At 45.5% G+C, this 57,671-nt stretch carries 52 protein-coding genes and 3 tRNA genes (1 of these 55 running past the window's edge); 32 read left to right on the forward strand and 23 right to left on the reverse strand.

The genetic code is table 11. The features are described 5' to 3' along the window. Positions 1-180, forward strand: a 180-nt coding sequence (locus HQ43_RS10030) for a hypothetical protein (RefSeq protein WP_235305943.1), incomplete at its 5' end; no start/stop codon positions are given. Between the two features lie 108 nt (positions 181-288). Here HQ43_RS10030 and HQ43_RS04340 read toward each other — a convergent pair. The 4 genes from HQ43_RS04340 to HQ43_RS04355 all read right to left on the reverse strand — a co-directional run bounded on the left by HQ43_RS04340 (position 289) and on the right by HQ43_RS04355 (position 4,357). Continuing rightward, on the reverse strand, positions 289-1,026 hold the full coding sequence (locus HQ43_RS04340) for an FKBP-type peptidyl-prolyl cis-trans isomerase (RefSeq protein WP_036790239.1): 738 nt from the start codon (positions 1,024-1,026) through the stop codon (positions 289-291). Positions 1,027-1,072: 46 nt separating this feature from the next. Next, entirely contained in the window at positions 1,073-1,660 is a 588-nt protein-coding gene (locus HQ43_RS04345) for an FKBP-type peptidyl-prolyl cis-trans isomerase (RefSeq protein ID WP_036790241.1), read from the reverse strand. 82 nt (positions 1,661-1,742) lie between these two features. Next, positions 1,743-3,527 (reverse strand): alpha-1,3-galactosidase-related protein, encoded by a 1,785-nt coding sequence (locus HQ43_RS04350; protein WP_152567481.1) that lies wholly within the window; start codon positions 3,525-3,527, stop codon positions 1,743-1,745. A gap of 44 nt (positions 3,528-3,571) precedes the next feature. Then, positions 3,572-4,357 carry a glycosyltransferase family 2 protein gene (locus HQ43_RS04355; protein ID WP_036790244.1) on the reverse strand — a complete coding sequence of 262 codons (786 nt, stop codon included), beginning with the start codon at positions 4,355-4,357 and terminating at the stop codon, positions 3,572-3,574. A 67-nt stretch (positions 4,358-4,424) separates the two neighbouring features. Between HQ43_RS04355 and HQ43_RS04360 the strand changes: the two genes are divergently transcribed. Together HQ43_RS04360 and HQ43_RS04365 are read left to right on the forward strand one after the other, a co-directional pair. Continuing rightward, positions 4,425-4,892 carry a PaaI family thioesterase gene (locus HQ43_RS04360; RefSeq protein ID WP_036790246.1) on the forward strand — a complete coding sequence of 156 codons (468 nt, stop codon included), beginning with the start codon at positions 4,425-4,427 and terminating at the stop codon, positions 4,890-4,892. A gap of 246 nt (positions 4,893-5,138) precedes the next feature. Next, positions 5,139-5,321 carry a hypothetical protein gene (locus HQ43_RS04365; RefSeq protein WP_036790249.1) on the forward strand — a complete coding sequence of 61 codons (183 nt, stop codon included), beginning with the start codon at positions 5,139-5,141 and terminating at the stop codon, positions 5,319-5,321. Here HQ43_RS04365 and HQ43_RS04370 read toward each other — a convergent pair. From HQ43_RS04370 to HQ43_RS04405, 8 genes are all read right to left on the reverse strand, one after another. Then, a complete protein-coding gene (locus tag HQ43_RS04370) occupies positions 5,288-6,097 on the reverse strand; it encodes an MBL fold metallo-hydrolase (RefSeq protein WP_036790251.1) in 810 nt (269 codons plus the stop codon). The genes HQ43_RS04365 and HQ43_RS04370 overlap by 34 nt on opposite strands. A 3-nt stretch (positions 6,098-6,100) precedes the next feature. Beyond that, positions 6,101-7,144, reverse strand: coding sequence for a UDP-N-acetylmuramate dehydrogenase (gene murB / locus HQ43_RS04375; RefSeq protein WP_036790253.1), 1,044 nt, complete (start codon positions 7,142-7,144; stop codon positions 6,101-6,103). 174 nt (positions 7,145-7,318) lie between these two features. Then, a complete protein-coding gene (locus HQ43_RS04380; RefSeq protein ID WP_036790256.1) occupies positions 7,319-7,786 on the reverse strand; it encodes an SPOR domain-containing protein in 468 nt (155 codons plus the stop codon). 160 nt (positions 7,787-7,946) lie between these two features. Then, positions 7,947-8,363: a DUF5606 family protein gene (locus tag HQ43_RS04385; RefSeq protein ID WP_036790259.1), complete on the reverse strand. Its 417-nt coding sequence runs from the start codon at positions 8,361-8,363 to the stop codon at positions 7,947-7,949. Positions 8,364-8,383: 20 nt separating this feature from the next. Then, positions 8,384-8,983: a dephospho-CoA kinase gene (coaE, locus tag HQ43_RS04390; RefSeq protein WP_052103073.1), complete on the reverse strand. Its 600-nt coding sequence runs from the start codon at positions 8,981-8,983 to the stop codon at positions 8,384-8,386. Next, the gene (locus HQ43_RS04395; RefSeq protein ID WP_036790262.1) at positions 8,980-9,969 is read right to left on the reverse strand and encodes a YbbR-like domain-containing protein; all 990 of its coding nucleotides are present in this window, start codon (positions 9,967-9,969) and stop codon (positions 8,980-8,982) included. The genes coaE and HQ43_RS04395 overlap by 4 nt, the downstream gene beginning before the upstream one ends. A 28-nt stretch (positions 9,970-9,997) precedes the next feature. After that, entirely contained in the window at positions 9,998-10,303 is a 306-nt protein-coding gene (yajC, locus tag HQ43_RS04400; RefSeq protein WP_235305944.1) for a preprotein translocase subunit YajC, read from the reverse strand. A 72-nt stretch (positions 10,304-10,375) separates the two neighbouring features. Next, the gene (locus HQ43_RS04405; RefSeq protein ID WP_036790267.1) at positions 10,376-11,299 is read right to left on the reverse strand and encodes a transcription antitermination protein NusB; all 924 of its coding nucleotides are present in this window, start codon (positions 11,297-11,299) and stop codon (positions 10,376-10,378) included. 879 nt (positions 11,300-12,178) lie between these two features. On the opposite strand from HQ43_RS04405, the gene HQ43_RS04420 reads away from it, so the two are divergent. From HQ43_RS04420 to HQ43_RS04440, 5 genes are all read left to right on the forward strand, one after another. After that, the gene (locus HQ43_RS04420; RefSeq protein ID WP_036790275.1) at positions 12,179-13,327 is read left to right on the forward strand and encodes a PepSY-associated TM helix domain-containing protein; all 1,149 of its coding nucleotides are present in this window, start codon (positions 12,179-12,181) and stop codon (positions 13,325-13,327) included. 92 nt (positions 13,328-13,419) lie between these two features. Further along, entirely contained in the window at positions 13,420-14,082 is a 663-nt protein-coding gene (locus HQ43_RS04425) for a Dph6-related ATP pyrophosphatase (RefSeq protein ID WP_052103074.1), read from the forward strand. Next, positions 14,079-14,903, forward strand: a complete 825-nt coding sequence (locus HQ43_RS04430; protein WP_036790281.1) for an ABC transporter substrate-binding protein — start codon at positions 14,079-14,081, stop codon at positions 14,901-14,903. Before HQ43_RS04425 ends, HQ43_RS04430 begins: the two co-directional genes overlap by 4 nt. A gap of 6 nt (positions 14,904-14,909) precedes the next feature. Then, positions 14,910-15,443: a cob(I)yrinic acid a,c-diamide adenosyltransferase gene (locus HQ43_RS04435; RefSeq protein ID WP_036790284.1), complete on the forward strand. Its 534-nt coding sequence runs from the start codon at positions 14,910-14,912 to the stop codon at positions 15,441-15,443. 8 nt (positions 15,444-15,451) lie between these two features. Continuing rightward, entirely contained in the window at positions 15,452-16,456 is a 1,005-nt protein-coding gene (locus HQ43_RS04440; protein ID WP_036790287.1) for a FecCD family ABC transporter permease, read from the forward strand. 96 nt (positions 16,457-16,552) lie between these two features. Here the strand turns inward: HQ43_RS04440 and HQ43_RS04445 are convergent, their stop codons facing one another. The 3 genes from HQ43_RS04445 to HQ43_RS04455 all read right to left on the reverse strand — a co-directional run bounded on the left by HQ43_RS04445 (position 16,553) and on the right by HQ43_RS04455 (position 21,369). Then, entirely contained in the window at positions 16,553-17,905 is a 1,353-nt protein-coding gene (locus tag HQ43_RS04445; RefSeq protein ID WP_161781550.1) for a PepSY-like domain-containing protein, read from the reverse strand. Positions 17,906-18,062: 157 nt separating this feature from the next. Next, on the reverse strand, positions 18,063-19,352 hold the full coding sequence (locus HQ43_RS04450) for a sensor histidine kinase (protein WP_036790293.1): 1,290 nt from the start codon (positions 19,350-19,352) through the stop codon (positions 18,063-18,065). A 13-nt stretch (positions 19,353-19,365) separates the two neighbouring features. Beyond that, a complete protein-coding gene (locus HQ43_RS04455; protein ID WP_036790296.1) occupies positions 19,366-21,369 on the reverse strand; it encodes a DNA topoisomerase 3 in 2,004 nt (667 codons plus the stop codon). 322 nt (positions 21,370-21,691) lie between these two features. On the opposite strand from HQ43_RS04455, the gene HQ43_RS04460 reads away from it, so the two are divergent. Beyond that, entirely contained in the window at positions 21,692-23,215 is a 1,524-nt protein-coding gene (locus tag HQ43_RS04460; protein WP_036790299.1) for a Do family serine endopeptidase, read from the forward strand. Positions 23,216-23,357: 142 nt separating this feature from the next. Here the strand turns inward: HQ43_RS04460 and HQ43_RS09870 are convergent, their stop codons facing one another. Next, entirely contained in the window at positions 23,358-23,972 is a 615-nt protein-coding gene (locus HQ43_RS09870) for an HU family DNA-binding protein (RefSeq protein ID WP_036790486.1), read from the reverse strand. Between the two features lie 550 nt (positions 23,973-24,522). Here HQ43_RS09870 and HQ43_RS04470 point away from each other — a divergent pair. The 8 genes from HQ43_RS04470 to HQ43_RS04505 all read left to right on the forward strand — a co-directional run bounded on the left by HQ43_RS04470 (position 24,523) and on the right by HQ43_RS04505 (position 33,672). After that, positions 24,523-25,395, forward strand: coding sequence for a sigma-70 family RNA polymerase sigma factor (locus HQ43_RS04470; RefSeq protein ID WP_036790302.1), 873 nt, complete (start codon positions 24,523-24,525; stop codon positions 25,393-25,395). A gap of 173 nt (positions 25,396-25,568) precedes the next feature. Then, positions 25,569-26,927: a hypothetical protein gene (locus HQ43_RS04475; RefSeq protein WP_036790304.1), complete on the forward strand. Its 1,359-nt coding sequence runs from the start codon at positions 25,569-25,571 to the stop codon at positions 26,925-26,927. A gap of 29 nt (positions 26,928-26,956) precedes the next feature. Continuing rightward, positions 26,957-27,448, forward strand: a complete 492-nt coding sequence (locus tag HQ43_RS04480; RefSeq protein ID WP_036790306.1) for an NfeD family protein — start codon at positions 26,957-26,959, stop codon at positions 27,446-27,448. Between the two features lie 25 nt (positions 27,449-27,473). Next, positions 27,474-28,472 carry a flotillin-like protein FloA gene (floA, locus tag HQ43_RS04485; protein ID WP_036790313.1) on the forward strand — a complete coding sequence of 333 codons (999 nt, stop codon included), beginning with the start codon at positions 27,474-27,476 and terminating at the stop codon, positions 28,470-28,472. Next, the gene (locus HQ43_RS04490; protein ID WP_036790316.1) at positions 28,465-29,349 is read left to right on the forward strand and encodes a nucleoside phosphorylase; all 885 of its coding nucleotides are present in this window, start codon (positions 28,465-28,467) and stop codon (positions 29,347-29,349) included. Before floA ends, HQ43_RS04490 begins: the two co-directional genes overlap by 8 nt. Before the next feature lie 165 nt (positions 29,350-29,514). Then, positions 29,515-31,800 carry an outer membrane beta-barrel protein gene (locus HQ43_RS04495; RefSeq protein WP_036790319.1) on the forward strand — a complete coding sequence of 762 codons (2,286 nt, stop codon included), beginning with the start codon at positions 29,515-29,517 and terminating at the stop codon, positions 31,798-31,800. 22 nt (positions 31,801-31,822) lie between these two features. Next, a complete protein-coding gene (locus tag HQ43_RS04500; RefSeq protein WP_036790322.1) occupies positions 31,823-32,842 on the forward strand; it encodes an OmpA family protein in 1,020 nt (339 codons plus the stop codon). A gap of 80 nt (positions 32,843-32,922) precedes the next feature. Further along, the gene (locus tag HQ43_RS04505; protein ID WP_052103076.1) at positions 32,923-33,672 is read left to right on the forward strand and encodes a 2-phosphosulfolactate phosphatase; all 750 of its coding nucleotides are present in this window, start codon (positions 32,923-32,925) and stop codon (positions 33,670-33,672) included. A 441-nt stretch (positions 33,673-34,113) separates the two neighbouring features. Here the strand turns inward: HQ43_RS04505 and HQ43_RS04510 are convergent. Both HQ43_RS04510 and aroC read right to left on the reverse strand, forming a co-directional pair. Beyond that, positions 34,114-34,187, reverse strand: a tRNA-Met gene (locus tag HQ43_RS04510). 259 nt (positions 34,188-34,446) lie between these two features. Continuing rightward, positions 34,447-35,538, reverse strand: coding sequence for a chorismate synthase (gene aroC, locus HQ43_RS04515; protein WP_036790325.1), 1,092 nt, complete (start codon positions 35,536-35,538; stop codon positions 34,447-34,449). A 183-nt stretch (positions 35,539-35,721) separates the two neighbouring features. Here aroC and HQ43_RS04520 point away from each other — a divergent pair. From HQ43_RS04520 to fucP, 12 genes are all read left to right on the forward strand, one after another. Next, positions 35,722-35,796, forward strand: a tRNA-Pro gene (locus tag HQ43_RS04520). Between the two features lie 138 nt (positions 35,797-35,934). Then, positions 35,935-37,785 (forward strand): ABC transporter ATP-binding protein, encoded by a 1,851-nt coding sequence (locus HQ43_RS04525; RefSeq protein ID WP_036790490.1) that lies wholly within the window; start codon positions 35,935-35,937, stop codon positions 37,783-37,785. Positions 37,786-37,807: 22 nt separating this feature from the next. Further along, positions 37,808-38,401 carry a TetR/AcrR family transcriptional regulator gene (locus HQ43_RS04530; RefSeq protein WP_052103077.1) on the forward strand — a complete coding sequence of 198 codons (594 nt, stop codon included), beginning with the start codon at positions 37,808-37,810 and terminating at the stop codon, positions 38,399-38,401. 33 nt (positions 38,402-38,434) lie between these two features. Then, positions 38,435-39,181 (forward strand): 3-oxoacyl-[acyl-carrier-protein] reductase, encoded by a 747-nt coding sequence (fabG, locus tag HQ43_RS04535; RefSeq protein ID WP_036790328.1) that lies wholly within the window; start codon positions 38,435-38,437, stop codon positions 39,179-39,181. 17 nt (positions 39,182-39,198) lie between these two features. Beyond that, complete coding sequence (locus HQ43_RS04540; RefSeq protein ID WP_152567483.1) at positions 39,199-39,885, forward strand: RluA family pseudouridine synthase; 687 nt, start codon at positions 39,199-39,201, stop codon at positions 39,883-39,885. Positions 39,886-39,900: 15 nt separating this feature from the next. Further along, positions 39,901-40,632, forward strand: coding sequence for an MBL fold metallo-hydrolase (locus HQ43_RS04545; protein WP_052103078.1), 732 nt, complete (start codon positions 39,901-39,903; stop codon positions 40,630-40,632). A gap of 96 nt (positions 40,633-40,728) precedes the next feature. Next, on the forward strand, positions 40,729-40,974 hold the full coding sequence (locus HQ43_RS04550; RefSeq protein ID WP_036790334.1) for a GlsB/YeaQ/YmgE family stress response membrane protein: 246 nt from the start codon (positions 40,729-40,731) through the stop codon (positions 40,972-40,974). A 59-nt stretch (positions 40,975-41,033) separates the two neighbouring features. Continuing rightward, the gene (locus tag HQ43_RS04555) at positions 41,034-42,872 is read left to right on the forward strand and encodes an AMP-dependent synthetase/ligase (RefSeq protein ID WP_036790336.1); all 1,839 of its coding nucleotides are present in this window, start codon (positions 41,034-41,036) and stop codon (positions 42,870-42,872) included. A 1,029-nt stretch (positions 42,873-43,901) separates the two neighbouring features. Next, positions 43,902-45,650: a phospho-sugar mutase gene (locus tag HQ43_RS04565; protein ID WP_036790342.1), complete on the forward strand. Its 1,749-nt coding sequence runs from the start codon at positions 43,902-43,904 to the stop codon at positions 45,648-45,650. Positions 45,651-45,671: 21 nt separating this feature from the next. Then, complete coding sequence (locus tag HQ43_RS04570; protein WP_036790345.1) at positions 45,672-47,681, forward strand: hypothetical protein; 2,010 nt, start codon at positions 45,672-45,674, stop codon at positions 47,679-47,681. Positions 47,682-47,695: 14 nt separating this feature from the next. After that, the gene (locus HQ43_RS04575; protein WP_036790348.1) at positions 47,696-48,049 is read left to right on the forward strand and encodes an L-rhamnose mutarotase; all 354 of its coding nucleotides are present in this window, start codon (positions 47,696-47,698) and stop codon (positions 48,047-48,049) included. A gap of 6 nt (positions 48,050-48,055) precedes the next feature. After that, positions 48,056-49,345 carry an L-fucose:H+ symporter permease gene (gene fucP / locus HQ43_RS04580; protein WP_036790351.1) on the forward strand — a complete coding sequence of 430 codons (1,290 nt, stop codon included), beginning with the start codon at positions 48,056-48,058 and terminating at the stop codon, positions 49,343-49,345. A 698-nt stretch (positions 49,346-50,043) separates the two neighbouring features. On the opposite strand, the gene HQ43_RS04585 is transcribed toward fucP, so the two are convergent. Continuing rightward, positions 50,044-51,720 carry an AMP-binding protein gene (locus HQ43_RS04585; protein ID WP_036790354.1) on the reverse strand — a complete coding sequence of 559 codons (1,677 nt, stop codon included), beginning with the start codon at positions 51,718-51,720 and terminating at the stop codon, positions 50,044-50,046. Between the two features lie 160 nt (positions 51,721-51,880). On the opposite strand from HQ43_RS04585, the gene HQ43_RS04590 reads away from it, so the two are divergent. After that, positions 51,881-53,065, forward strand: a complete 1,185-nt coding sequence (locus tag HQ43_RS04590) for a MalY/PatB family protein (protein ID WP_036790357.1) — start codon at positions 51,881-51,883, stop codon at positions 53,063-53,065. A 200-nt stretch (positions 53,066-53,265) separates the two neighbouring features. Here HQ43_RS04590 and HQ43_RS04595 read toward each other — a convergent pair. Further along, positions 53,266-53,340, reverse strand: a tRNA-Pro gene (locus HQ43_RS04595). A gap of 232 nt (positions 53,341-53,572) precedes the next feature. Here HQ43_RS04595 and HQ43_RS04600 point away from each other — a divergent pair. After that, positions 53,573-54,124, forward strand: coding sequence for an HXXEE domain-containing protein (locus HQ43_RS04600; RefSeq protein WP_036790360.1), 552 nt, complete (start codon positions 53,573-53,575; stop codon positions 54,122-54,124). Between the two features lie 96 nt (positions 54,125-54,220). On the opposite strand, the gene HQ43_RS04605 is transcribed toward HQ43_RS04600, so the two are convergent. The 3 genes from HQ43_RS04605 to serS are packed head-to-tail and all read right to left on the reverse strand — an operon-like array spanning position 54,221 to position 56,959. After that, positions 54,221-54,814, reverse strand: a complete 594-nt coding sequence (locus HQ43_RS04605) for an HD domain-containing protein (RefSeq protein ID WP_052103079.1) — start codon at positions 54,812-54,814, stop codon at positions 54,221-54,223. A 16-nt stretch (positions 54,815-54,830) separates the two neighbouring features. After that, positions 54,831-55,646 carry a DUF3108 domain-containing protein gene (locus HQ43_RS04610; protein ID WP_036790363.1) on the reverse strand — a complete coding sequence of 272 codons (816 nt, stop codon included), beginning with the start codon at positions 55,644-55,646 and terminating at the stop codon, positions 54,831-54,833. A gap of 14 nt (positions 55,647-55,660) precedes the next feature. Then, a complete protein-coding gene (serS, locus tag HQ43_RS04615) occupies positions 55,661-56,959 on the reverse strand; it encodes a serine--tRNA ligase (RefSeq protein ID WP_036790370.1) in 1,299 nt (432 codons plus the stop codon). Between the two features lie 634 nt (positions 56,960-57,593). Between serS and HQ43_RS04620 the strand changes: the two genes are divergently transcribed. Then, positions 57,594-57,671: the start of a hypothetical protein gene (locus tag HQ43_RS04620; RefSeq protein WP_052079501.1), read on the forward strand. 534 nt of this gene lie beyond the right edge of the window; the window shows 78 of its 612 coding nt (coding positions 1-78); the start codon lies at positions 57,594-57,596; the stop codon falls past the right edge of the window.

The following is a 57,671-nucleotide window of genomic DNA, read 5'->3' on the forward strand; positions in this document are numbered from 1 at the left end:
AAAGTTAGAAAGAGTTTTTCATTCTACCAAACTTTACTAACAAAAGATAGACAAACATATCAAACAGCACTCCCAAAACAGCACTTAATCCGCTTGTTATCAAGACTGAAGAGAATCAAACATTTTATCGAAAACCGCTATTTCCACTCTCCAACAGCTCTCGCCTATATATATAAATAATGTATCACCCTTTTATTTTCTTCATTAAAAGCAGAAAGGGAAAGCAAAAAGGCTGTATCGGGAATTCAATCCTGATACAGCCTTTCAATTTATGCTAAAGCTACGTTCTTATTGTTCTTTTGCTTTGATTTCAATAAGCTCGCAATCGAATCTTAGTGTTTCGTTAGGACCGATCTTGTTACCTGAGCCATTTTCTCCGTAAGCAAGTTCAGCCGGGACCCAAAGAGTAAACTTAGATCCAACCTTTACAAGTTGAAGACCTTCTGTCCATCCCTTGATAACACCGTTCAATGGGAAAGTAGCAGGCTCTCCACGATCGTAAGAAGAGTCAAACACTTCGCCGTTAAGAAGTGTTCCCTTATAGTGAACTACGACCATATCTTCAACTGTTGGCATAGCACCTTCACCTTCTGTTTCGATCTTATACTGAAGACCGGATTCAGTTGTGATAACGCCTTCTTCTTTTGCATTCTTAGCCATGAACTCTTCGCCTTTTGCCTTATTTGCATCAGCAGCCACCTTGCGAAGTTTTTCAAAAGCAGTTTCCAAGAACTCTTGAACAGCCATGCTATTCATTTCGATAGTATCACCCTTCAAAGCTGTTTCAAGACCTGCTGTAAAGAGTGCCACATCAAGAGAGTCTCCAGGTATGACAGAACCTACTTGGCCCTTCATCATATCTATTTGGAACTTCATTTGCTGACCTTGGTAGAAACCGATAAGGTATGCCATAGAGTCTTTTGTTGTCTTTTGTGCGCTTAGAGGCACAGAGTTCTTTGTGCCGTTACAAGCAGTAAAGGCAAATGCACCTCCTATAAGAGCTGCTGTAAGAAGAATCTTTTTCATTTCCGTTTATTTAATAATTATATCCTATATTCTCGTCAAGACGCTTTTACTTCTCTATACTTAGAAGCTCTATATCAAATATAAGGGTGCTGTAAGGCTCGATGCTTTGACCGGCTCCTTGCTCTCCGTAAGCGAGCTGATAAGGAAGAAACACTCTCCACTTAGAGCCTACGGGCATCAGTTGTACCACTTCCGTCCAGCCCTTGATGACACCATTCAATGGGAATGTAGCCGGTTCGCCTCTCTGATAAGAAGAGTCAAAGACCGTTCCATTGATGAGTGTACCATGATAATGACACTTTACCTTATCCGTTGCCTTAGGTTTCTCGCCCTCTCCTTTGGTCAAAATCTGATATTGAGCACCTGAAGGCAGCGTTACGACTCCTGCTTTCTCTTTGTTGATACGCAAGAACTCTTCTCCGGCTTCCTTATTGAGAGTAAACTTATCCTCCTGCAATTTCTCAAAATATTCTTTAAGAAGTTTTTGTGCTTCCTCTATTGAGATTTGTGGAGTAGCACCTTTCAATGCCACGTCCAATCCTTTCACAAACTCTTCTGTATTAAGTTCTTTAATTCCTGTTGCTGTAAAATTATGCCCGATGCTCAGGCCTAACGCATAGCTTATTTTATCCATTTACAATAATATATTTTGACGGCAAAGTTAGAAATAATTATTGATCTATAAAAGAGCGCATTGCAAACTTTCAGAGAAGGCATTACTCCTCTATAACATTCCCTACATGGATCCGCCTGCTTCTTGTATCCTCAAACAAGGGACGATAGGCGTTATTCGGGATCACTCTGTTTCTTCTGAAAACAAACTCTCTGACACTCTTGGCATAATAGAGAGGAGAGTCGAATGTTTCAAAGATATTGTCCTCCACCACTATTCTCCCGTGATAGTACCGATCTTTCGAGTCAAGTTCCCGAATTACCGGATCTACAGAAATGATACCATTGGTAAACTGATACATCCCCGTAAGCGGATTCACAAAACGGTTTTTAGAGATGATCACCTCCTCGCACGGACCACTCTCGTACCAGCCATTGGAGTCTCCGCAAAGAAGTATGGCGCTACCATGAGTGTGGTCGAATAGATTTTCTTCGCAGACCACCTTTTTTATTGTAGAGAATAAAGCTCCCCTCGCCCTATTGTTCCTCACAATATTCTTACTGAACAGCACCGTAGGATAGGCAGAAAGATTCTCCACTGCAAGCTGTTTGCCCTCTATTTTATCCAATGGAAGCGGATCCTCAAAAGCGATCATCCTTCTTTTCTGATCTCCTTCAGAGAGAAGGAAAAATGATTGTATTTTAGATGTATGTACCGGCAAAAGCGTTTTACGATCAATGAAACGGATAGAGTCTCCACTCTCATACCAGCGAAGCCCAAAGCTCTGCCCGTGCGCAAAAGAGGCTTGCACTTCGGAAGCATTCAGCACGGAGTCCACCCTCAAATAGGTTCCATGCACATTGATGGCATCGTCTGCCATCTGCTCGTATAACCCATTAACGGAAGAGATATACCCTCTGCAACCCGAGAAATGTGTGGCATCGGCTTGTAGTGTAAAGTAACGTTCAGAGCCTTGTGCCACTTCCACCTTAAAGCCATCCAGCGATATATTCTCGGTGTCTTGTGCTATAAGTCCCATTCCTTCGGCATAATGCACAACGACATCCTTAAGTTCGATATTCTTGCTATCCATCACCACGATACCCGGAGCAGGTCTGTAATACGACCTCAGCACATATCTGTTATGCTGAGAAGCATAGGGATACTCGCCCCACCCTCTCAAGATCAGGTTTCGTTCGCTTTGACGTATTATCTGAGCCGGGTTAAAAGCGACATCTGCTCTGCCCCAAACCATTCTTCTGTCCTCCTCAAACGGCATGGCTACAAAGGGTGTAACTTCAAAGTCTTCTCCTTGCAAGACTATCTTGTTCTCTCTTACCTCAAACCGGGTCTCCTCCGGAACTCTTACAAGCATCGACTTATCTTCATCTCTCATCTCCAACACCTCTATCTGCATCAGTGCCGGACGAGGATCGTCTATGGAAAAACCTTGCAGGACAACCCCGGAACACCCTTTCACCACAAACGGTATCTGTCTGCCGTGAAAGAGCAGCTTGGTCTGTCCGCCACCTTCCACCACAACCTTTCCGCCTGTTATTCCCTCAAACATAAACGCCACCTTTCTATCCTTTACGTGGTCATGATTGGAGATAAACAGCTCATAACCCGGCAGACTGTCCGGATAGAAGTGATAAGAATCGTTCTTCAACGAGATCTTCACACTCTTACCCTCCTGAGCCATCCGGTGCGATGTTTGAAGCAAACGGCGAAGAGCGGGAGAGTTGTCAAAATCTTTTTCCGAACGACCGCCAAACTCCTCCAGCGTGAGAGTAACGGGTTGAGAACTCTTATAAGGCTTTCTCACTCCGCAGGAGAGCAGAAGCAAGAAAGAGAGCGACATAAAAACAGGAAGTAATCTTTTGTACACGACAATCTGTATTTGAAAAATAAAAAACTCTTAGACTTAAACTCTCATCTCTTCTTGAAAAACAGGAAGTAGAGATGTCGAAACAGCGTGGGGATGGTACCATAATAAGCCCTCATGATCATGAATCGCTCCTTCAAAGAGGCTTTATGATGCTTGGTTGTGGCACCCTCATGGAGATACTTTGTAAGGAAACCCTCCACTTTCAGACACTCTGCCCCCACCTCTTCGGCACGGCGAAGGATACGTATGCACCAGTCAAAATCGGCAGAGAGCCTGTACTTCTCATCATTATAAAAAGGTACAAGATCTCGCCCGGCATAGAATGACTGATGACACACAAGCATACCGTTCTTGAAGCTCTTCCAGGTCAGCTTTCGTGGTGGAGAGAGTTTTCTCGGACCCATACTGCATCCATCATAATCGACGATCTCCGTATGTCCGTACAGTACAGCAGGCAGCCTGCCTGCGTTCACAGGCTCTCTGAGATACTCCACTGCTTTATCCATCACACGCGAGACGGTATCCGAATCATAAAACGTATCCCCTGCATTCATGAAGAGAACATAGTCGCCGGAAGCTCTTTTCAGCCCTTTGTTCATTGCGTCATAGATGCCATTGTCTTTTTCGGATACGAAAACCGAAATCGTATCTCCATGATCCCGGGCAAGTTTTGCAGTATCATCCTTGGAGGCACCATCTATCACGATGTACTCTATATGCCTATAGCTCTGATCCTTAACACTCTTAATGGTGCGCTTGAGCAAGGGTGCGGCATTGTAGCAGACCGTAATGACGGAAAGTACCAAACCATCTCTTTCTAACTGTTCCATGGCTCAAAGTTCCGAAAAATTTCTCTCATAAAGTCGTATATTTACTCCAAAATAGACACTTGACAGAATGAACAAAAAATCTTTTCAGGAATATTATGCTCCGGAGTTCAGCCACTGCTTCGGCTGCGGAACGGCAAACGAACAGGGTCTTCACGTAAAAAGCTATTGGGTGGACGGTACAGAAAACGAAAGTGTAGCGTATTACCGACCGGAAGGTCATCATACCGGAGGATTTCCGGGATTCGTTTACGGAGGTCTTATTGCCGCGATACTCGACTGCCATGGCAACGGAACTGCCGCTGCGGCAGGCTATAAAAGAGAGATGAGAGCCATGGATACTCTGCCGGCTCTGAGGTATGTAACCGCCAATCTGAACCTCAACTACAAAAAGCCTACCCCTATGGGCGTGGATCTGGAGCTGAGAGCACGTGTCGTGGAGACAACGGCAAGGAAAGTCTCCATGGAGCTTCGGCTGATAGCCAACGGCACTATAACCGTGGAGGGAAGCATGGTATCTGTTCTGCTCCCTGCATAGGAGCATCTTGCCCGGAGGCTCTCTTTTCTCGTCTGAACCTGTATGAAATTGTCTCTGAACGGATTAAATTTCAAGTCTTAACGGATTAAAATCTTGCAACCAGGCTTTGATTTACAGATGACAAGGCTTGGTTTGTAGAAGTCAGCCTTCGATTCCCTCAAAACAAGGCTTGAAAACCAATTCTTTTCAGGATAAAAGGAAGTTTTATTCACTTATAACTCCTTTTCCGAACAGGTATAATCAAAGATGGGAAAGAGCATCCGTAAAAATGAACCGACGGCGGCTCTCTTCGGCAGACTTGCATACAAAAAGAAAGCTGTGCCACGGATCCGCTCCGTAACACAGCTTATATTTCAGCTCGAAAGTTCTTATAACATCGAAAAGCAGAGTGCAGATCAGAAACTGACCTCGAAACTCATTCCGTCGTAAGCCAGATGGGTGCGAGTGTCAAGGGCTTTCAGAACCGCTTCCGCCTCTGTATGTCTGCCGATGGTGTGTGCCAAGTGGGTGAGATAGATCTGCTTTGCCCCGATACTGTTGCCCAACTCTATCGCCTCTTGAACGCAAAAATGCGTGGGATGAGTATAGAAGCGCAGACCATCTATGATCAGATGTTCCACTCCTCGAACAGCTTCCAAGGTCTCTTCCGGTACTACTTTCACATCCGTAAGATAGGCTGCATTGCCTATTTTGAAACCCAGTATCGGCAGTTTGCCGTGGATCACACGGAGCGGTAGTATCTCTATCCCTTTCGGTTTAGGAAGAGGAAAAGGCACATTGGGCTCTATTATCGTAAAGCTGTAATGCGGAACGCCCGGATAGGCAACGGCTCTGAACGCATACGGCATACGCTCCTTGAGAATGGTCGAAAGGTACTCCTCCGTATATAGAGGGCAGTCCGTCTGTCCTCGAAACAGAGGACGAATATCGTCCAGTCCGCCTACGTGATCGTAATGTTCGTGCGTAAGGAATATCCCTTCTAAGGAAGAGACATTCTCTCGTATCATTTGCTCCCTGAAGTCGGGCCCGCAATCTATCACATAATGAGCGGCATCGGCACCCTCTTTTTCCCCGAAAGAGAGAAGAATGGAAGCCCTCAAGCGTTTATCTCTGACATCTGTCGAAACACAGGTGGAGCAGCTGCAGCCAATCTCCGGAATACCGGTAGATGTACCGGTTCCCAAGAATGTAATCTTTCCTTTCATGCCCTACTCTTGCGGATGATTGTATGTGGGAGCAGCAACGTATTTCACTTCGGGGATGAGGCGAACACCATACTTTTTCCACACGCTCTCCTGTATCTCTTCCGCCAACCTTGCCACTTCTCTCCCCGATGCTCCTCCATAATTGACAATGATAAGAGCATGCTTTTCGTACGTTCCCACATTTCCGGAGCGGTATCCTTTGTAGCCACAGCGGTCTATAAGCCATGCGGCGGATAGCTTTCCCCGTCCGTCATCTTGAAGATGGTACGACAAGTCCGGATACTCCTGCAGTAAAGACTGAAGTTTATCGGCGTCCACAACCGGATTCATAAAGTAACTTCCGGCATTTCCAAGCACTTTAGGATCCGGCAGTTTACTTTCTCTGATGGAGATGACACGCTCTCGCACCTGCAACGGAGTAAGAGAACCATCTGCCGTTGCCAGGTCTTGCAATCCGTTGTAAGAGAGAATGGGATTCGGCTGCTTGCTCAAACGAAGGACAACTTTGGTGATAAGGAAACGATCCATCTCCTCTGGTCTCTTGAAGCGAGAGTCTCTGTAAGCATAGTCGCACTCTTTCTGCATATAAGTCCGATGCTCTCCGTCCACAAGGTCGTACCCTTCCACAGAGACAAGGACATCGGCAATCTCGACGCCGTAAGCTCCGATATTCTGTACCGCAGCAGCACCTGCCACTCCGGGTATAAGAGAAAGATTTTCTATTCCCCACCAGTTACGTTCACAACAGTATGCTACTGCGCGATCCCATTCCACACCTGCATCCAACTGCAAAAGCACGCTCGATTCGTCTTCGGAAAGCAGTCGTATCTCATCGGAGATGTACTTGATCAAAACCCCGTTCACATTTGCCGTAAACAGGAGATTGGATCCTCCCCCGATGATATGCTTGTCGGCATAGCGGAAGTACTCGTCACGAAGCAGAGTGGAAATATCTTCTTCCGACTCTATCTCCACATAGTACGAAACCTGTGCTCCCACACCAAAGGTGTTGAGAGGCTCTACGTTATAGTCTGTATGTATCTTCATATTTATAAAAAAGACCAAACCCCCACGGCATATACCCCCGGACTCTAAGAGAAAAGGGACTATGCGATGAGGGTATGACCTTAAAATGTATTGAGGTTCACCTTTCCGGTAAAAAACTGTCCGTTAGGAATTCTGCCCTAACGGTGCGTAATCCGGAACGATATTATCTCAAATTTACTGTTTGTGCAGGATCCAAGCGTCATTGAACTGAGAGTAACGTCTCTTGATAGACTCTCTTGTTGCCACGGCTTCTTCCTTTGTGTCATAGCTCGCAACAATAACACGATACATGCCCATCTCGTTTTGCGCAAGAAAAACATTGTATCCTTCAGCTGTCATTCTCTCTTTCAATGACTTTGCATTAGTCACATTTTGGAAGCTGCCAATCACTACACTGAAAGCGCGAAGCCCTGTTGCATCTTCTCCTTGTGCAGGAACAATTCTTTCACGAACCACAGCAGTGTGCTCGGTTGTACGAGCTATCGGCTTGATATCATCCATAGCTCCCTGATTTCCGGCCTGTGCCATTTCACGCTGTTTAGCTTTTTCCCAAGCTTCACGATATGCACTTTGTTTAGGTTTACAAGAAGTAAGACCTCCAACAAGAAGTAGTCCTGTAATGGCAATGATGATTCTTTTCATGTTCTTATTCAATTTGGTTTTTACACTCACAAATGTAAGAAAATAAGTCAGATTATTCAAATAGTAGTCCGCAATCTATCTACTCTTTTCGCCATACCGATTGCCCTCGCAATGCTAACAAATGAGTAAAAAAGATATAATCTCTAAAACCGACTATCCATTAAGCCTCTTTTTCCTCTTCCTGCTCTTCAAACGTGGTGAATCCATCCTTTACAAGTGTGTTGTACCAAAGTACAACCTTTCTGATATCTGTGGGATAGACTCTCTCCTTATCGTAGCTGGGCAACACTTCTTCCATGAAACTTTTGAGAGATTCGGGTGTTGCAGCGATGTTTTCAGCGTCCAACTCTTTACCGCTCTGCTTTTCAAAAATAGTGGTGAGCAGTGTTCTTAGAGGCAGATCGCCCTCTTCGGTGTAGATGGAAATATCGTACAGGGAAACAACTTTATCTTTTGGGAAAAGCTGACGCTTCACTTTAGTGGTGAGATCTTGAATGACTATTGGAGTTCTGTTTCCGGTCAAGATTTTGAACAATCCCGGTTTACCGCTTATGGAGAGAATTTGTTTCAGTGACATTATTCTTTCTTTTTAATGTTTTATTGGGTGATAATTAAGTTGAATATCTCTTCCCACTGTTCTATAACAGAGTGTGGGGAATAGTTTTTTATTGTGTACGAGGCAAGAACCTTTGCCGTTTCTATTTCATCGCTTTGCGTTCTGATACGTCTTTCTACTTCTTCTTTCGGCATCTTATTGCGGAGCATCACTCTCTCTGTTCTTACTGCTTCCGGAGCATCAACCAGAATAACGGCATCACAAAACCGGTTCATTCTGCTGGAGTAAAGTATGCCGGACTCCATCCCGACCCATTCGCATGGAGATTGTGCCTTCCAAGAGAGAAACTTCTCCTCTACTGCCGAGTGGATGATCCGCTCCATTTCTATCTTTTTAACAGAAGGTGTCCCGAAAATGATTGAGCTTAGAAAAGGTCTGTCTATCTCTCCCTGCTCGTTCAAAACGGATCTGCCGAGTAGTTTTTCCAGCTGAGCCGCAACGCCGGAATCGAAATAAACAGCTTTTGCAACGCTATCGGTATCGAAAACAGGAATACCATAAAGAGCAACAAGCCTGCTTAGAATGCTTTTTCCACTGCCTATGCCGCCACAGATACCGAGGACACGCGTCTCTTTTTTCATTCTTGTGCCTCTTTTTCTTCCAAAAGATACTCCACAGTGGTAGGGTCTGTCTGGATCATCTGCACGTAAAACGGCTTCTGCTGTATGATTATATCCGCCTTTCCCGACCTGCTGCCTCCCAGCTCTGCCTTGTCTATCGTTACCACGATATCCTTTGGAGAGAGCTCTTTAAACATATTCTCCGGAATAAAACAGGTAACACGGATGAAAGAGGGAAACGTACGCACATAGAAAGGAAGCTCCTCATCATTCATGGAGATAGGCACTTCAAACTCTTTCTGAACCAGTTTCTGGGTATGAGCACAAAGCGTTATCTCATTGGGAGTAATGGTAATCCCGTTGCGAGAAAGGAGTCGCACCGTAAAGATAGTGGAGTCTTTGACATTGCTGAATACGATAGTATCGGTCTCCACCTCCGTCAAGAGATCCAAAAGATGCTTTCCGCCATAGACAATAGCCGAGGTCTGACTCATGGAGACAGAGTCCAAAATACTTCCTATCTCCGGTTCTATCTTCGTGGAGAGCTTTATGGGAAGCTGCTTCTTCGCCTTTGCGGTATAGCTGAACCCGATGCTTGCAGGCACAATGCGGTCTATTCGGGACGATGACAGTGCTTGCGAATAGATCAACTTCTCCAACTGCCCCGCAGGTATATCCACAGCTCCGTATCTTTTCTCGGAAAACTCTATCGGCAAAACGATCTCCCGTGCTCTCTGAAGCCATATATATCTCAAGAAGGCACTTCCCGTGTCCGTGATGGTTACGGTTACGGTTTCGGGAATAGGCTCCGAGAGAGAGATGTCGGCAGGTATTTCCGGAGCAACGAGCTTGAAAGTAACATTATCCGTATAGGTATCCTGCACTGCCCGTATAAACCAAAAAGCAAAACTAAGCACAAAAAAGAAGAGGTATGCCATCAGTTTACGCATACCTATACGCCCAAGAAGGGATTTGATCTTCTTCGATAACTTTTGCCTGCGAGACATTACTCTTTCCCGATGATCTCTTTATTGCTTATTTTTTCTTCTCTTCTACCACAAGAGGAAATATGCTGGAGAATGTTACACGCACCTTTACGCCTTCGGCTATCTCCACAACAACGTATCCGTTTTCTTTGTTTATCTCCTTAAGTGTACCCATGATGCCGTCCGAAATGATCACTTTGTCTCCGGTCTTAAGGCTCTCTCTCTGACGCTGTACCTCTTTCTGACGCTTGCTGTTGGGACGGATGATGAAGAGCCAGAAGACGAGCACCATCACACCTATAAAGATAAACTGCATATATGAGCCGCCGGCAGGTGCTGCTTGTAAAAATACCATGTTCATAGTTGTTTGAAGTTATTTGAAAGTTAAAATTGTTTTTCTTTTATTCCGAACGTCCCAAACGGTTCATCATGCTCCGAGAATGCGTCCCTCTGCTTTCAGATCCATTATGGCTTGATGCAGAATACCGTTGATGTAGTTCGTATTGTTCGGATTGCTATAATACTTAACGAGGTTAAGGTACTCGTTCATCGTCACGCTGGTTGCTATGGTTGGGAAGTGTATCGCTTCCGTTATGGCGAGTTGCAAGATAAGGTATTCTATCTCGGCGACACGCTCCTTGTCCCAGTTGCGGAAGTATTTGCTAATGAGTGCTCTATACTCTTCCTCGTTCAGGATAGCCTGAGAGACAAGCTGTGTACCGAACTCACGCTCCTCGTTGCCGTTATATTGCGGACGAAGAAGCCGTGATAAAGCGGTGTCCTCTTTCATACCATTCACCACCTTTAATACAAAGCTCATCACGATCTCAATATCATCGTTCCAGAAGATAGAAGAGTCTTGCAAGATAGCGAACCACTCATCGTTATCCAAGATGAAGCGTTTGTAGATGCGCTTCCAGAACTCTTTATGAGAGTCGAAGTCTTCTGCCGGAAGCGGCATGCTATCCTCCTCTTCTTCTCGAAGCAGGAAAGAGAGAATGTTAGAGAAGTAGTCCGTAAACTCTTCCCTTGCCGGAATCAGCGTCTCACACTCTGCAATGAAGTCGGGATCGGCTTCCAAGATTGCCACGTATGGGGAAGCGATGATAATATCCAGCTTTTTCACCAGCTCCATATCCGAAGATCTCTTCTCCAGTTCGATCTCCTTTCTCCTCTCAGCCTTTACTTTCACATAGTATGGCACCAGTACCATCAGCTTGTATAAGTGATAAGATTTGTCCAACGCCATGGTCAGATTGTTGGATGCCACAGAAGCCTTTGTGCCTCCGGAAAGGTAAAAACTGTACAGTATTTGGAGGGCTTTTATACGTATCAGTGTACGATTGATCATATCTATTCTATGAATAAGTTGGCTACAAAAATACGACTTTTCTCACACTATACCAAAGGGAGAAGATCAAGCCATTTCAAAAGAGAAAATAGAGGGACGAAAAGGAGAAAAAGCCGTTTTTACCCGATGCCCGGTCAAAGAAAAAAAGCGGCTTCAAAGCGGAATTTTTATATAAAAACGAATGGTCAAAAATCGGAGCGGACAGCTCCCCAAAAAACCTCCAGTCTAAAGAAAGAAATCTCCAATAAGAGATAAAACACTGTCTGTCAATCGTATATAAAACAGCCTATCTTTGAAAAAAATTTTTCTCCAAGCCATTTGATGGGGCTTTTTCGCGTTAATAGCTGTGAATTTTAACACCGCTAATCGTAAATAAATCCTAATGCACTTTCGGGACAAAAAACGACAAAAAAGAGGCTAAAAAGCACAAAACACTGTTTATCAATACCATAAACAAAATTTCTAAACACGTTAATCGAATCCGGTAAACGTGTTAAGTGAAATCAGTAAACGTGTTCACTGAAAAATTAAACACGTTAAGCCGAAAGAATATGCTCGTTTAGTGTTTTCGCTTAACAGCTATCGGAATTTGTGTTAATAAAACAGCGCGAATTTAACAATTCGGTCGTGCTCTGAAAACGACCCCTCCGATCAAAATAGAGAGCAGAAAAAAAGCGAGCATTTTTCGGGATGAAATATACAAAAATCGGCTTCTCAAAAAGAGCTGTATGGGCTCCTCCGAAAAGAGAAAATATCCACACCATTTTTTGAGCACTCTCACCGGCTCCTCTACCTCTCTTCCTCAAACTTGGAAAGCTATATGAACGAAGAAAACACTTTTTCTGTATATTTGTCTCAAAATTAAAATCATAGACTAACATGACATTGAAAAAACTAATCAAGGAGACCCACCTCTGGCTTTCGCTACCGTTCGGAGTGATCATTTCAATCATCTGTTTCAGCGGAGCTATGCTGGTATTTGAAAGAGAGATTACGGAGTGGTCTAATCCGAAAATATTCAAAGTAGCCGAAGTGAAAGCAGAGACTTTGCCTATGGATTCGCTTATGAACCTGGCACAAAAGAGTCTGCCCGAAGGAGTAAAAATCACTTCGCTTCGCATCTCATCCAATCCGAAGAAAAGCTACGAACTTGCCATATCCGAGCCTCGCCGTACTCTGCTGTTTATAGATCAATATACGGGAGAGATAAAGGGCTTTATAAAGCGTCCGGCTTTCTTCTATACCATGGTGAAGCTTCACTATACACTGCTGGACAAAGTAGAGAGTAAGGATGAAATCTTCTGGGGTAACGAGCTTGTGGGTATCAGTACCATCGTGTTTGTCATAGCTCTTATTACGGGTATTGTTCTCTGGTGGCCTCGTTCGAGGAAGTATCTGGCAAAAAATCTAAAGATAGTTGTCGGGAAAGGTGCATGGAAGTTTTGGTATTCGTTTCACAATGCAGCAGGAATGTATGCCCTTATCTTCCTTCTTGCCATGGCTCTTACGGGGCTGAATTGGAGCTACTCGTGGTATAAGAAAGGATTTTATGCCGTTTTCGGTATGTCTCAACAGCCGTCGGAACAGGGCGGTAACAGACATGGAACAAGAGGTGATAAAAAAGATGCCGAAATCTCTCCGGAAAATCCATTCATTGCATGGGAAAAAGCTTACAAGACCGTATTGGCAGAAAATCCTAAGCACAAGCAGATCAACGTATCCGATGGTTCTGTCTCTGCCATAATAGGAGAGTTCGGAAATGCTAACGCAGCCAACAAATACAGCTTCGACAGAGAGAGCGGAGCCATAACGGAACGCAGCCTGTACAAAGATGTACCCAAACAGAACAAGTTCCGCAGCATCATCTACAACGTACACGTAGGAAGCTGGGGAGGAACGATAACAAGAGTACTCACAGCCTTGGCTGCTCTCATAGGTGCTGCCTTACCCATTACGGGGTATTATCTCTTCATCAAGAGGATGATCGTAAAGTATCGCAAGCGCAAAAAGGGTGTTGCCAAAGTGTAAGTACTCCCCTATCTAACAAAAACAGAAACAGAGTTCTTGCCAAAGCGTGGCAGACTCTGTTTCTGTCGTAATAAATGACAACACGTTACAGAATGAAAATACTGGTTTCTTGGAGTGGAGGTAAAGATTGTATGCTGGCTCTCCATAAAGCTATACAGACTCACTCTCCATCGGAAGTCTATCTGCTGAATATGTGCGATGAGGATGGTTCCATGTCTCGTTCGCATGGATTGAGTGCTCTGCTTATGCAAAGGCAGGCAGAAGCAATGGGTCTCCATCTTCTGCAAATAGCGGTACAACGAGATGGCGGAGGGTATGAAGCCTCTTTCAAAAAAGGTGTCGCCGAACTGATGGTCAAGGGCGTTACGCATGGTGTCTTTGGGGACATCTATCTGGAAACCCATCGCTCATGGGTGGAAAGAGTATGCCAAGAGTGCGGCATCACCCCCATATTCCCTCTTTGGGGGATGAAAAGCGAAGAGGTGGTGCGTTCGCTGATAGACGAAAAGTTCAGAACCACCATCGTATCCATACGCAAAGGCAAGCTTTCGCCCGAAGAGTTCTTGGGAAAAGATCTTTCTCATCCGCTCCTCGATACGCTTAAGGTCATGCCGGGAATAGATCCGTGCGGAGAGAATGGAGAGTACCACACTTTTGTTTACGACGGCCCTCTGTTCCAAAAGCCACTATCTTTCCGGATAACAGGTCAGACCGAAAACGATAAACACTACTTCAACACACTTCAACTCTTATGATTCGGCTTCGCAAACAGATACTGCTACTGTTCATAATATGCAGCTCTCTCCTCTCGGTTGTAGCTCAAAAGCCTGTGAGAGTAGTCTCTCTCGTCCCATCGGTAACCCAGAGTATCGTAGACCTCAAGGCTGAAAAATATCTGGTCGGAATCACTTCTTACTGCAATGTTCCCAAGGGAGTAAAGGCTGAAGTGGTATCTTCCGCCGTAAAGATGAATGTGGAGAAGATCCTTCGTCTTAAGCCTGACATTGTCTTTGTGTCGGGGCTCACCAATGCGAAAGATATGGAAACGCTGAAACGGATGGGAGTAAAGATACAGATGCAACCCACTCCGAAAAGTTATGCAGAGATTTGCAGCCAGTTTCTCCAACTGGGACGCACCTTAGGCTACACGGAGCAGGCTGAGAAAATAGTAAAGGAGAGCCAAAAGGTGATCCAAGAGATCCGCGAGAAAAGAAAAAGGGAGAAAACAAGGCGCTCTAAGGTTCTCATGCAGATTGGAGCCAATCCGATCTTCGCGGTTCTTCCGAATACATTCATGGCAGACTACCTCTCTTTTCTCGGCGTGGAGAATATAGCCGAAAAAGAGACCAAAGGCACTCTGACGAGAGAGTTTGTTGTGGCTAAGAATCCGGACTATATAATAGTGGTAACAATGGGAGTGGTAGGAGAAGAGGAGCGAGATACATGGCTGAAACATAAGACCATGACCGCCACGAAAAACGGACATATATATATCGTGGACTCTACAATAGCGTGTCAGCCATCCCCTATCGCATTCAAAAAGACACTCGAAGTTTTGGACAAGTATATCAGATAACAGAAGATGAAAAACAATTTCGGACTTATACACATATATACCGGAGACGGGAAAGGTAAGACAACAGCGGCAGTGGGACTCGCTACTCGCGCATTGGGCGGAGGCTTTAAGGTGTGCTACTGCTCCTTTCACAAGCGTCCCGAAAAGTATGGATACACGGAGATGGAGAGCCTAAAAAAGTTGGGAGCATCCGTCTATAACTTTGCCAAAGGACACCCGCACTTGGACAAATCAATATCGCCCGAAACCGTTGCACAAGAGGCAAAAGAAGCTGTGAACTTTCTTAAGGATCTTGTCCGACACGAGACATTCGACCTTCTTATCATGGATGAGATACTCATTTCGGTACGAGATCACTACATAGAAGAAGAGTTGCTGCTCGACTTTATCCGCTCCAAGCCCGAACATCTTGAACTGGTACTCACCGGAAGAGGTGCTACGGAAAATCTCATGGAGCTTGCTCATTATGTTACCTACTGCAAGAAAGTGAAACACCCTTTCGATAGTAAGATACGCTCTCGAAAAGGGATAGAATATTGAATACCCGTATGCGAACAGCGAAGTATGGCTCAAACTTTGCCATCCCGATCCTTATCGTAAGTCTTGTGGGAGTACTGCTACTCTCTCTGAGTATCGGGGAAATCTCCATTCCTTTTTGGAAATGGAAAGAGATATTGCAGGATCCGGACAGTATGGAGTATGGCATTCTCACCTATATCCGACTGCCTCGTGCTCTCTTGGGATTGGCTGTGGGTGGTGCTCTCTCCCTCGCCGGAGTAGTGCTGCAAGGGATATACAGGAATCCGTTGGTAGAGCCTTATACTTTGGGAATATCGGGAGGAGCATCTCTGGGGGTAACTTTTGCAATTGTCTCCGGACTGCATGCCGTCACGATACTATTCTTACCCCTTGCCGGATTTATCGGTGCGCTGCTCACAATCTTTCTGGTCTATACTCTCAGCTTGCAGCGTGGTTACCTCAGCATTACAAGGATGCTTCTGATCGGTGTCATGATCAGCTTTATCTCCTCTTCTCTAATGATGTTTCTGATGAGTGTTACGGATGTGGAAAACATTCACGGAATAGTATTCTGGATTATGGGATCTCTGAATGAAAGCAACACGATGCTGTGGGTATCGATGCTTATTCTGTCCATCCTCTCTTTGGGTATCACCTACCTTTTTACCACGCCCCTGAATGCTCTAAGGCTTGGAGAAGAGAAAGCAATGCACCTCGGCATCAATGCCAATACCACTATACGTATTCTCTTTATAACCACTTCGCTCCTCACCGGTGCCTGTATTGCTGTTGCGGGAGTAATTGGATTTGTCGGATTGGTTATTCCTCATATTGTCCGACTATGGGTTGGTACGGATTATCGTAAACTGCTCTTGACATCATATTTGGCAGGAAGCGTATTCCTTATACTCTCTGATGTTGTTGCCCGAACGATAATAGCCCCCAATGAACTGCCTATCGGAGTGATAACCGGTATCATTGGAGGAGCAGCCTTTATATTGATTTTGGTAAAAAGCAAGTACGGCAACAAATAGCAAAAAACTTGCTGACGATATAAAAAAGAGATCCGATATGGAAGGCTTCCATATCGGATCTCTTTTCTGTGTGTTTTCTGGTTTTAATTCTAAAGGTTAGTCATCGATTCTTACAAACTGTCCGTTTCTGTCGAAATAGATTTCAACATCATCACCTCTGTGCATGATTTCTACCTTATATCCGTTAGATTTCTTTTCAACAGTAGAAATATAAGCTCTTGGAAACCTTGCACTGATATAGTTTCTGATATTGGCAGGAAGAGTTTCGATGAATGAGTTTGGCAATGCACGCTCATCTCCGTCTACTTCAATCCACTCGCCATTGCTGTTAAAGTTAATGTCAACACCATTTACAAGATCTACATCGTACATAGTAACGTAAGGATTGTTGCTGCGACGCTTAATCTTGATCTCTTTGATACGTACGTTAGGGAAATGAGTAGCAAGGAAGTCGTTTGCGATACGAGGGAGTCTGTCGTCTACAATAGGAGCATCGCCTCCGTTACCCGGATTGTTTCCGCCTTGATCATTATCCGGACCTATCAAAGAACCGTTTACATCGAAACGAAGTTCAACATCATTCGCCAATTCCAATTCAAATCCGTAAGTCTTTTTCTTTAGTTCTACGATGAAAGTTCTTGGGTAAGTTCTCTTGACATACTCAGAGATACTTGCAGGGATAAGTCTCATGATGGACTCCGGAACCGGTAGATAGTAATCGTCATCTCCCTCTACTTCGATCCAACGATCTTGTTGATCAAATACAACTTTGTAGCTCTTGAAGTATCCTTGCTTCAGATAAACTTTCTTTTTAATCTGACCTTTTTCACGCTCGATCTTGGTATAAACAATTCTGTATCCAGGGAAGTGAGTGCTTACAAACTGATCTATTGTAGTGTTTGTATCGCCTTCTCCAGGGTTAGGATTCGTTCCTTGAGAATTGTCGTTAAGTAGTGCTCCGCTTTTGTCAAAGAGCAACTCTTTGTCATTTACAAGCTCAACCTTGAAGCCATAAGCCTTTCTTTCTATCTCCTGTAAACCGATGTTAGGATAGTTTGTATCTACATACTGTACGATAGCAGCAGGAAGAAGACCGAGTAGATTACGTGGAATAGGACGTCGATCTATGAGACTTTCAATCTCTATCCACTGACCATTTCTGTCAAATTCGATCTTGACATTGTCCGTAATAATAGTGTTGTTTTTCTTTTTCAACACTCCTGCATAAAGAGCACCAAATTCATTCTCTTTATCTCTCTTTACCACTTTCTCTACAGTATAGTCTTCAAAGTAAGTGGAAACGAACTGAGAAGCACTCTCAGGCAGTCTGTCTGTTTCTTCTTGAACTATAGGAAGATCTTGCTTAACGTCTTCATTCTTCGTACAAGAAGAGAATACCAATGCTCCTCCAAGAGTTGCAGTAAAAAGTATAAATCCAATCTTTTTCATTTCTTTCTTCATGGCATATAGTTTTGATGATTGTACTGCAAATATCGAAACGAAACCTGAAAAGAATCTGGAATGAAATAAAAAAGTGAGATTTATATTGTTTTCATTCTATATAGAGGATTACACCTGCATTGTTCCCCATCAGAAAGAGATCTTTCTATACTTTATTCTGACGAGAGAGCTCGAAACAGTGTCTGCTTTGAGCGTCAAAATAGTAAATTACTTGCAGATGTTCTACCTCGCAGATAGATTTAACCAAAGCCAATCCCAAGCCTAAAGAGCCTTGTTTCTTACTACCCTGATAGAATTTATTAAAGATCTGAAGAGGATCTAACGGTGTATCTACTCCGCTATTACGGAACACAATCTTATTATCCGAAAGCTCAACCACAAACTCCCCCCCCTGTATGTTGTGCACATAGCCGTTCTTAATAAAGTTGCCGATCAGGATAGAGCCAAGAATTTCATTCATTTTGGTTCGGAACACACCGTTCTCTACAATTTTCAAAGATATGTCCATGTGTTCATAGGCATCCGAATAGTTCGGGAGCATTTGGTGAACAAGGGCATTGAAATCCAGCTCTTTTTTCTCCACAAACTGGTGATTGTCTATCTTGAACAGCAGCATAAGAGCTTTGTTTAGCTTGGAAAGATAATCCAACATCTGCTGAGTCTTTGCAAGTTCAGCCAGCTGATTTTCAGAAAGAGTCTCGTCTTCCATCAGCGTGTCTATACGGTTAAGGCAAACGGCAATAGGAGTCTGCATCTCATGTGAAGCATTTCCGATAAACAGCTTTTGAGACTCAAACAGCTCCTCTGCCCTCTCCATGTTGCGCACTGCTGCCTTATTCAGTTTGTCAAACTCCAATATAATGGTCGGATTATTAAGAGCCGGATTAGCCTCTCCTACTTTATACCCATCCATCCAAGAGAGCAATCTGTACAGAGGTCTATTGATTCGCTCATAGATCCAGATATTTACGGCAATGATCGTAAGCAGAAGACATATGTATAAAAATATGATCCACGAAAGTATGGACTCTTTAAGGTCGTGCTTTTCCACGGTTGGGGTATAAACATCCAAACGATAATATTTCTCTCCCATGCCCTTGTGATAAACAGCCGAACGCACTCTGGCAGGTTCTGTTTCCTTTTTAAGCGGAAGATAGACCATCGTATCTATATATCTCACACGCCGTCTATTCAGTGCTTCCTCCCTTGAAATCTCTTTCAAATAGTACTGATTGTTCGAGTTTGTACTCACTGTCGGAATACTCTCTCCTGCGAGAAATCGAGCCATGATAAGCTCCGAATAGTCGTCCAAAGAGTCATCAATCTCATCGTTCAACTCATCTATCATCGCAGCATAAAAGAGTCCCGCCCATATCGTAAGGATGATACTCAAAGAGATAGATAGCCTTATAACAACCCGATAGATAAGTTTCATAAGAGAAAGGGGCTTATTTGTTGTACAATTTTGATACCGCTTCCCGGATCTCCTCTACGGTAGCAGTGGCAGGAAGAGAGTCATAACCGATCCGGAAAGAACACCCTCCCCGAAAAAGAGAACACCCATAAGCTCCATTCCCTCTCAGCAATGTCCCGGAAAGACAAGCCGGACAGACCACCGAAGTATCTATGCTTTTATAGGCATTATCGGCGGACTTCATGATGGAAGAGCCGTAGATCACCTCTTGAACAAGCTCTTTTACTAATGCTTTCATCTCTTCCATGAAAGTATGAGGAGAGTATTTCCCTTTGTCTATAAGTTGCAACTTGTACTCCCATTCGCCTGTCAGACGAACACTTTTCAGAAGATCGCTCTTGATGACCCGGATGAGAGCTATTCCTTTTGCCGTCGGAATCAGATTCTTTCTCTTCTTCTCCACATAGCCGCGCTTTTGAATGGTTTCGATGATAGCAGATCGAGTAGAAGGTCTTCCGATACCTTTCTGCTTCATGGCCTCTTTCAGCTCTTCGTCTTCAACCAACTTCCCGGCTGTCTCCATGGCATTCAGCAGAGTGGCTTCCGTATATGGTTTGGGCGGTTGAGTCTGTTTCTCCTGCAAGTCCGGCTTATGAGGTCCGGACTCTCCCTGGGTAAAAACGGGCAGGATACCTGCTTCCTCTTCATCTTTTACAGACTCCTCCTTATCTGCCGGAGAGTCTGCAAAGACCGCTCTCCAGCCTAAAGATGTGATCTCTTTGCCTGTCGCACGGAATGGGATAGAGGCTACCTCTGCCGATATAGTGGTATTTTTGATCTCTGCATCCGGGTAAAAAGATGCGATGAAACGCTTTGATACAAGATAATAAACACGCTCTTCGTTTTCATTCAAGAAGCGTGGAGTCTCTCCGGTAGGTATTATCGCATGGTGGTCTGTTACCTTACTGTTATCCACAAACTTCTTATTCTTCTTTAGAGCCTTACCCAATAACGGAGCAACCACATCCCTCAAATCCGGGATGTTTGCAAGGTTTTGAAGCACGTTCGGACACTTGGAAAAGATGTCATCGGTAAGATATGTCGTATCCACACGAGGGTATGTAAGCAGCCGCTTTTCGTACAAAGATTGTGCACATTTCAGTGTGTCGTCTGCCGTCAAGCCCCATTTCTTATTGCACTCTATCTGCAGAGAAGTGAGGTCGAAAAGGCGAGGCGGTCCCTCTTTGGCAGCTTTTTTCTCTACTTTGGTTACACGAAGCGGTTCGGAAAGGATCTGTTCGAGTACTTTCTGAGCCTCGGATGCCTCCTCATACTTCCCTTTTGTGGAGTTGAACAGAGTATCTCTATATGTTGTCTTTATCTCCCAATAAGGCTTCGAGACAAACTGTTCGATCTCCAGATGACGCTCCACAAGCAGAGCAAGAGTAGGCGTCTGCACTCGTCCTACGGAGAGTATTCCTTTCTCGTGAGCCGGTTTGAACCGTTGGGTGTACAGGCGTGTGGCATTGAGACCCAGTATCCAGTCGCCCACTGCCCGGCTCAGCCCTGCCATGTAAAGGTTCCGATAGTCGCTCTCAGGCTTGAGATTTTTGAACGCCTCCCTTATCGCCTCCTCCGTCATGGACGAAAGCCAAAGTCTCTTTACGGGTACTTTGCACTCTGCCAACTGGAGCACCCATCTCTGTATAAGCTCTCCCTCCTGTCCGGCATCACCGCAGTTTACAACCTCCGATGCCTGTGAGACAAGATGCTTGATGACATTGAACTGTGCCTCTATCCCTCTTCCTTCTATCAGCTTGATACCGAACTTCTCCGGAATCATCGGCAGCTGCTCCAGAGACCACCTCTGCCATTCCGGCTTGTAGTCGTGTGGTTCTTTGAGAGTGCACAGATGTCCGAATGTCCACGTAACGCAATAGCCCTGCCCTTCAAGGTAGCCATCACGCCTTTGTGTAGCTCCAAGCACGGCAGCAATATCCCTTGCAGCAGAGGGTTTTTCGGCGATACAGAGAATCATCTTTACTTATATATAGAATGTATTACGAGAGCATACTTGTCTCCAAAGGTACAAAAATGGAATAGAATCCACTTTTCATTCCCCTTTTATCCCCTCTGAAAGTGGTTCCGATATTATTCTTTGTTAATCTCATTGGTACGAATCAGGTACCTTGCTAAACAACCATAAAGATGGGAACAACGTAGTTAATAAATGCCAAAAACAGGTCTTTACTATGTTAAATCTATCATTTTATTTGCTTACTTTGCATCCAATCGATCAAAAGAAAGAGTTGAAATCTATAACATACAACAAAAACACATAACTAAGAAAAGCTTTAATCATGAAGACAAACACCAAATTTGTTCTTGCCATCATCGGATCTTCCTGCCTCAGTGCAGTATTGGCAGTGGGCTTATATGCGGGATATACAGGTCTGAGAGGGACACACGTGGGAGACACTCACGCTATCGGAAACAGCGGAACGCCTTCAGCTGCTTTTGAAGGTAATATGCAGCAGGTGGCACTCGCTCCTGCCGGACTGCCCAAAGACTTTGTGGAAGCGGCAGAAAGGAGTGTGCACGGAGTAGTGCATATCCGTGCAGAACTTTCCAGAAACACTTCTCGTTCCGGTCGCAGAGCACAAGAAGAGTTTATAGACCCGTTCGAGTTTTTCTTCGGTCCGGGACAAGGTTCTCGCCGAATGCAGACACAGCCCTCTTATTCCATGGGATCGGGAGTGATTATATCCTCCGACGGCTACATCATAACCAACAACCACGTGGTAGAAGGCTCGAACAAGCTCACCATCACACTCAATGACAACAAGGAGTACAACGCTTCGATCATCGGGACGGACAAGGCTACCGATTTGGCTCTTCTCAAGATAGAAGCCAAAGATCTGCCTGTAATCCCGTTCGGAGACTCCGAAGCACTGAAAGTGGGAGAGTGGGTATTGGCTGTCGGAAACCCTTTCAATCTGACCTCTACGGTAACTGCCGGCATCGTGAGTGCAAAGGGACGAAACGGTATGCCTTCCGGCAATCTTCAGCAAATCTCTTCGTTCATCCAGACGGATGCAGCGGTAAACTCCGGTAACAGTGGTGGTGCTCTCGTCAATACACGAGGAGAATTGGTGGGAATCAATACCATGATTTACTCTCAAAACGGACAGTTTGCCGGCTACTCCTTTGCTATTCCCGTATCCATTGCCTCCAAGGTGGTTACAGACCTCAAGCAGTATGGAGCGGTACAGCGTGCGATACTCGGAGTGGTCGGAAGCAATATAGATTCGGACTCTAAAGAGAAGTTCGGTCTCAAGGTTTCCGAGGGAGCGGTAGTGCAGGAGTTTGCCGATTTCAGCCCGGCCAAAGCGGCAGGTGTTCAGGTCGGAGACGTCATCACAGAGGTCAATGGTGCCAAGATTCGCAGTATCTCCGAACTGCAAGAGCAGATCTCCAAATATCGTCCGGGCGATCAGGTGAAGCTCCGAATAGATAGAAAAGGCAAGAGCATGGAGCTGAATGTTGCCCTTAAAAACAGCAAAGGCAACACGGAAGTGGTAAGAAAAGCCTCTTTCGACTCGCTTGGTGCTGCGTTCAGAGCACTTTCTGCCGAAAAGAGAAAGAGCCTCGGCATAGATTTCGGCGTGGAAGTTGCCGGCGTGGACGACGGCAGACTCAGCAAGGCAGGCATTCGCAAAGGCTTCATCATCCTTTCCGTGAACAATGTTGCAGTGCAGACACCGGAAGACATGGAGCGTATCGTGAACGAGGTAATCGCTTCATCTTCTTCGGACAAAGTACTGTTCATCAAAGGGTTGCAGCCTAATGGCGAAAGAAAATACTTTGCAATAGATCTCTCCTAAACCTTTAGAGGTTCAGGAAAGAGAGATCCTTGACAAGACAGACGGCTCTCTCACAAAGTTTGTCCACCTCCATGGTAGACGCCGGCTTTGTGAGAGAGCTTTTTTATACGCACAAATGTAGAAGCATCCGCATCTTAGAGGCCTATTCTTCCGCAGGAGAGAGGTAGTAGATATGCGACCCCTGTCCTCGGCATCGCAGTCTGCCGGAGAGCGCAAAGGCTTTCAGCTCCCGTCCTGCGGTAGAAGCCGAGAGTCCGGTAAGGGCGGCATAGCCTTTTACTTTCAGAAATCCCTCCTCCCGAATATATTTCAGCGCAGCAGCAAGACGCTCAGCCTCCCCCGTGGAAGCATCCGTATAAGTGTGGCTCTGCCCCCGTTTCAGGGAGCAGATATTGTTTCCTCTTCGTATAAGCTCCTTATCTGCCCTGTAATTAACGCCCCTCATCTCTATGCTTGTCGCATTCCGTTTTCCGGCGACACTCTCCGGCTCTGTCCCCTCTTTCAGTCCCAAAGAAGCGGAGAATGTACCCAGACCGTCCACCTTTACGGAAAAGCCCTGCGCTATGAGCCGGACAATGCTCTGCGAAAGAGCTGTAACGATCCCTTTCACATCTCCCGGAGTGAAGCTCGAACTCTCACTGATCTCTTTTGCAAGATGTTCCAATCCAAGCTGTTGTATGATGACCATTTTGGGGTATTTCACTTGCTTGCCGGTCTTGCCCAGATCGGGCATCTCCCTCATTCTGTACTCTGCCATGATTGTTCTGTTTTTGAAGTTATGGTTAATGCGACCACAAAAGTAGTTTGCCCTGTTCGGAGGTTCTGCCAAACGCTTCAAAATGTTGCCATCTTCTGCTGTTTTCCGGAAATCTCGTCTAAATTCGTGAAAATTACGCCTTGGTTTCCACAAGACAAGACCCGACTTCCAAAAACAGAGACACGACCTCTGCAAGTCAAACCTTGAAAAGAAGATCTTTAGCTGTTCGGACAGATTTGTAAACGGATTAAAAACAGTTTCCGAACGGATATAAAAGCTTTTCTTAAACGGCATAAGCAGAAATTTGCCACCCTTCAAACAGGCGTTTTCCCCGTTCATGCTTATCTTTTTCAGGAGTGCAAAAAGGCTCTTCTTCCTCATTGCAAGAGCTTGAAACCAATGTTCGGAATGTTTTTTCCACAATGATCCGAAGCTCCGGTTCGGTAGAAAAAGAGGTTTATCCCTACTGCCTTTCTCCTTTTGGTTTATTGTTCGTTATTTACTACCTTTGCAATAATTTTCCCCTACTACGTATAACTATCATTAGATAATGAGACAACTCAAGATTCAGAAGTCTATAACCAATCGTGAAAGTGCTTCTTTGGATAAGTATCTGCAAGAGATCGGACGCGAAGAACTTATCACGGTGGAAGAGGAGGTAAAGTTGGCGCAAGCCATTCATCGCAATGATGAAAACTCCCAAGCCGCATTGGAAAAACTAACGAGAGCGAATCTTCGTTTTGTTGTGTCTGTGGCAAAACAGTACCAAAACCAGGGATTGAGCCTTCCCGACCTTATCAACGAAGGGAACTTAGGCTTGATCAAAGCAGCAGAGAAGTTCGATGAAACCAGAGGTTTTAAGTTTATATCTTATGCCGTGTGGTGGATCCGCCAATCCATTCTTCAAGCATTGGCAGAACAGTCGAGAATAGTTCGTCTGCCTCTCAACCAGGTCGGCAATATCTCCAAGATTCAGAAAGCGGTGATGAAGTTCGAGCAAGAGCACGAGCGCAAACCATCATCCGAAGAGCTTGCAGCAGCACTGGAGATGTCGGAAGACAAGGTAAACGAGACAATGAAAATAAACGGACGACAGCTTTCTGTGGATGCGCCTTTCGTGGAAGGAGAGGATAACAGCCTGCTGGACGTACTTGTGAATGATGATGCTCCTAATGCAGACCGAACTCTGATTAACGACTCTCTATCGTTGGAAATAGAACGAGCTCTTTCGACACTCACTCCAAGAGAGAGCGATATAATCAAGATGTTCTTCGGAATAGGCGGTTGTCCGGAAATGACATTGGAGGAAATCGGTGTTCGTTTCGGGCTTACAAGAGAGCGCGTAAGGCAGATTAAAGAGAAAGCCATCCGCAGACTAAGACAGGGCAATAGAAGTGTCCTTCTGAAGTCTTATCTGGGATAAGAAAAAGATTTTTCCTCATAAATAACCGGAAAGGGTATCGGAGCACTGTCTTCGATACCCTTTCTTCTATATGGAGGCACAGGGTAAAGAGAGCAGACATGAGCTTTTGCCTCACCAAATGAAGAGGCAAAATATCTCTATTCTTCAAAAGATTTAATTAACTTTGGAAAGCTATGAAAGGACAAAATATAGAAACAAATATCATAAGCAATGCTTCAGCCAAAACAGGTATAAAGGCTTGGGCATTGCTCTTGCTGTCGGGGCTGCTATTTCTTACTCCGATGAGCATGAATGCTCAAACGCTCGATCAGATAGAGACTCTTGCTCAACAAGGGCGGGTAGACGAAGCCGCAGAGGCAGGGTTAAAGCTTCTGCCCTCCCTGAAAAGGAAACCGATGGAGCGTCTGGATGTGGTACAGATCCTTGTGAAAAGTCATCTGTTCGCACAGGCAGAGGCTCAGCTGACCGATATAAAGAAGAACAGAAGAGCTTCCGACGCCATCAAAAAGAAAATTCAAGAGACAGAACGGATGATCGAACAGGAAAAGAGAGCGCTGCAAAGCATCAAGATACTCTCTTTGATAGACACGCTGCATCTTTCTGCCTCGGAGATAGGAGACGTTTTGCCGGAAATACCGGCTGTCCAAACAGGGGCAAAGAGTGTTTCGTTCAGAGAAAAGTCTTTCCACATACGCGGAGACTACCGGACATGGAAGGTGGAACGAAACCCCGAAACGGGGACAGACCGAGTGGTAGTCTGGTTCGAGTCTCCCGACAAAGAGAGTGGAGACACCGGATACAGCTCTGTACCCGAAGGTCTTCCTACCGATGGAGAGATCTCCTGGCTGTGCCTGATGCCCGACGGACAGACACTCTACTACTCCTATAAAGACACCATTCCGGGGAGCAGAAGCAATCTGTATGTAACCATGTTCCGCGAAAGCGATAACAGCTTTCTGCGTTCTCAAAAGCTCCCGATGCCGTTCACCGGCTATGCGGACGACATTGCCTACATGAATGATGAAGAGAACGACTTCGCATTCTTCCTCTCCAACAGAAACACCTTGAAGGATGAAGGAGAACCATCATATATATTATATGCTTTCAGACCATCCGAAACAAAGTCGGCTTCTCCGGATACAGATTTTGCAACACTCCGAGAACACCGAATGATGGAGCGTATATCTTGGAGCGACCGGAGAGTATCGCTAAGAGAGGCTTCGGGCAAAAAGAGGGAGAGCTATGATGATACTTCAAAGTCCGAACAACCTCTGTTTTACACTGCATCCGGAAGAGCGGTATATATTTCACACTCTAAGCTGACACAAGAATACAGCAGGACATTGAGAGAGATGCAGAGCGATGCCGAACGGCTAAAGCGTTTGAGGGACGAGTATAAAACGATCTCCAAAGAGAGTCCCCGATATAAGAGCGTGAGCCAATCCATTCTCCATCTGGAGGGGAAAAGGGAAGAGCTGCAAAAGAGACTCAAATCCTTGAAGAACATGATAATATCTTCCATAGAATCGTAATATAAACACCATATCAAAATATAAAGATCATGATACTTCCTGTAACCACTATTCTTATTCTGCTGCTGTTTACGCTGCTTGCGGTGGCATTGGCTTTGGCAGAATTGTTCTTCATTCCGGGCTGGGGCATAGCCGGAACACTCTCTGTGGCACTGCTTATATGGTTGCTCTATTTTTCCTATAGCATCTCTCCGATAGTGGCTTTATCGCTGCTGTTTCTCAGCCTGCTGCTCTTCTTCATTGGCGCATACTGGATATCGAAGACGAAAACATTGGATAAGATAGGGCTTAGCTCTAAAATAGAAGGTAAGAGTCCGAATGAAGCAGGAAGCGTTGCAGTGGGAATGACAGGCAAGACCACAAGCCGACTTGCTCTCTCCGGAAACATTCTCTTAGACGATACGGAAAAGATTGTAGAGGCTACATCGCTCGAAGGTTTGATAGATGAAAACGAAAGAGTGGAGATTGTACGCCTCGAAAGTGGTAAGATCCTCGTCAGAAGAATAGCCGATCAACATTAAAACTCAATATATAAATCATAGAACTATGCAAGAAACATTTTATCTCTGGATAGGGGTTGCCTTTGTGGCTATCATCCTCCTTTCCATTTTTCTTATCTATTTCCCTGTGCTGCTATGGATATCCGCACGTGTGTCGGGAGTGAGAATTTCTCTGTTGCAACTCTTTCTGATGCGCATCAGAAATGTTCCTCCTCATGTGATAACGAGAGCGATGATCGAGTCGCACAAGGCAGACCTCCAACTCACACGAGATGAACTTGAAGCCCACTACCTTGCAGGAGGACACGTAGAGCAGGTGGTACATGCGCTGGTATCTGCTTCCAAAGCAAACATAGACCTTCCGTTCCAAATGGCTACCGCAATAGACCTTGCCGGTAGAGACGTCTTCCAAGCGGTTCAGATGTCTGTAAATCCGAAAGTGATAGATACGCCTCCGGTAACAGCCGTGGCTAAAGATGGTATCCAGCTCATTGCCAAAGCTCGTGTAACCGTTCGGGCAAGCATAAAACAACTTGTAGGGGGAGCAGGAGAAGAGACCGTTTTGGCTCGTGTAGGCGAAGGTATCGTCTCTTCTATCGGTTCATCCGAAAGCCATAAGAGTGTCCTCGAAAATCCGGACTCTATCTCAAAACTGGTTCTTCGTAAAGGTCTCGATGCCGGAACGGCTTTTGAAATCCTCTCCATAGATATAGCGGATATAGATATAGGTAGAAACATCGGTGCGGTGCTACAAATGGACCAAGCTCAAGCGGACAAAAACATCGCACAAGCAAAGGCAGAAGAGCGTAGAGCCATGGCTGTGGCAAGCGAACAAGAGATGAAAGCTCTTGCCCAACAAGCCAGAGCGAAGGTGATAGAAGCAGAAGCAGAAGTGCCCAAAGCCATCGCCGAAGCATTCAGAAGCGGAAATCTCGGTATCATGGACTATTATCACTTGAAAAATATTCAAGCCGATACTTCCATGAGAGAGAGTATAGCGAAACCGCTTGAGGTTAAACCTAAAAATCACGAAAAAGATGCTTAACAACAGTAAGCAGCCTATTCCGCCATCGGAACTGATCATAAACAGCGATGGATCCATATTCCATCTGCACATGAAACCCGAACATCTTGCAGATAAAGTCATTGTCTGCGGAGATCCGGCACGTGTAGACAACATCGCTTCATTCCTTACAGATATTGAGTGTAATATTAGCAGCCGGGAGTTTCATTCGATTACCGGAATGTATCAAGGCAAACGCATCACAGTCTTGTCCCATGGAATCGGTGGAGACAATATAGAGATCGTAATGAACGAACTCGATATGTTGGCTAATGTGGACTTTGATACCCGTTTGGTTAAAGATGAATTTCGCAAACTCGATATCATACGTATCGGAACATCCGGAGGGCTTCAGGACATCTCTCCGATAGGGACATACGTGGCGGCAAAGTATGCAATAGGTTTTGATGGCGTATTGAACTTCTACGCAGGTCGGGATCAGGTTTGCGATTTGGCGTTTGAAAAAGAGCTTATGAAACAATTGGACTGGAAAATAAAAGGACTTCTTCCATACGTTGTAGAGGCTCCGGATCCGCTTGTAGACAGAATCTGTAAAGATGATATACTAAAAGGCGTTACCATTGCCGCAAACGGATTTTATGCTCCACAGGGTAGAAAGTTACGCTTTGAACTTGCAGACCCGGATCTAAACAGGAAGATTCAGGCATTTTCATGGAATAACCGGATCATCACAAACTTTGAAATGGAGTCTTCTGCCCTTGCCGGCATAGGGGCTGTACTGGGACATAACGTCCTCACAGTCTGTTGTATAATAGCAGGAAGAAAGGCTCAAAAAATGAATGTCGACTATAAACAATCTTTACAAAACCTTATCCGGATTGTATTGGAAAGAATCTGATAAAACGCTCAAAACCGAGAGAGGTTTCTGTATATAAAAAGAGGAAAAGCGGTGTTTAATTTAAGAATACCGCTTTCCTTTTATATATTTTTACTATCTTTGTACTATACTGAAGGAGTTATCTACTACGATAAACACATTCGTAATGTTCTAAATTTTATAACCATGAAAAGAAAGCATCTACTGACCGCCCTTCTGATTGGGGCATCCGCTTTTGGAACTACAAACGCTCAGGTAAGAGACGTCAGCGTAACCGTTTCTCCCTTGATCGAGTACCAGTGGTGGAATAAAAATATCAATCTTGAAAACAATATGTTCTATGGGCTTCGTGCCGGATTTGGATTTGGTCCGCATTTCGAACTGAGAGCTATTGCTGAAAAATCTTTTGACCTCAAAGGGAAACTCAAGAGTCTCAACTGGAATGTTGCAGACAATCTTGCAGAAAAGTTACCTAATCACTCGTTGGATATCACACGCATTGGAGGAGAAGCCAAGCTCAATATATTCTCCGGCGTATCGTTCTCTCCTTATATATTGGCAGGGACCGGTATTCAGTATTTCGACTATAACCCATTGACAGAAGGCACGGACGCCAGAGCTCATAAAGAGCAACAGATCTACGCCTCTTTGGGTGCAGGTCTCAAGATGAATATCTCTCCGCGCGTGGTCTTCTCTTTAGAAGCGAAGCAGCTACTGTTCAATATGGACCCGACGAATGCGTATCTGAATCCGCATACACAGAACAAGAACGAGTTTTTGAAGAACTATTCTGCTCTTGCATCTCTGGATATATACCTTGGCGGATCGAATCCAAGATTGAACACATCCTTGGACAGACGTGTCCGTGACAGTTATACAGGAGGTTTTGCACACGGACTCAAATTTGTTCTTGAACCGGGTGTAGCATTCATGGACTTCAATGAAAGCTTCCCATATAAAGACCAATGGTTTGTGGGAGGTTCAGCCGGAATAGATTTTTCCTCCCTTGTCGGCATACGTGGTTACTACTATCAGGCGACAGAAGAACCGGGGAAACTCTCCACGAAGTTCAATAAAGAGTTGCGCATGTACGGGGCTAACGTGATTGCACGCCTCAATCAGCCTCGCGGCGTTGTACCTTACTTGCAGTTTGGTGCCGGTTATCTTGATGCAAGAAAAGATGAAAAGGAAATCAATCAAACCGATTTCAACAAAAACAATCTCTTTGCACAGGCAGGAGCAGGTATAGAAATACCTCTTTCTCGCTACTTTGCTCTTTACGGTACAGCCAATGCCATCTTGATGTCCAAGCAGGATGTTTCTCCCGAAAAGATCGTTACGCCTTCTCAAGTAAAAGCCAACATGATGTACACAGCAGGTTTACGCATCAATCTTGGTGCTCCTGTCAAGAGTGCTTCTACGCTTTACGGCTCTGCTTTGGAAAGAGAGAGAGAGAGAAGCAATGCTGAGATCAATGCACTTCGTGCCGAGTATGAAGACAAGCTTGCCGCTATCAACCGACAGCTTGCAGAAGCTCTAAAGGCAGGAGATGACGCACAAGTGGAAACACTTATGGAGCAACGCAAAGAGGTCTTGGAAGAAAAGAGCGTTACAAGCAAGAAGATAGAAACCGTATCTCAACCGAGAAGCAGTGAAACAATGACGGCTCGCGAGTTTGAAGAGCTTGTGGACAGAGTAGTAGAGAAAGTGCTTACACAAAGAAAATCACGCAGAAGCCATGCTGTTTCGGACGCAGATTTTGCTTTGGTTCTATCGGCTCTCCGTCAAGATCAAAGAGGTGTGGCACCATCTTCCAACGATGCTTTGGTAGCCGAGCTTAAGGCTCTCATAGAAAAGATGGACAGAAACTACGACACACTTCTCCGCTCCAACGTGCAGCCGCAACCCTCTACAACGGTTATCATGCCTACACAACCAAGACAGTCCACACCGCTTGTTGCTCCTGCCCAACCGGTGATCATCAATCCGGAACATGCGACACAACCAAATGCCAAAGAGGGACGCCGAGTGATTTCAAAGTCAATGGAGGGAGACGCTTATCAGACTTCCACCAAAACCGCATTCCTCAGATACAACACTTTGGCACCTATCGTCGGAGTAAACTTCGGTGAACAGCTCACAGCCAATATTGGTCTCCGTGCTTACTTGCAAGTGAGCGATACCAACTTTGACTTCGTTCCCGAACTGTTCATAGCATTGGGCAAAAAGACCGGTTATGGTCTTTCCGGTAATGTGATATACAATATATCTCTTCCTGCAGACTCGCCTATCCAACCCTATATTGGCTTTGGATTGGGACTGTTTAAGCAATACGACACGATGAGAGCCGGTAGTAACATCATACTCGGAACCAACCTCAAGGTAGGCGAGAACTCTATCTTCGTGGACTATTCTACACGCAACTTATTCCAAAACAACCAGATTGCAGTAGGATATCGCTTCGTATTCTAACCCCAAAATTCGATGTTAGATTATGAGAAAAATACTTGTAACAGCTGTTCTTCTTCTCTCTGTGCCCGGCTTTGTATGGGCACAGAAGAAGGAGGTTGTACACAAAAAAGAGTCTAAAGAGAAGGTTCGCAAGACCAGTGTACTACGTCCGGGAGAGGGAGAAAAGCTTATCCCGATCTCACGCCAACAGGCAGAAATCCTGGTTACGGAGCTTGTAACCGCCGCCCTCGAAAGAGACTCCATCGAATCTCAAAGAGAGTTGGATGCTCTTGTGATGCGCGCCAAAATAGAGGCTCTCAAGCGTAAGATGATAGACGAAGCGTTGGCAAAGAGTTACAGCGGACACCTTGAAGCTCGTCTGGATCGCCTTGAAAGGCTCCTGCTTCTAATGGTAGCCAACAACAGCAAACTGCCTCCGCAGGTTCTCCAGACACTCATCTTACCGGAGTCCGGTTCTGCTCCTGCGGTATTGCCGTCATCTGCACCTGTTATCGTAAACACCGCTCCGCAACCTCCTCGTTCGGTAATGGAACCTCCGATACTCAGAGAGGAGAGCCGAGTGAAACCCCAAACGGCTCTTCCGTTGGTGGAAGAGAAGGTTTCTGTTCCTGCTCCACATCAAGATCAGAGAGTCGCAAAGGTGGAGCTTACGATAGATGCCAAAAATCTTCCTAAGGATACCATCGTGGAGTATATCCAAGTGGCACAGGCAAGAACACCGCGCATCTCTCACAAGATCTTCTTCCCCGTAGGTTCTCACAAGATTTCCGGAGAGTACGAGACAGCTCTGCAGCAGGTGATTACCTATCTGGAAACCTATCCCGACCAACGCATCCGCCTCAACGGATATGCTTCTCCTGAGGGAAATCTGGCTAAAAACAACGCTCTCTCCGCAAAGAGAGTGGAAGCCGTAAAGCGCTACCTCATGGATAAAGGCATAGCACCGTCTCGCATAGATGCTTACATGGGTGGTATAGACAGTGTAACATCCTCTCCGGCACAAGCCAGACGAGTGGATATTGCCTCTATTGACAACGACTAAAAACGGTCTGATCCGATCTTATATTCAAAGCCCGAAGACTCTCCCATGGAGTTGCTTCGGGCTTTTTCTTGCAAAAACGAATGATGAGAAACAAAATCAAAATAGACCTCTGCATCTCTCCCCTTCTGCTTCCGCCCTACTCGGAAGGTGTGGATAGAGTGGTTGTCGTGGATGTTTGGCGTGCAAGCAGCACCATCATAACGATGTTGGGCAATGGTGCAAAGGCGGTCTATCCGCTCGACTCTCTGGAAAAGGCAGAAGCCAAAGCCGTGATGGGAGAGATTGTAGGTGCCGAAAGAGATGCACGCAGATGCTCTTTTGCCCGGTGCGGTAACTCCCCTTTCGAGTATCAGCCCCATTTGGTGGCAGGCAGATCCATATACTTCACAACCACCAATGGCACTCACGCCTTGGCAGAAGCGATGAAGATAGCAAAAGAAGAAGTGCTGGTTGGAGCATTCGTCAATATCGAAGCCCTCTCCCGTTACCTTGCCCGGCACACCGGAACGGTACTGATCCTTGCAGCCGGATGGCGAGACAAGATGAGCTTGGAAGACTCCCTGTTTGCCGGTGCGCTGTACAGCTCTCTGAGCAGACTTGCCGACCTCACTCCGCTATCGGACTCCATAAGATCCATGAACACCATTTGGAACGACCACAATGAGGAGTTGGCTCTCTATCTCTCCACTACCGACCACTACGCTCGGCTCGAAGCTCTCGGACTGGAAGAAGATGCCGCCTACTGCCTGAAGCAGAGCATTTGGGACGTCGTTCCCGTCTGCCAAAACGTGAAAGGCGAAACCATGATAGTGGATAAGCAGAGACGATAGGCATCAAAGCTGTATGCAAACTTCTTTTATCCTTTTTAGAAAAAGAGCTAAACCCGTTCAAAAGTTTCGCTAAACAGATACAAGGGATAAAAACAAGGCTTGGTCTCCAAAAATCAAACCACAATTTTTGGAGACCAAGCCTTGTTTTGTAGAACTCGAACCTTGATCTGAAAATTTTAACCTCTTTACGCCTTTTATTGAACCTTATCGGCAAAACTTCCGAACCCTTTTACCTCTTTTCTCATCAAGCATCATACCCGACCCTCTTGCCGTAAAGAGAAAAAAAGAAACCAGAAATCAGAAGAGACCGGACACTTCAAAACCCTCCGTAAGAGCCGTTTATCGCATCCGGACACCCTGTTTGGAGAAGCGGAAAGAGGGTAACAAAAAAGGTGTCGAAGCTTCATCCACCGGGATGTTCTCCGACACCTTCTAAAGAAGTAGCGAGACCGAGAATTGAACTCGGGACCTCATGATTATGAATCATGCGCTCTAACCATCTGAGCTATCTCGCCGTTTGCTGTGCAAAGATAAGTCAAAAGATTTGAACTCACAACACCAATTCCCTATTTTTTCTCTGCAACAGCCATATTCGAGAAGAGATCTATTATCTACGGCAATGTTTAGAATTTGATTCTCTTCCTGTTTCGCATTCGTCATGATACAGATGGTTCTGTATTGGTTACTTATTCCCTCTCTCTTTTCATCTTGAGACGATGCTGCGACTAACCTCTTCTCCCAAAGAGCACGAGAGGGAAAAGGTGCATCAAGACGTTATCCCTCTCGTCTGTCTCCCAAAGAAGCGAGATAAGAATCCGCCAAAACCAGAGCAGCCATAGCCTCCACGATAGGGACTGCACGAGGCAAGACGCACGGATCGTGCCGTCCGGCAATTTCGATCTCCACCTGTTCTCCGGCCTTATTCACGCTCTGCTGTTTCTTTGAAATACTTGAAACCGGTTTGAATCCTACTCTGAAACGGATCACTTCTCCATTGGAAATACCTCCCTGAATACCTCCGGAGTGATTGGAAAGCGTGGCTATGCCACGAGGAGAGTGCGGACACGGCACAAAGGAGTCGTTCTGCTCGCTTCCTCTGGCATGGCATCCGGCAAAGCCGTCTCCCAGCTCGAATGCCTTGCAAGCGTTTATGCTGAGCATCGCAGAAGAGAGTTTTGCACTCAATTTATCATACAAAGGTGCTCCCCATCCGGGAGGAACTCCCCGAATAATGCAGGCAATAGTACCTCCAACGCTGTCTCCCTCCTCTCTTGCAGCCTTTATCTCCTCTTCCATTTCACGGGCAGTTTGGGAGAGGGGCGTTCTCACGGCATGAGCCTCCACCTCTTCTTTCATCACAAAATCCAAGTAAATCTGAGGCATGGAGACCTTTCCGACAGAAGCCGTATAGGCTACTATCTCTATCCCCATATCGTTAAGGATCTGCATTGCAATGGCTCCGGCAGCAACCCGAACGGCTGTCTCTCGTGCGGAAGAGCGTCCTCCGCCACGATGATCCCGTACACCATACTTGGCTGTGTAGGTATAGTCGGCATGAGAAGGGCGGTAAACCTGTTCGAGAGAAGAGTAGTCACCGGAACGTTGATCCGAATTTCTGATAAGAAAAGCGATAGGCGCTCCTGTGGTGATGCCGTCCATGAGTCCGGAAAGAAACTCTATCCGATCCTCTTCTTTACGGGGCGTGGTAAGATCCGAACCGCCCGGTCTTCTCCTGTCCAAAGCTTCCTGCACTTCATCCAAGCGCAGTGCCACTCCTGCCGGACAGCCATCTATAACGCCTCCAATGGCTGCGCCGTGACTCTCTCCAAAGGTCGTAAGACGAAAATGTGTGCCTATCGTATTCATGATAATTGCCGTTTAATTTCTGTTTATCAAGGGGAAATTGCCTCTTCTTACGCTTCAAAGATAGCGATATTGAAGAAAGCGGAGAGAGAAGAAGAGATTTTTCGCTCCGACTCTTGCGAGAATAAAAAAGTTGTCTTACCTTTGCAGAGCAAAAGACAAAAGGGTCTCACGATCTTGTCTTATCGGGGTGTAGCGCAGTCCGGTTAGCGCACCTGCTTTGGGAGCAGGGGGTCCCAGGTTCGAATCCTGGTACCCCGACAAATCGAGAAGCTCAATTTCCGCATCAAGGAGATTGAGTTTTTTTCGTATTCTATCCTTTTGAAATGGTCCTGTGTAGGGACATCCCTAACGATAAAAATCGTTATCTTTGTTATTCATATCCACAAAACAGCAGAGATGAAGAAATTTATCGGACTCATAAAACGCTTTGTGCCACCCTATAAGTGGTACTTGGTGATGAGTATTCTTCTTAATATCATATCCGCCATCCTCAATCTTTTCACCTTTGCACTCATCATGCCCATCCTGCGCATACTCTTTAAGCTGGACGCCGGAGTGTATGACATGAGATCATGGAGCAAGCTTAGCCTTGGCTCTATGAGTGGTCTGAAAGAGGGGGCAGAAATACTTAAACACAACTTCAACTACTATCTGACCCAAATGATAGAGACCCAAGGCGGCTCCTATACGCTGATAGTTCTCGGAGTGGCTCTTGTGGTAATGACGGCTCTAAAGGTTGGCACCTCCTATCTTGCAGGGTATGCACTTCTTCCAATCCGCACCGGTGTGGTACGGGACATCAGAAACCAACTCTACCGAAAGATGCTCTCTCTTCCGCTCTCCTTTTTCAGCGAAGAGCGCAAAGGAGACATCATTGCACGCGTGGCAGGTGATGTGAACGAAGTGGAAGTGTCTGTGATGAGCTCTTTGGATATGTTGCTGAAGAACCCGATAATGATCACGATATTCCTCGTAGGCATGATCGTGATCTCTCCTCAGCTTACCCTCTTCGTGTTCATACTTCTTCCCATTGCCGGATATATCATGGGACGAATAGGCAAGAAGCTGAAACGCACCTCCCTATTAGGACAACAACAGTGGGGACTCCTCATGAGTATGGTTGAAGAAATGCTGAGCGGCTTACGCATTATTAAGGCTTTCCGTGCAGAAGATAAGATGGACAGACGTTTCGGTGAATTTAATAACACTTTCCGGAGAACCTCTATACGCATTACTCGTCGCCAGATATTGGCTCATCCGATGAGCGAATTTCTCGGCACGGCAACGATAGCCATCGTATTGTGGTATGGTGGTACGCTTATTCTTGAAGGCAGCGACTCTCTCGAAGCAGCGACATTCATCTACTATCTTATCATCTTCTATAATCTTATCAATCCGGCAAAAGAACTTTCAAAAGGAGCTTATGCCGTACAGCGAGGCATGGCATCCTTAGAGCGGATAGACTCTATCCTCAACGCAGAAAACCCTATACAAGACCCTGCAACTCCGGAAGAGATTACGTTTGACAGGAGTATCAAGTTTGATAAGGTCTGGTTCCGCTACGGGCAATCGTGGGTGCTTCAAGACATAAACCTGGAGATACCGAAAGGGAAAACCGTAGCCCTCGTGGGAGAAAGCGGCTCCGGAAAGAGTACGCTCGTGGATCTTCTACCACGCTTTTACGATGTAACGGAAGGCTCCATAAAGATAGATGGCAAGGATATACGTCAGCTCCGGGTGGCAGACCTGCGTTCGATAATGGGGAATGTGAATCAGGAGGCTATTCTGTTCAATGATACCGTCTTCAATAACATTTCGTTCGGTGTGCCTAATGCCACACAGGAAGAGGTGGAGCGGGCTGCAAAGATTGCCAATGCCCATGAGTTTATCTCTCAAATGGCAGAAGGGTATCACACCAATATCGGCGACAGAGGAGGAAAGCTGTCCGGCGGGCAGCGGCAACGCTTGAGCATAGCCAGAGCGGTGCTTCAAAATCCGCAACTGCTGATACTGGATGAAGCCACTTCCGCCCTTGACACCGCCTCCGAAAAGCAGGTGCAGGAAGCATTGGAAAACTTAATGAAAGGACGTACAGCCGTAGTGATCGCTCACCGTCTCTCTACAATTGTGAAAGCCGATATTATATGCGTTTTGAGTGAAGGAAAAATCGTGGAGCAGGGCACGCATCAACAGCTTCTTGCTCTTGAGGGTCATTACTCAAGATTATGCAAAATGCAACAATTCTAATCTATCTTAAACAGCTCCCGATATGGCATTATCAAAGACACGAAAGATATTTGTAGAAACAGCTCGCCAGCTTTTTGCGAAGATTGGAGTAGAGGCAACGACCATGAACGACATAGCTCAAGCGGCAAAAAAAGGAAGAAGAACTCTCTATACCTACTTTAGAAGTAAGGAGGAGATATTTGCAGCTGTGGTGCAGACAGAGTTGGACACCCTTTACGAAGAGCTTAGAGAGTTTTCGGAGATAGATCTTCCTCCCCAAGATAAGCTGGTCCGGTTTGCTCTTCGTCGCTTTCAGGCGATAGATAATATCGTCAAGCGAAACGGCTCTTTGGATGCAGACTTCTTTCGTGACATCATGCTTGTAGAGCGTACTCGCTTGAAGTTCGACATCAAAGAGCGCAGACTGATAGAGAAGATCCTGCAAGAGGGTGTGGATAAAAAGATATATGTGGTACGGGATGTAAAGTACATGGCATACATTATACAGAGTGCTTTCAAGGGGTTAGAGGTTCCTTTTATAAAAGGATTCATTAGTCTGGACAACGAAGAGATGAAAAACCATCTCATCGACCTCCGAAAACTCTTCATAAATGGGCTGTGTGGCAACTACAAGTAACAGAAATAACACAACAATAAAACCAATAAACAGATGAAACTTTTAGAAGGAAAAGTAGCTTTAGTTACCGGTGGCAGTAGAGGTATAGGTAAAGGTATTGCAATCGAACTGGCTAAACATGGAGCAAGTGTCGCTTTTACAGGCAGAAGCCTTAACGCCAATACCGAAGCGGTAGAGCAAGAAATAGCAAATCTTGGTGTGAAAGGAAAAGCTTATGCCTCGGATGCGGCAGACTTTACAGCGGCTCACCAGTTGGTGGAAGAAGTTATGAAAGACTTCGGTAAGATAGATATTCTAGTCAATAATGCCGGTATCACTCAGGACGGACTGCTCATGAGAATGACAGAGTCGCAATGGGACGATGTTCTGAATGTGAACCTAAAATCTGCTTTCAACCTTACTCATGCCGTTACTCCCATTATGATGAGAGCGCGTCAAGGCAGTATCATCAATCTCGGATCAGTGGTAGGAATTTCCGGGAATACAGGACAAGCCAACTATGCAGCCTCTAAAGCAGGCTTGATAGGCTTTTCCAAGAGTGTGGCAAAAGAGTTGGGCTCAAGAGGCATCCGCGTCAATGTCATCGCACCAGGCTTTATAGAGACAGACATGACTGCCGAACTTCCGGAAGAATCAAAGAAGCAATGGGTTGCAGGATTGCCTCTTAAGAGAGCCGGTCAACCCGAAGATATTGCAGGCGCAGTAGTATTCTTCGCGTCCGATCTATCCTCATACGTTACAGGTCAAGTGCTTCCCGTTTGCGGAGGGATGGAGATCTGATCTAAAAGATAAGTGTAATGAAGCTTGAGATTCTCTACGAAGACAACCATATCATTGCGGTAAACAAAAAGCCCGGAGATATTACTCAGGGCGACAAAACGGGAGATACCACTCTTCCAGATATCATAATGGACTTCATCAAAAAGAGAGACAATAAGCCGGGAAACGTTTTTTTGGGGGTGATTCACAGATTGGACCGACCCACTTCCGGTGTTGTGCTGTTTGCCAAAACCTCTAAAGGACTTTCTCGTTTCAATCAACTTTTCAGAGAGGATAAGGTTTCCAAAGTCTACCATGCACTGGTAGAGCAACCTCCTGTTCAGGAAGAGAATCCCAAGCTTGTGCATTATCTCAAAAAGAACGAAGAGCAAAACAAATCCTATGTCGTAAGTAAGAACAGCCCCGGAGCCAGGGAAGCTGTTCTTGCTTACCGGACATTGAAGCAGGGTACACACTTTACGCTGTTGGAAGTAAAGTTATTCACCGGCAGACATCACCAGATCCGCTGCCAGCTTTCATCCATCGGATCTTCCATAAGAGGCGATCTGAAGTATGGAGCGAAGCGATCCGGACCAAAAGGGAGTATCGGTCTCCATGCACGCACAATCTCATTCACGCATCCGATATCCGGCAAGGAGGTAGCGATTACCGCGCCTTATCCTTTGGACATAGACGGTGCATGGAAAGTGGCAAACGAGAAGTAACAACACATTTTTAAGATGAAGACTCTTCACTTTATAGCTCACAGCACCTGTTTGATAGAGACAGACGAGAGCTTTCTGCTCTTCGACTTCTACAACTCATCCCAAACAACTCCCACGCTAATGAGGCTTCTCTCTCATGAGAAGCCTCTTGTTGTTTTCTGCACACACTCGCATCACGACCATTATAGCCGGGATATATTCGATCTGCTAACGCCTTTTCATCCCACTTATATCTTTTGCGAACAGGTACGAGAGAGTGTTCCTGCAGATCGGATAGACGATGTGATATTCCTTTCTATCCTTGAAGAGTATGCATTGAAAAGGGTTGGATTATCCCTGAAGGTGTATGGATCGACAGACGAAGGTGGCTCTTTTTACCTCCGATTACGGGATGGATTTACAATTTTCTACGCCGGCGATCTCAACCATTGGCATTGGGATCAAGAAGCCAACGAATACTATCGCTCTCTGTATGCGGCTGTATATAAAGAAGAGCTTGCAAACCTCTCTGCCGATAAGCTTTATCCCATGGATCTGCTCCTGTTCCCTACCGATCTTCGCCTGGGTCCCAACTATCTTCAAGGGTTGGAAGAGTTTCTCCAAACGGTAACCACCACCCGATATTTTGCACCCATCCATTGGAATGGTACGCCTGACAACCTAAAAAAATTGGAGACAATTTCAGAAAAATTCGGGTTCAAGATTGTGGATACATCGCAAGGAACGATCTCTGCAATCCTTAAATAATCCCCGATATCTCACTATTTTATATTATATTTGTATAGTAGAGGTCTCCGATTGGAGCTATCTTATTATTAAAAACACACAAAAACATTACAGGTTATGAGTTTTATTTTATCACTTATTATTGGTTGTGTTGCCGGATTTTTAGCAGGCAAGTTGTTCCGTGATCGTTCTTTCGGAGTATTTATAAACACTCTGCTCGGCCTCGTGGGTGGAGCTGTCGGAAGTTTGGTTTACAGTCTGTTGGATATTCAAGTGGGCGATAGCAATTGGGGACAGTTCGTTATGTCTTTCATCGGAGCTTGCATCATTCTGATTGTAGCCAATATCTTTCGTAAGAAATAAAGGCTTTTCGGACTAAAACCAGAAAAGAGACCTCCCAATAAAGACAAGAAATAAGAAACATGGCACAGGAAAAGATACACCATTTAGCAGAGTTAGCTCCCATACAGGCACAGAAATATGGTTCGGATGCAGCCCTAAAAGTACGTTCGGAAGATGGGAAATGGAGCAAGATCAGCTGGGTTACTCTTAGCGATTATGTACAGAGAACGGCACAAAGTCTCATAGAGTTTGGAGTCGCTCCTCAAGATTGCGTGGGAGTCTTTTCCGAGAACAAAGACAAGGTTGTCTACGCAGATTTGGCAATATACAGCATACGTGGAATATGTGTGCCCGTATATGCTACATCCGCTCCGGAGCAACTTCGGTTTATACTTGACCAAACCGGAGTCAAGATACTCTTTGTCGGTGACCAAATGCAGTATAACATTGCTTACAAGATGCTGAAAGAGATAGACTCTCTAAAGCAGATTGTGGTGTTTGAAACCAGTGTGCGCCTTCATCCGGAAGATAGTTCATCACTCTATTTTTCGGACTTCCTGAAGCTCGGAGATACCATCAATGCAGCTGCTGAAGTCAAGGTAAGAAGATCCAAAGCACTTCGATCGGATATTGCGACCCTTATATACACCTCCGGAACAACCGGACTAAGCAAAGGAGTAATCATTACTCACAACAACATCATAATAGCTCTCGAAGGGCACATCATCCGCATACCGGATATGGGACACTCTCATTGGTCTATCAACTTTTTACCGATGTCTCACATCTTCGAGAAGCTCTGGAGTTATCTCTGCCTGCAACGTGGAGTACGCATAGCCATTTGCGACAAACCGAAAGAGATTCTGACCTACCTCAAAGAAGTAGAACCGCACTTTCTCTGCAACGTTCCACGATTCTGGGAAAAGGTGTATATGGGAGTACAGGAAAAGATAGAGACCGCCTCTCCATTTGTTCAAAAAATCTTGAGAAGAGGGCTTGAGATAGGTAAAGAGTACAATCTCAAATACAAGATACACGGGCTGACTCCCCCTCCATTGCTTGCCATCAAGTATGCTTTCTTCAATAAAACCGGTTTCAGTGCAGTAAGAAAGGCGATAGGTCTCTCGCATGGAAAACTTTTTCCAACGGCAGGAGCGGCTCTTCCCATCAAGATCAACGAATATCTTCAATCCATGGGTATTCCGATCGTAGTCGGTTACGGACTCAGTGAGACCTCGGCTACCGTCTGCTTCTACCCTCAAAAGAGATACATTCTGGACTCTATCGGCGAGACACTGCCCGGTGTTTCGGTAAAGATAGACCCCGATACGGGAGAAATCTTAGTAAAGGGAGGCACAATAACACCCGGATATTATAAAAACCCGGAAGCAACAGAAGCCGCCTTTACAGCCGACGGATGGTTCAAAACAGGAGATAAAGGACGCATGGAAGGGCAGACCATATTCTTTGAAGAACGGCTCAAAGACCTCTTCAAGACTGCCAATGGCAAGTACATATCCCCTCAACAGATAGAGGGCTTGCTATCATCAGACAGATACATAGAGCAGATAACTGTGATTGCGGATAACCGACCCTATGTAAGCGCATTGGTGTATCCCAACTGGAGTGCGGTGCGCACGGCACTGGACAAGCGCCAAGTGCCGAACAAAGATCTGTCAGAAACAGATCTTGCAAAGATGGAAGAGGTACACACTCTTATCGAAGGTCGCATAGAGCAAGCCCAACAAGGCCTTGCATCGTTCGAGCGTATCAAACGCTTCCATATCCTTTCGCAGCCGTTCTCGATAGAGACAGGCGAGCTGACCAATACTCTCAAGGTAAAACGCCGTGTGGTACAAGAGAAGTACGAAAAGGAGATCAGCGCCATCTATAACGGTCAGAGTGCAGACATAAAATAGCATCGGAAGATCCTGTTTATAGGATTTTCGGAGATAAGGCTCTGTATGATTTTGGGAAAAGAGGACACTCCTCCACCCCATCATACAGAGCTATTTTTTGCCCTTATTTTTCATCTCGAAACGGCAAAAAACAGAGTCGTTTCAGCGTGCACTTTTATATAAAAACGGCGTGCCGTTTCTCCCCATTTTCAACCTCGTGGAAGAGAAAAAAAAGAGAGCGATGCCAGGAGCAATATAAGGATAAAGATCTCTATTCTGAAAGCAATAATCTGAAAGACAAAGTAATACAGAAAATCTCAAAAACGGAGTCAACCCTCCTCTTGGTCTCATTCAAGCCCCTTTTTTGCGTTAATAGAGTTTAATTTTCGGAGTATTCATTGTAAACATTCTATAAAGACAAAATGACTCAAAAAGTGCCCAAAAAGCATAGAAAACAGATAAATCACTAATAATCAGCAAACTAACCAAATTTTCTAAACACTTTAATTGAATCCGGTAAACGTATTAAATGAAATCGGTAAATACGTTTACCGGTTTCGTTTAATACGTTAAGCCGACAAAATATGCTCGTTTAGCGTTTTTGCTTAACAGGTATCGGAATTTGTGTTAATAAAATGGGGCAGATTTAACAGTTCGGTCGCGCTCTGAAAACACCCTCTCCGATCAAAATAGAGAACGACAATCAGAGAGCTGTTTTCAACGGGATGGAATATATAAAAATAGCCTCTCCGTTTCCCCCATTTTCGAGTTCCCCAAAAGAGAGAAAACCAGCCGTTGTTTTTCCGAAATATTCTTCTTTTTGGAGAGACTTGTTCTTCAAACGGAATTGAAGTGGTGCCTCTTTTTTATCATAGTTTTGGGAAGACTTAAAGAAATGGTTCCTTTCACCGGAGAGACTCATCCAAGCCAACAGATAATATAGACAACAAGAGAGGCTATCCTCTACCTTCATTTTGGTACGCTCTCTCTATTTCGTTATCTTTGCAGGACGGACATAACATGAAACACATACAATAATTTCTTTAGATTATGGCAACAGAACAGCTACTCCAACTCGTCACGAGTAAAGCTCAGCAATGGCTCACGGACGGATACGATGCGGAAACACAAGCAGAAGTGCGCCGCATGATGGAGTCAGAAGATAAAACATTGCTCATAGAGTCGTTCTATAAAGACCTCGAATTTGGTACGGGAGGGCTGCGAGGCATAATGGGCGTAGGCTCCAATCGCATGAACAGATATACGGTAGGTGCTGCCACACAAGGGCTATCCAACTACCTGAAAAAAGAGTTTGCATCTCTTCCCGAAATTAAGGTGGTCATAGGACACGACTGCCGCAACAACTCTCGTAAGTTTGCAGAGATAGCGGCAGGGGTATTTGCGGCAAACGGCATAAGGGTTTACCTGTTTGAAAATCTTCGTCCTACTCCGGAGGTCTCTTTTGCCATTCGCACACTCGGCTGTCAAAGCGGCGTGATGATCACGGCATCGCACAACCCGAAAGAGTACAACGGCTACAAGGCATACTGGAGCGATGGTGCGCAGATGATTCCTCCGCATGACAAGAACACAATAGCAGAGGTGAATCAGATACGAGACGTGAAAGGGATAAAGTTTGATGGTCCTGCCGACATGATAGAGATATTGGGAGAAGATATGGACAAGCAGTTCCTGAATGCCATCGCATCTCTTTCTCTCTCTCCCGATGCGGTAAGAGCGCACAGCGACATGAAGATTGTCTACACTCCTATCCATGGTTGCGGACAGAAACTTGTACCGGCTGCGCTTCGTGCTTTCGGCTTCAAAAACATCATCTCGGTACCTGAACAAGAAGTTGTCAGCGGAGATTTCCCTACCGTTGTATCTCCCAATCCGGAAGAGCCTGCCGCTTTGAAGATGGCGTTGGACAAAGCAAGAGAGGTGGATGCCGAGCTTGTTTTGGCATCGGATCCGGATGCAGACCGCATAGGCTCCGCTATTAAGGACAACAACGGAGAGTGGATACTGGTCAATGGTAACCAGACTTGTCTGCTCTATGCTTACTATGCAATAGAGAAACGAAGAGAGAGCGGACAGCTCAAGGATAACCAATACATCGTAAAGACGATAGTTACAACCGATCTTATCCGCACTATTGCCGAAGCAAATAATGTGGAACTGTACGACAGCTATACCGGTTTCAAGTGGATAGCAGACATCATAAGACAAAACGAGGGCAAGAAAGAGTACCTCGGCGGAGGCGAAGAGAGCTACGGCTATCTGTGGGAAGACTTCTGCCGGGACAAGAACTCCGTCTCTGCTTGTGCCATCCTTGCCGAAATAGCAGCGTGGGCAAAGGAGAAAGGTATGACTGTCTACCAACTTCTGGATCACATCTATACCACTTACGGATTCTCTTACGAAGTGGGCGTTTCCATTGTCCGCAAAGGTAAATCCGGTGCTGAGGAGATAGAAGGAATGATGAAAGGATACAGAGAGAGACCTATGAACACCATAGATGGATCACCTGTAACCGAAATGCTGGACTACGTAGACCTGAAGGGAAGACTACTTCAACAAAACGAGGAATTCACTCTCGATATGCCGACCACAAGCAATGTTCTGCAATACAGAACGGCTGACGGCACAAAGCTATCCATACGTCCTTCCGGAACAGAACCGAAGATCAAGTACTACATAGAGGTACACTTGAAGGTAAAAGAAGGATCAGATCTTGAAGTTATCCGCCAAGAGGCTCGTGCCAAGGTGGAAAGGATAAAGTCCGAACTCACTATATAATCCGACCTATCTCTTCTGACAATGAAGATAAAAGAGAACCGCCGACAATCTTTGGTTATGGCTCTGAAGACCATAGCCGTAAAGGGATCGGCGGTTCTCTTTATTTGTTGTGCTCTGCTCCTCTCTTGCAAGACCTCTCCAAAGGTTACGGGAGAGATCGAAATAGATTTCAACTCCCCCATTGCCACAGCCACAGCACTTTCTTACGGTGTTGTCTTCACCAATGAAGGCAATGGAGAGAGAGCGGCACTGGATTACAATCTCATCTACAACTCCTCTTTCAATCTCGGAGCATACGTTCCTCCCCTTTGCCGATACAGCTCGGTGGAAAAGAGTTTGACTACTCCCAACGGCTACACACTGCCCTACCCGGAGCAGGGAGTGTGTACGGGCTGGGAAGTAGAAAAGGGCAGGCTCGACCTTGTATCGGATAAAGAGCAAAATCATCTTATGAGAGCGGTTCCGATAGCCTCGGATTCCGTTAAGAGTGTTTGCCGTATCCTCTCCAACAGAGCCGATACAAAGTTTTCCGTTGCCGCTGATGACCGGATGACACTTCGGTTCAAAGCTCGTGCGTTGAACAGCCCCGTGACACTGCGTTGCTACATAGAGCATAGAGACTCACTGCGCATCTCTTCTCCCATAGAAGCTATGTGCGAAGGGGGGGATAAGTTCGGCACGTTCTCCAAAGAGCTTAAAGCAGATCTTTCGGCAGATAGTGCATACCTTGTAATAGAGACAACCGGTGCGGTAGAGCTTGATGATGTATCTCTCTTTGCCTTCGGGTACAACAAAGAGCAGGAGTACGCCCTCCCGAAAGGCTCGTTAGAGCTGCTCAAGCAACTCAATCCCTCTTTCACTTCATTCCCCGGAGGAGGTTTGGCAGACGGCTATTATGAAGAGACTTATTACGATTGGGCGTCCGACTCTTCATCTCGTTCTCTTTGGACATTGCAGGGCAACGAGTTCCCCAAACAGTTTCTGCTTTCTCACTTCCTCTCTTTGAGCAAGGAGACAAAGAGCATGCCTCTGTACGTTGCCAACTCCGGTATCACCTCCATAAAGGCATTACCCCGACATGAGAGTGTATCCGAACTGCCCAACAGAACCGAAAAGCTGAGGAAAGCAATAGGGTATATTTCCAAGAATACCACTCTTCCCACTCCGTCCGACACCACCCTTTTCTCCAAAACACTACTGCCGAAGATCGTTTTTGGTAGCGGTATGCGGGGAGAGGAGTACACTCGAAGATTCCTTTTGATGCACAATGCTTTCTCACCGGACTCCACCGGCGTGGAGCTTATACCGGGTGGAGTGTTGGAGATATGGCCTACACCGAACTTCTCATTTGCTCACATCACACAAGAGATAAAAAATACCGACAACTTTATAGCCTCTCTTGCTCCGGAACGAGACTCTTTGGTCTATATGAGACAGCCGGAACTTTACGGAGAGATCTCCTTTCCCTCCGTTCTGGAAAACGAACAGGTTCGATGGCCTCAACTTGTAGACAGAATGTTGTTAATAATCGAGCTTGAAAAAAGAAGAGAGCAAGTCAAAGGGATAGCCTTTTCTCCACTGTTTGCTGACAGATTTCGCTGGAATCTACTTCCGTTATTCTACACGCACGGAGGGGTTTCCAAGGGCAGCAGTCTGTATGAACTGCTTCTCCGGACAAGCACAAACAGCGGAAGCAAACTGCATCCCTCTGCCAAGAAAAAGGTGATACCCGACACCATAGACGACCTCCATCTCTCCTGTACATCCTCTGCCGATGATGGAGAGTGCTATATAAAGGCGGTGAATACCACTCGTCACGAACTCATCTATAAGATCAACCTCAAGAACACAAAGCGAGAGTACAAGCATCTGCACATCACAAGATTTCGGCACAAACACCCGGAGTCCGTCCCGCAAACCCCGCAGTTTGAAGTGTATGAGATAGAGAGTGAAACCTCTCTATATGCCGACTCCGCTCTGAAAAACCTTACGATCTCTCCTTACGAGCTGATCATTCTAAAACTATTCTGAATCCCGAAACCACCATGAAGCATACCCGGAGATACGTACAGATATTAAACTTAAAGCCCGACCCCGACCTCATCCGCACCTATAAGCAGTGGCACACCAAGGGAAAGATATTCCCCGAAGTGGTGGAGGGGCTTAGAGCCATCGGGATAGAGGAGATGGAGATATACATAGCCGACAATCGGCTCGTGATGATAGTAGAAGCCGAAGAAGGATTCTGTTGGGACGAGGCTTTTGCCACGCTTGCCACCATGCCGAGACAGGAAGAGTGGGAGGCTCTGATGGGACAGTTCCAAGAGTGCAACCCCGGCAGCTCATCTGCCGAAAAGTGGAAAATGACGGAGCTATTCTTTAAGCTCTCCGAAATGTAAGCGGTCATGAAAGCAGGCTCTATCTTCCGAAAAGAGGGACAATCCTATTTCATCCCTTTTCTCATCGTTACTCTCTGCTTTGCCTTATGGGGATTTGCCAATGACCTTACCCACCCTATGGTGAAGGTCTTTTCCAATATCTTCTCCATCTCCACCCTGCATGGCTCGCTCATTCAGGTAGCTTTCTACATGGGCTATATGGTGGCGGCACTTCCGGCAGCCTTTTATATCCGCAAGCGGGACTTCGCTTCCGGCATACGGATGGGGCTTTGGATATATCTTCTCGGCGGACTTCTCTTCCTGCCTGCCGCCTTTTCGGAAAACTTCTATATCTTTTTACTTGCCTACTTTGTTCTCACCTGCGGACTCTCCTTTCTGGAAACCTCGTGCAATCCGTACATCCTTTTGTTGGGAGAGAGCCGTAGTGCGTCCCGAAGACTCAACCTCGCTCAGAGCTTCAATCCCGTAGGTTCGCTGACGGGAATGTTTGTGGCAATCTACTTTATTCAGGGCAGGCTGGCAGAAGTAAGCACTTCCACCGAGACCTCGACCCATCCGGAGCTGTGGATTGTAGTGATGCCTTACCTGGGTGTTACCGTTGCCGTGCTGGTGATGCTGCTACTCTTTTATGTAGCCAAACTCCCTAAGATAGAGGGGCAAACAAGGAGCAGAGAGAGGGGTGAACCGCTCTTCAAACGCATCCGGACACTGCTATCTATCCCAAGTTACAGGAGAGGTGTCGCTGCTCAATTCTTCTACGTGGGAGCACAGATAATGGTCTGGACCTACATCATTCACTACGGCAGCTTCTTCTTTATGGAAGAAGGTCTTCCACGATCCGTGGCAGAGCAACGGGCGCAAGGCTACAACATCGGAGCAATGATCCTTTTCTGCCTGTTCCGGTTTGTCAATACCTCTCTGATGAAAAGGTATTCCGCCCCGGCTCTACTCCGTTTCTATGCGGCTCTTGCCATCCCTCTGCTCATCGGAGCAATGCTTCTGCCATTCCCATTCGGGCTGTTTGCGATCGTAGCCATATCGCCTTGTATGTCTCTGATGTACCCCACAATCTTCTCCGTCTCCATGGAAGAGGTGAATAGGGATAAAAGCTTAGCCGGAGCTCTTTTGGTGATGGCAATAGGGGGTGGTGCTTTAATCCCTCCACTCCAAGCCGCCATAATAGATCTCCAAAACAGCATCGGAGAGTGGGCTGTAAGGGTATCTTTTGTGGTGCCGGCGGTCTGCTTCATGGTGATCTTCGCTTTTGCCCATTCCCGTCTTAAAATTCGGAGGTAAAACTGCTCGGAATATCGCTTCGGACAAAGCTCTGTTTTTATATATTTCATCCCGTCCGACTGCTCCAAAATTTCCGCTCTCTATTTTGATCATACCCCTTGCTTTCAGAGGGTGGACAGAGTGTTAAAACAGCCCCATTTCATTAACACTAATTTTGATACCTGTTAAGCCAAAATGCTAAACGAGCATATTCTTTCGGCTTAACGTGTTTAATTTTTCAATAAACACGTTTACCGATTTCATTGAACACGTTTACCGGATTCGATTAACGTGTTTAGAATTTTCACTTATAACGCTGAATATTAGCACATTACCCATTCTTCTCTATTTTTGGCTGTTTTCAGGCAGATTTCTGCATTGATTTTCATTAACAATCAAACCGCTCAAAAGGGCTGTTTTTTAACCATAATTTAGCCCCTCAATCCGTCCGGGAGGAAAAAATTTCTGAATTCGAGATATTCCATATAAGTCTGAAAACAAGAAGATTACAGCATCAATTCAAGATTTTCATCCGGAAATGGAGAAGAAAATGAGAGTGTCGAGTTCCGACCCTGATCACCCGTTTTTATATAAAAGCTCCCATCAAAAAAGAGCACCTAACACTCTTCACAGACCTGTTAGATGCTCTTGAAAAACAACATAGATTTGTTCATGTAAATTCGTAGAACGATCTACGAAAAAGAAAAGATTTTGACGGTTTATGGGTTAGTTAGTATATCTGTGTATAGAAATCGCTTGATGCTACGCTTCGGAGTCTTTTCAAATTCCTCTTCACGCAGTACAAAGCTTGCCACTTGCTCGTATGAAGCAAGCTGTTCGTTCAGATGAGCGATATTTTGCTTCATGATCTGCTCCAGCTGTTCGGTGGTAAGCTTTTCCTTTTGCACTCTTTCCACATCGGGATAGATAAGAGCGACAAGCTTTTGAGAGCTGTTCATCACGATCAGCGTCTCGCCTACGTACTCCATCATGGTGAGTTTGGCTTCGATCCCTTCCGTGTATATGTTTTGTCCGCTCGGCCCCAAAAGCATCGTTTTACTCCGTCCTTTGATAAAGATATTCTTCTGTCTGTCCATGTATCCGAGGTCTCCCGTACGCAGCCAGCCGTCTGCCGTGAAGAGTTTTTCTGTCTCCTCCGCATTTTTGTAGTAGCCCTTGCACACATTCTCACCTCTTACCTGTATCTCTCCAATGCCTGTGGCAGAGTCCGGTTCAAATATACGCACCTCCATAATCTCCTTCAACGGCTTGCCGCAAGAGTTTGCCACGTACTTCTGGTGATGTTCGTAAGAGATAAGAGGAGCGCACTCCGTCATGCCGTATCCTACCGTGAATGGAAACTTAGCCTTTTTCAAGAAATCAACGACCTCTTCGTTCAAGGCCGCTCCCCCTACTATAAACTCGCGGAAATTGCCTCCCATGTTTTCAAACAACGTGTCTCGAATTTTCTTGTAAACGACAGAGGACAACAGCGGAGTCTTGATAAGAAATTTTGCTGCTCCCTTACTGATCTTCGGCGTGATAACGTTCTTGTATATCTTTTCAAGGATTAGCGGAACGCTGATAATAAGATGAGGCTTCACCTCTTTCAGGGCTTTAACCAAGATGGATGGCGTTGGAGTCGTACCGAGAACATAGATGTGAGTACCGCATTGCATGGGTGTAAGAAAGTTGAAAGCACAGCTGTAAGCATGAGCCATAGGCAAAAAGCAGAGCACTCTCTCCTGCTCGAACATCAGCTTAAGGTAGTTGGCATACGTTACATTGCCCGCAAGATTGTTCGCAGTAAGAATCACACCTTTGCTGTAACCCGTTGTGCCGGAAGTATAGTTGATCAACATCACCTCATCGTTGCTGATGTGCGGATACGCTATATCTTCTTTTGTGAAGTCGTTGGGGTATTTCTCCCGAAAAAGAGCCTCGACATCAAGAGAGACCAGACTCTTATTGATGGAAAACTCCTCCAATGGCTTCAGACTATCTATATCTATAACTACACTGACAGCCCCCATTCGGGACGGCTCCATAACCTTGTAGTGAGACTGCGAAACGAATACCACTCTGGAGTCTGAGTGCTCGATGATATGCAGAATATCATTCGCATGAAAGTCTTGAAGGATAGGCACTATGACTGCACCATATGTAATCACTCCAAGATATACCATACACCACTCCGCCGAGTCCTTTCCGATCAGAGAAATCTTATCTCCTTTCTGAACACCGGACTCCTTCAATAATAGATGTACTTTAGCTACGACCTTGGCGACATTAGCATAAGTATATGTAGTGGCATTATTATAGTTGGTTATCGCAGGAAGATTCCAGTATTTTTTGAAGCTATTCTCGTATAGCTCTATAAAGTTCTGCTGAATCATGATTCAATATTGCACATTTTGTGTTGTTTGGTGCAAATATAGATGTTTTTTTATATTCTTCCAAAGAGAGAAGGGGTTACGAGGGGCCGTAATTGGAAAAGCGAGGGAGTTATTGTATCTTTACTTTCCCAAAAAATCTTACTATTCAATATTCTAAAAAATGAAAACCTACAATATAGATGCAGACATCTGCCGCAAAAACAGCGGATGTACAAAATATGATGCTATTGCACCATTCATTCCGAAAGGGCATGAAGTGATCCCTCTATGGATTGCGGACATGGACTTTGCCACTCCTCCTTTTGTACTGGATGCTATAAGGAAAAGGCTGGAACACCCTGTCCTCGGCTACTCTATCCCGACAGATGAGTATAAAAATGCGGTCATCAACTGGATGAAAAACCAATACAACATGGAGGTATCGCCTGAAGAGTTTTGCTATACTCCGGGTATTGTGTCAGGGATATACAAGCTCTTACAGTTTTTGACGGATAAAAAAGATGGTGTGCTTATCTGTCCGCCCGTTTATCCTCCCTTTTCGGCAGTCATCCGAAATGCAGAACGCACTCTCGTGGAAGCACCTTTGAAGCTTGAGAACAACAGATTTGAGGTAGATTTTGACTTGCTGGATGAAAAGTTGAAATCTGCCAAAGTGATGATCTGGTGCCATCCGCACAATCCCGGAGGCCGTGTCTGGAGTCAGGAAGAGTGCGCCAAGGTCGTCAAGCTATGCCGTAAGCATAATGTCATGATCATCTGCGATGAAATCCATGCAGACCTTACATTTACCCCGAAAAAACATCAACCGATGGTGCTTTCCTGCCCGGAAGCTGCCCAATGTGTTATTACCCTGCAAGCTCCATCCAAGGCATTCAACATGCCGGGCGTTGTTGGCTCTCAGCTTATAGTGCTTGAACCTGAGCTGAGACAACGTCTGTTCCCTTATCTTGAGAATAGCGGTCTTCAGATCGGAAACTCTTGTGCTTTTCCGGCAATCGCTTCCGCCTATAATAATGGTAAGGAGTGGCTTGATGACACACTACGCTATATACAAGACAATATCGCCTATGTCCGTGAGTTTTTATCCTCTCAACTCCCAATGCTTGAGATGATCGAACCGGAGGCTTCATTCCTGATCTTTATCAACTTTAAGGCACTAAACCTTTCGGACGAGGAGCTTAACCGTTTTCTTCTTGAAGATGCTGGCGTGATGCTCAACCCCGGTATCACTTTCGGTACAGGTGGTGAAGGCTGGATGCGACTCAATATAGGCACAACAAGAAAAAGGTTGGAGCAAGCCATGAAGCAGATAAAAAGAGCTGTGGATAAGCTACTCTCCAAGTAATCAAAACTCTTTTCATCCTCATTTTCTTCAAAAAGGTAATCCGAAGTAGTGCGAACACTGCTTCGGATTACCTTTTTGCTTCTATATCAATAGCCGTTAGCTGACACGGCTATTGCAAATATTCTTAAGTCTACGCCTTACAGATTTGCATACAAACAAAGCATCGAAGAGTAGCAGATACTATCTTCGATGCTTTTATGTCGGGGTGACTGGATTCGAACCAGCGACCACACGCCCCCCAGACGTGTACTCTAACCGGGCTGAGCTACACCCCGCACTCGATTGCCGGACAAAGGTAACAACTTTTCCTTAATTCGGCAACACATTACCCCTACTCTGTCGAAGAGAAAGAAGAATATACTCCCTCTTACGGCTCTTTTATACCTTTCAAGATACAGCCTCAAATATAAAATATAAAAGCTAACTTTACACGACAAACACCATCAAAACAAGACTAACAGAGCTAATAGCCAAGACTATTAAGCCTCCATAAACTGGGAAAAAAATATGTTCACACAACTCCAACTACTCATGGCACTGCTTCCCATAATCTTTATGATTCACGACTTTGAGGAAATAATTCTATTCAGATCATGGATAGATAAGAATAGAGAGGTGTTAAAGCAACATTTCAACAAACCTTACCGCTATCTCCATTCACGTGGTTACACAGAGCTTTCCACTTCAACCTTTGCCGTGGGTGTCTTTCACGAGTTTCTATTTCTCTCTTGCACGACATTCTTTGGGCTGTATTTCAATCTTCCCGAACTCTGGTTTATCGGATTTATGGCATATTTCATCCATATCCTTATCCACATAGCCCAATGGATTATCTACCGACGATATATTCCGGTGGTCACTACTTCCCTACTCACTCTTCCATACTGCATCTATACATTTATCATATTTTCAGATAGCAACTTTCTCTCTGTGCAAGAACTCATTATCTACTCTGTCATAGGATTCGTTGGAATGATTTTGAGCATTCCTTCTGCCTATTTTTTCATGTCAAAGTTTTCACGTTGGGAGAAAAGATTTATACAAGAACAGAAGAAATAAAAATAATATCCCGAAAGATAAGCCTCAACACTTTATCTTTCGGGATATTATCTATCTCTTTCGAGAAGATAGAAGTTCATCTTACCGGCAGCAGTCTCACACCTCTACCGCCTCGGCAGAAGTTCCGGTATCGAACAACATCTTATACCAAGCCTTAAATCTTATCACATCATCCTCACCAAAGCGATAGAGTCCATGTAAAATCTGTTCGTACGACTTCTCTTCCGTCGGTTCCGTTTTAGAGAAAAACTTGTCCGCCACACAGACAATAATCTCCTCCAGACTCTGAGGAACATAAACCCGATCAGCAGGAAACTCCCAGCCTCGCTCCCGAATGGTGTGATAATACAAGCCTGTTCCCGTATGTCTTTCCGCCACCAGCGCATGAGCTTCCAAGCCTGCGGCTCTAAGGCGTTCCGCCCCAACCAGTCCATGATAAATGTAAGGTCTTTCGCCATGACAGCCTATCTTGGGAGCGTGACAGGCATCCACGCCAATGTCGTGCAGCCATGCGGCTTCTTCTATGAACTCCAAGTTGAGATCCCAATGCGGATGAAGCCCGGCTATTTCCAGAGCTTTCTGTGCCACTCTATACGAATGTTCCACAAGGATCTGCCGGCAAAGCGTCTCTTCCGGATAGTATTGCTCAAATATCGGAGCTACGACAAGGGGCATTTGGATCGGATTCATATCTATCAGGATAAAGTTAAAGATGAGGATGTTTCTGCAATATACAATGCGCCGCACCCAGCTTCAGCTTAGCTTTTACCATGAGCGGTATTCGGTACTTATCTTCCGAAATCCACAGCTCGACGTTATCATTCTTTCCGGTGAACGCTTCATCGTTGATGCTGAGCACCATCTTTATCGCAGGCACTTTAGGAGACCACGGCATGGAGATCACTTCTCGGCTCACCACCACGACCCTACATGGAACAAGGTCTTTACCTATCGGGACATAAAAGTTGTAGCCTTTGAACTTTCCCGAAACGCCATCGGGCAGAGGAATATCCTCCGAACGAATAAATCCGAAAGCCGCAACCATATCAAGAGCCATCCGCTCTTTGGGCACGCTGAAGAGTGTGTCCACCTTCATTTCGGAGAGTGTATATCTCTTGCTGCGAATGGATGTGAAGCGAGGCGAATAGTCGTACTGAATCTCATCTATCAGATAGTAGCCGTTTTCCCTCACCCTTTTCTCCCAGCGAAGAGGTTGATAGTTGGAGTTATAAAGCGTGGAGAGCGTATCTTTCATAGGGAAGACCGAGTATATCATGCCCGTAGTCTGAAAGTGCAGTTCCCGGAACCACTGCTTGCCTCCACCCAGTTCTCTTGTAGAAACAGAGGCAAGACCGGCACGTCCGTTTATGATCCCCCACTTGAATCTCACTTCATACTCCAGACGTTCTCCCTTATAAAATCCGTAGTGATCCGCTCCCTTCTTCTCCTGCGCCAAGGCGAAAGAAGAGGTAAAAAGGAGGATAAACAGCAGTATAAAGCGTTGTGATAGTTTTGTTGTCATTCAAATCCGTTTAGTTAAAATGGAGACGGCTCTTTCGGCAATGGAATAATATCGAAGCCGGTGTACGGAACCAGAGCTTTTGGAATGCGAATACCTTCCGGAGTCTGGTTGTTCTCCAACAATGCTGCCACGATTCGTGGCAGAGCCAGTGCGCTACCATTGAGTGTATGTGCCACTTGCACCTTGCCTTCGGTGTCTCTGTACCGGCACTTGAGTCTGTTTGCCTGGAAACTCTCGAAGTTCGATACCGAACTCACCTCCAACCAACGCTCCTGTGCAGCGGAAAAGACCTCGAAGTCATAAGTAAGAGCAGATGTAAAGCTCATGTCTCCGCCACACAGACGAAGGATTCGCCAGGGAAGTTCGAGCTTATCCACCAAAGACTGAACATAGTCTACCATCTCTTGAAGAGAGGTGTAAGAGTGTTCCGGTTTGTCTACCCGAACGATCTCCACCTTGTCAAACTGATGCAGTCTGTTGAGTCCGCGCACATCTTTTCCATAGCTACCGGCTTCTCTGCGGAAGCATGCCGAATAGGCTGTAAGGCATACGGGCAGACTCTTTTCTTCCAAGATAACATCTCTGAAGATGTTCGTAACCGGAACTTCCGCCGTAGGGATAAGGTAGAGATTGTCTGTCTGGGCATGGTACATCTGTCCCTCTTTGTCGGGCAACTGACCTGTCCCGTAAGCAGAATCTTCATTCACCACATAAGGAGGCATTACCTCCAAATATCCTGCCTCTCTTGCGCTGTCGAGGAAGAAAGAGATAAGAGCCCTTTGCAGCCTTGCGCCATATCCTTTATAGAGAGGAAATCCTGCACCGGTAATCTTTACCCCCACCTCGAAGTCTATCAAGTCGTAGTTCTTCACCACTTCCCAGTGAGGCAGCTTGCACTCATCCGTAAGATGGGGCATGCATCCGCCCTCCTTCACGCATACATTGTCCTCTGCTTTTGTACCTTCCGGAACGATGTCCGCGGGCAAGTTCGGGATCTGGATGATCAGGTTCAGAATCCGGTCTTCCAGCTCTTTCTTCCTGCTTTCCATCTGCTTACTGCCCTCTTTTAGAGAAGCGATCTGTGCTTTTGCCACCTCCGCGTCATCCCTCTTGCCCTCTTTCATGAGCAAGCCTATGGATTTTGAAATCTTGTTTTGTTCGGCAAGATTTTCATCCAATCGGCGTTGAGAGTCGCGTCGGTCGTTGTCCAGACCCAAAAGTTCGTCTATAATCTGCTCTCCCTTAAAGCCTTTAACGGCAAGTCTTCGGATAGCTTCTTCTCTGTTTTCGTGAAGATATTTTATGGATAACATCTCTATATTTTTATTTTATTATGCCTGTCTGATACATGCGCAAGGGCAATTGTAGCAAGGCAAAGGTAATAAATTTTAATGGAGTCTGTGGCGAAATCTCCACAAACGAAAGGGAATCCCGAAATTAACCTTTACAAAAAGAGTCTTGAACACGTTTGTTTCTCTCTCTTAACAGGTTCAAAAATGAGTTTCAAGCCTTGAATACCGGGAACCGGCGCTTGAGTCCTGTAAATCAAGGCTTGAATGCCACGAACCAAAGCCCGATTTCAACCATTGAACGTGAACAATATAATTTCTGAACATATTCAGCACAACTTCCGAACAGATTCAGCCCGATTTTCTATCACTTCACTCCTTTTCATTTCCTCTTTTCGCACACCGGGACAAAACGACATAAAGAGACCTTCCAAAGTAACAAACGGCTCTATCCTAAGAGTTTGAAAATAAAAAAAGCAGGCAAGAAGGAGCGGAAAAAGAACGAATAACAGGAAAAACAGATGTTAAAATCCTCTTGTGAGACAGGCTCTTTAAGGTTTTTCAAAATAGCGAATAAAATATTTTTACTTTCAAGAAGAAAAAGCTAAATTTGCGCCTTAGGGAAAACCAAACATTACGAACTATTACATATCCGTTTATGACTTCTATAGACAATAAAGTTCAATCTTTGGCTGATAAGATTTACGCCGATGGTGTAGAGAAAGCGAAGAAAGAA

The sequence above is a fragment of the Porphyromonas canoris genome (genome assembly GCF_000769115.1).
Classification (GTDB): domain Bacteria; phylum Bacteroidota; class Bacteroidia; order Bacteroidales; family Porphyromonadaceae; genus Porphyromonas_A; species Porphyromonas_A canoris.

Bases quoted from the DNA above. Each gene is read 5' to 3' on its own strand.
- HQ43_RS04340 (WP_036790239.1), bottom strand. From the start codon at position 1,026: ATGAAAAAGATTCTTCTTACAGCAGCTCTTATAGGAGGTGCATTTGCC.
- HQ43_RS04345 (WP_036790241.1), bottom strand. From the start codon at position 1,660: ATGGATAAAATAAGCTATGCGTTAGGCCTGAGCATCGGGCATAATTTT.
- HQ43_RS04355 (WP_036790244.1), bottom strand. From the start codon at position 4,357: ATGGAACAGTTAGAAAGAGATGGTTTGGTACTTTCCGTCATTACGGTC.
- HQ43_RS04360 (WP_036790246.1), top strand. From the start codon at position 4,425: ATGAACAAAAAATCTTTTCAGGAATATTATGCTCCGGAGTTCAGCCAC.
- HQ43_RS04365 (WP_036790249.1), top strand. From the start codon at position 5,139: ATGGGAAAGAGCATCCGTAAAAATGAACCGACGGCGGCTCTCTTCGGC.
- HQ43_RS04370 (WP_036790251.1), bottom strand. From the start codon at position 6,097: ATGAAAGGAAAGATTACATTCTTGGGAACCGGTACATCTACCGGTATT.
- murB (WP_036790253.1), bottom strand. From the start codon at position 7,144: ATGAAGATACATACAGACTATAACGTAGAGCCTCTCAACACCTTTGGT.
- HQ43_RS04380 (WP_036790256.1), bottom strand. From the start codon at position 7,786: ATGAAAAGAATCATCATTGCCATTACAGGACTACTTCTTGTTGGAGGT.
- HQ43_RS04385 (WP_036790259.1), bottom strand. From the start codon at position 8,363: ATGTCACTGAAACAAATTCTCTCCATAAGCGGTAAACCGGGATTGTTC.
- coaE (WP_052103073.1), bottom strand. From the start codon at position 8,983: ATGAAAAAAGAGACGCGTGTCCTCGGTATCTGTGGCGGCATAGGCAGT.
- HQ43_RS04395 (WP_036790262.1), bottom strand. From the start codon at position 9,969: ATGTCTCGCAGGCAAAAGTTATCGAAGAAGATCAAATCCCTTCTTGGG.
- yajC (WP_235305944.1), bottom strand. From the start codon at position 10,303: ATGGTATTTTTACAAGCAGCACCTGCCGGCGGCTCATATATGCAGTTT.
- HQ43_RS04405 (WP_036790267.1), bottom strand. From the start codon at position 11,299: ATGATCAATCGTACACTGATACGTATAAAAGCCCTCCAAATACTGTAC.
- HQ43_RS04420 (WP_036790275.1), top strand. From the start codon at position 12,179: ATGACATTGAAAAAACTAATCAAGGAGACCCACCTCTGGCTTTCGCTA.
- HQ43_RS04425 (WP_052103074.1), top strand. From the start codon at position 13,420: ATGAAAATACTGGTTTCTTGGAGTGGAGGTAAAGATTGTATGCTGGCT.
- HQ43_RS04430 (WP_036790281.1), top strand. From the start codon at position 14,079: ATGATTCGGCTTCGCAAACAGATACTGCTACTGTTCATAATATGCAGC.
- HQ43_RS04435 (WP_036790284.1), top strand. From the start codon at position 14,910: ATGAAAAACAATTTCGGACTTATACACATATATACCGGAGACGGGAAA.
- HQ43_RS04440 (WP_036790287.1), top strand. From the start codon at position 15,452: ATGCGAACAGCGAAGTATGGCTCAAACTTTGCCATCCCGATCCTTATC.
- HQ43_RS04445 (WP_161781550.1), bottom strand. From the start codon at position 17,905: ATGAAAAAGATTGGATTTATACTTTTTACTGCAACTCTTGGAGGAGCA.
- HQ43_RS04450 (WP_036790293.1), bottom strand. From the start codon at position 19,352: ATGAAACTTATCTATCGGGTTGTTATAAGGCTATCTATCTCTTTGAGT.
- HQ43_RS04455 (WP_036790296.1), bottom strand. From the start codon at position 21,369: ATGATTCTCTGTATCGCCGAAAAACCCTCTGCTGCAAGGGATATTGCT.
- HQ43_RS04460 (WP_036790299.1), top strand. From the start codon at position 21,692: ATGAAGACAAACACCAAATTTGTTCTTGCCATCATCGGATCTTCCTGC.
- HQ43_RS09870 (WP_036790486.1), bottom strand. From the start codon at position 23,972: ATGGCAGAGTACAGAATGAGGGAGATGCCCGATCTGGGCAAGACCGGC.
- HQ43_RS04470 (WP_036790302.1), top strand. From the start codon at position 24,523: ATGAGACAACTCAAGATTCAGAAGTCTATAACCAATCGTGAAAGTGCT.
- HQ43_RS04475 (WP_036790304.1), top strand. From the start codon at position 25,569: ATGAAAGGACAAAATATAGAAACAAATATCATAAGCAATGCTTCAGCC.
- HQ43_RS04480 (WP_036790306.1), top strand. From the start codon at position 26,957: ATGATACTTCCTGTAACCACTATTCTTATTCTGCTGCTGTTTACGCTG.
- floA (WP_036790313.1), top strand. From the start codon at position 27,474: ATGCAAGAAACATTTTATCTCTGGATAGGGGTTGCCTTTGTGGCTATC.
- HQ43_RS04490 (WP_036790316.1), top strand. From the start codon at position 28,465: ATGCTTAACAACAGTAAGCAGCCTATTCCGCCATCGGAACTGATCATA.
- HQ43_RS04495 (WP_036790319.1), top strand. From the start codon at position 29,515: ATGAAAAGAAAGCATCTACTGACCGCCCTTCTGATTGGGGCATCCGCT.
- HQ43_RS04500 (WP_036790322.1), top strand. From the start codon at position 31,823: ATGAGAAAAATACTTGTAACAGCTGTTCTTCTTCTCTCTGTGCCCGGC.
- HQ43_RS04505 (WP_052103076.1), top strand. From the start codon at position 32,923: ATGATGAGAAACAAAATCAAAATAGACCTCTGCATCTCTCCCCTTCTG.
- aroC (WP_036790325.1), bottom strand. From the start codon at position 35,538: ATGAATACGATAGGCACACATTTTCGTCTTACGACCTTTGGAGAGAGT.
- HQ43_RS04525 (WP_036790490.1), top strand. From the start codon at position 35,935: ATGAAGAAATTTATCGGACTCATAAAACGCTTTGTGCCACCCTATAAG.
- HQ43_RS04530 (WP_052103077.1), top strand. From the start codon at position 37,808: ATGGCATTATCAAAGACACGAAAGATATTTGTAGAAACAGCTCGCCAG.
- fabG (WP_036790328.1), top strand. From the start codon at position 38,435: ATGAAACTTTTAGAAGGAAAAGTAGCTTTAGTTACCGGTGGCAGTAGA.
- HQ43_RS04540 (WP_152567483.1), top strand. From the start codon at position 39,199: ATGAAGCTTGAGATTCTCTACGAAGACAACCATATCATTGCGGTAAAC.
- HQ43_RS04545 (WP_052103078.1), top strand. From the start codon at position 39,901: ATGAAGACTCTTCACTTTATAGCTCACAGCACCTGTTTGATAGAGACA.
- HQ43_RS04550 (WP_036790334.1), top strand. From the start codon at position 40,729: ATGAGTTTTATTTTATCACTTATTATTGGTTGTGTTGCCGGATTTTTA.
- HQ43_RS04555 (WP_036790336.1), top strand. From the start codon at position 41,034: ATGGCACAGGAAAAGATACACCATTTAGCAGAGTTAGCTCCCATACAG.
- HQ43_RS04565 (WP_036790342.1), top strand. From the start codon at position 43,902: ATGGCAACAGAACAGCTACTCCAACTCGTCACGAGTAAAGCTCAGCAA.
- HQ43_RS04570 (WP_036790345.1), top strand. From the start codon at position 45,672: ATGAAGATAAAAGAGAACCGCCGACAATCTTTGGTTATGGCTCTGAAG.
- HQ43_RS04575 (WP_036790348.1), top strand. From the start codon at position 47,696: ATGAAGCATACCCGGAGATACGTACAGATATTAAACTTAAAGCCCGAC.
- fucP (WP_036790351.1), top strand. From the start codon at position 48,056: ATGAAAGCAGGCTCTATCTTCCGAAAAGAGGGACAATCCTATTTCATC.
- HQ43_RS04585 (WP_036790354.1), bottom strand. From the start codon at position 51,720: ATGATTCAGCAGAACTTTATAGAGCTATACGAGAATAGCTTCAAAAAA.
- HQ43_RS04590 (WP_036790357.1), top strand. From the start codon at position 51,881: ATGAAAACCTACAATATAGATGCAGACATCTGCCGCAAAAACAGCGGA.
- HQ43_RS04600 (WP_036790360.1), top strand. From the start codon at position 53,573: ATGTTCACACAACTCCAACTACTCATGGCACTGCTTCCCATAATCTTT.
- HQ43_RS04605 (WP_052103079.1), bottom strand. From the start codon at position 54,814: ATGAATCCGATCCAAATGCCCCTTGTCGTAGCTCCGATATTTGAGCAA.
- HQ43_RS04610 (WP_036790363.1), bottom strand. From the start codon at position 55,646: ATGACAACAAAACTATCACAACGCTTTATACTGCTGTTTATCCTCCTT.
- serS (WP_036790370.1), bottom strand. From the start codon at position 56,959: ATGTTATCCATAAAATATCTTCACGAAAACAGAGAAGAAGCTATCCGA.